The 48513-nt window shown below is 53.3% G+C and carries 54 protein-coding genes and 1 pseudogene (1 of these 55 only partly in view); 40 read left to right on the top strand and 15 right to left on the bottom strand.

Going from position 1 to position 48513, the window contains the following annotated elements:
• Positions 1–55 precede the first annotated feature (55 nt).
• The 12 genes from rbsR to NC856_RS09450 form a co-directional block, all read right to left on the bottom strand.
• Positions 56–1051 carry a ribose operon transcriptional repressor RbsR gene (gene rbsR, locus NC856_RS09505; protein WP_264090188.1) on the bottom strand — a complete coding sequence of 332 codons (996 nt, stop codon included), beginning with the start codon at positions 1049–1051 and terminating at the stop codon, positions 56–58.
• A 4-nt stretch (positions 1052–1055) separates the two neighbouring features.
• The gene (gene rbsK, locus NC856_RS09500) at positions 1056–1982 is read right to left on the bottom strand and encodes a ribokinase (protein ID WP_264090187.1); all 927 of its coding nucleotides are present in this window, start codon (positions 1980–1982) and stop codon (positions 1056–1058) included.
• Positions 1983–2054: 72 nt separating this feature from the next.
• Positions 2055–2942, bottom strand: coding sequence for a ribose ABC transporter substrate-binding protein RbsB (gene rbsB / locus NC856_RS09495; RefSeq protein ID WP_264090186.1), 888 nt, complete (start codon positions 2940–2942; stop codon positions 2055–2057).
• Between the two features lie 25 nt (positions 2943–2967).
• On the bottom strand, positions 2968–3936 hold the full coding sequence (rbsC, locus tag NC856_RS09490) for a ribose ABC transporter permease (RefSeq protein WP_264090185.1): 969 nt from the start codon (positions 3934–3936) through the stop codon (positions 2968–2970).
• 7 nt (positions 3937–3943) lie between these two features.
• Positions 3944–5449: a ribose ABC transporter ATP-binding protein RbsA gene (gene rbsA / locus NC856_RS09485; RefSeq protein WP_264090184.1), complete on the bottom strand. Its 1506-nt coding sequence runs from the start codon at positions 5447–5449 to the stop codon at positions 3944–3946.
• A gap of 7 nt (positions 5450–5456) precedes the next feature.
• Positions 5457–5876, bottom strand: a complete 420-nt coding sequence (gene rbsD, locus NC856_RS09480; protein WP_264090183.1) for a D-ribose pyranase — start codon at positions 5874–5876, stop codon at positions 5457–5459.
• Positions 5877–6216: 340 nt separating this feature from the next.
• On the bottom strand, positions 6217–6600 hold the full coding sequence (locus NC856_RS09475; RefSeq protein ID WP_264090182.1) for a Mor transcription activator family protein: 384 nt from the start codon (positions 6598–6600) through the stop codon (positions 6217–6219).
• 72 nt (positions 6601–6672) lie between these two features.
• Positions 6673–7827 carry an ExeA family protein gene (locus NC856_RS09470; protein WP_264090181.1) on the bottom strand — a complete coding sequence of 385 codons (1155 nt, stop codon included), beginning with the start codon at positions 7825–7827 and terminating at the stop codon, positions 6673–6675.
• Between the two features lie 10 nt (positions 7828–7837).
• Entirely contained in the window at positions 7838–9607 is a 1770-nt protein-coding gene (locus tag NC856_RS09465; protein WP_264090180.1) for a DDE-type integrase/transposase/recombinase, read from the bottom strand.
• A 9-nt stretch (positions 9608–9616) separates the two neighbouring features.
• Positions 9617–10525, bottom strand: a complete 909-nt coding sequence (locus tag NC856_RS09460) for a DUF3102 domain-containing protein (protein ID WP_264090179.1) — start codon at positions 10523–10525, stop codon at positions 9617–9619.
• 9 nt (positions 10526–10534) lie between these two features.
• A complete protein-coding gene (locus NC856_RS09455; RefSeq protein ID WP_264090178.1) occupies positions 10535–10840 on the bottom strand; it encodes a helix-turn-helix domain-containing protein in 306 nt (101 codons plus the stop codon).
• A gap of 54 nt (positions 10841–10894) precedes the next feature.
• Entirely contained in the window at positions 10895–11083 is a 189-nt protein-coding gene (locus NC856_RS09450) for a DNA-binding protein (protein WP_264090177.1), read from the bottom strand.
• A gap of 85 nt (positions 11084–11168) precedes the next feature.
• Between NC856_RS09450 and NC856_RS09445 the strand changes: the two genes are divergently transcribed.
• The 12 genes from NC856_RS09445 to NC856_RS09390 all read left to right on the top strand — a co-directional run bounded on the left by NC856_RS09445 (position 11169) and on the right by NC856_RS09390 (position 18132).
• Positions 11169–11597, top strand: a complete 429-nt coding sequence (locus NC856_RS09445; RefSeq protein WP_264090176.1) for a helix-turn-helix domain-containing protein — start codon at positions 11169–11171, stop codon at positions 11595–11597.
• Positions 11598–11631: 34 nt separating this feature from the next.
• Complete coding sequence (locus NC856_RS09440) at positions 11632–12210, top strand: hypothetical protein (RefSeq protein ID WP_264090175.1); 579 nt, start codon at positions 11632–11634, stop codon at positions 12208–12210.
• Between the two features lie 310 nt (positions 12211–12520).
• Positions 12521–12865 carry a putative holin gene (locus NC856_RS09435; RefSeq protein WP_264090174.1) on the top strand — a complete coding sequence of 115 codons (345 nt, stop codon included), beginning with the start codon at positions 12521–12523 and terminating at the stop codon, positions 12863–12865.
• A gap of 2 nt (positions 12866–12867) precedes the next feature.
• Entirely contained in the window at positions 12868–13488 is a 621-nt protein-coding gene (locus tag NC856_RS09430; RefSeq protein WP_264090173.1) for a transglycosylase SLT domain-containing protein, read from the top strand.
• Positions 13472–14137, top strand: a complete 666-nt coding sequence (locus NC856_RS09425; protein WP_264090172.1) for a hypothetical protein — start codon at positions 13472–13474, stop codon at positions 14135–14137. Before NC856_RS09430 ends, NC856_RS09425 begins: the two co-directional genes overlap by 17 nt.
• Positions 14134–14457 carry a hypothetical protein gene (locus NC856_RS09420; protein WP_264090171.1) on the top strand — a complete coding sequence of 108 codons (324 nt, stop codon included), beginning with the start codon at positions 14134–14136 and terminating at the stop codon, positions 14455–14457. Before NC856_RS09425 ends, NC856_RS09420 begins: the two co-directional genes overlap by 4 nt.
• 439 nt (positions 14458–14896) lie before the next feature.
• On the top strand, positions 14897–15025 hold the full coding sequence (locus tag NC856_RS09415) for a hypothetical protein (RefSeq protein WP_264090170.1): 129 nt from the start codon (positions 14897–14899) through the stop codon (positions 15023–15025).
• Positions 15025–15489 (top strand): Gp37 family protein, encoded by a 465-nt coding sequence (locus tag NC856_RS09410; protein ID WP_264090169.1) that lies wholly within the window; start codon positions 15025–15027, stop codon positions 15487–15489. The genes NC856_RS09415 and NC856_RS09410 overlap by 1 nt, the downstream gene beginning before the upstream one ends.
• Positions 15486–15716: a hypothetical protein gene (locus NC856_RS09405; RefSeq protein ID WP_264090168.1), complete on the top strand. Its 231-nt coding sequence runs from the start codon at positions 15486–15488 to the stop codon at positions 15714–15716. The genes NC856_RS09410 and NC856_RS09405 overlap by 4 nt, the downstream gene beginning before the upstream one ends.
• On the top strand, positions 15706–17133 hold the full coding sequence (locus NC856_RS09400) for a phage tail sheath subtilisin-like domain-containing protein (RefSeq protein WP_264090167.1): 1428 nt from the start codon (positions 15706–15708) through the stop codon (positions 17131–17133). The genes NC856_RS09405 and NC856_RS09400 overlap by 11 nt, the downstream gene beginning before the upstream one ends.
• Entirely contained in the window at positions 17133–17657 is a 525-nt protein-coding gene (locus NC856_RS09395; RefSeq protein WP_264090166.1) for a phage major tail tube protein, read from the top strand. Before NC856_RS09400 ends, NC856_RS09395 begins: the two co-directional genes overlap by 1 nt.
• A gap of 154 nt (positions 17658–17811) precedes the next feature.
• Complete coding sequence (locus NC856_RS09390; protein ID WP_264090165.1) at positions 17812–18132, top strand: phage tail assembly protein; 321 nt, start codon at positions 17812–17814, stop codon at positions 18130–18132.
• Positions 18133–18191: 59 nt separating this feature from the next.
• On the opposite strand, the gene NC856_RS09385 is transcribed toward NC856_RS09390, so the two are convergent.
• Complete coding sequence (locus NC856_RS09385; protein ID WP_264090164.1) at positions 18192–18368, bottom strand: hypothetical protein; 177 nt, start codon at positions 18366–18368, stop codon at positions 18192–18194.
• Positions 18369–18410: 42 nt separating this feature from the next.
• Between NC856_RS09385 and NC856_RS09380 the strand changes: the two genes are divergently transcribed.
• The 11 genes and pseudogenes from NC856_RS09380 to NC856_RS09330 all read left to right on the top strand — a co-directional run.
• Positions 18411–20906 (top strand): phage tail tape measure protein, encoded by a 2496-nt coding sequence (locus tag NC856_RS09380; RefSeq protein WP_264090163.1) that lies wholly within the window; start codon positions 18411–18413, stop codon positions 20904–20906.
• Positions 20906–21790 carry a phage tail protein gene (locus tag NC856_RS09375; RefSeq protein ID WP_264090162.1) on the top strand — a complete coding sequence of 295 codons (885 nt, stop codon included), beginning with the start codon at positions 20906–20908 and terminating at the stop codon, positions 21788–21790. The genes NC856_RS09380 and NC856_RS09375 overlap by 1 nt, the downstream gene beginning before the upstream one ends.
• The gene (locus NC856_RS09370; protein WP_264090161.1) at positions 21790–22002 is read left to right on the top strand and encodes a tail protein X; all 213 of its coding nucleotides are present in this window, start codon (positions 21790–21792) and stop codon (positions 22000–22002) included. Before NC856_RS09375 ends, NC856_RS09370 begins: the two co-directional genes overlap by 1 nt.
• Entirely contained in the window at positions 21990–23132 is a 1143-nt protein-coding gene (locus NC856_RS09365) for a phage late control D family protein (protein ID WP_264090160.1), read from the top strand. Before NC856_RS09370 ends, NC856_RS09365 begins: the two co-directional genes overlap by 13 nt.
• A complete protein-coding gene (locus NC856_RS09360; protein ID WP_264090159.1) occupies positions 23129–23722 on the top strand; it encodes a phage baseplate assembly protein V in 594 nt (197 codons plus the stop codon). Before NC856_RS09365 ends, NC856_RS09360 begins: the two co-directional genes overlap by 4 nt.
• A 64-nt stretch (positions 23723–23786) precedes the next feature.
• Positions 23787–24134 carry a GPW/gp25 family protein gene (locus NC856_RS09355; RefSeq protein ID WP_264090158.1) on the top strand — a complete coding sequence of 116 codons (348 nt, stop codon included), beginning with the start codon at positions 23787–23789 and terminating at the stop codon, positions 24132–24134.
• A complete protein-coding gene (locus NC856_RS09350; RefSeq protein WP_264090157.1) occupies positions 24125–25231 on the top strand; it encodes a baseplate assembly protein in 1107 nt (368 codons plus the stop codon). Before NC856_RS09355 ends, NC856_RS09350 begins: the two co-directional genes overlap by 10 nt.
• Positions 25224–25799, top strand: coding sequence for a phage tail protein I (locus NC856_RS09345; RefSeq protein ID WP_264090156.1), 576 nt, complete (start codon positions 25224–25226; stop codon positions 25797–25799). Before NC856_RS09350 ends, NC856_RS09345 begins: the two co-directional genes overlap by 8 nt.
• A gap of 2 nt (positions 25800–25801) precedes the next feature.
• A complete protein-coding gene (locus NC856_RS09340) occupies positions 25802–28249 on the top strand; it encodes a phage tail protein (protein ID WP_264090155.1) in 2448 nt (815 codons plus the stop codon).
• Complete coding sequence (locus NC856_RS09335) at positions 28249–28881, top strand: tail fiber assembly protein (protein WP_264090154.1); 633 nt, start codon at positions 28249–28251, stop codon at positions 28879–28881. The genes NC856_RS09340 and NC856_RS09335 overlap by 1 nt, the downstream gene beginning before the upstream one ends.
• Positions 28882–29084: 203 nt before the next feature.
• Positions 29085–29277 (top strand): annotated as a pseudogene (locus NC856_RS09330) (helix-turn-helix domain-containing protein); the annotation flags it as partial.
• Between the two features lie 152 nt (positions 29278–29429).
• Here the strand turns inward: NC856_RS09330 and NC856_RS09325 are convergent.
• Positions 29430–29822: a YgiW/YdeI family stress tolerance OB fold protein gene (locus NC856_RS09325; RefSeq protein ID WP_264090153.1), complete on the bottom strand. Its 393-nt coding sequence runs from the start codon at positions 29820–29822 to the stop codon at positions 29430–29432.
• A 220-nt stretch (positions 29823–30042) separates the two neighbouring features.
• Here NC856_RS09325 and qseB point away from each other — a divergent pair, with 220 nt between their 5' ends.
• Both qseB and qseC read left to right on the top strand, forming a co-directional pair.
• Complete coding sequence (gene qseB / locus NC856_RS09320) at positions 30043–30705, top strand: quorum sensing response regulator transcription factor QseB (protein WP_264090152.1); 663 nt, start codon at positions 30043–30045, stop codon at positions 30703–30705.
• Positions 30702–32057 (top strand): quorum sensing histidine kinase QseC, encoded by a 1356-nt coding sequence (qseC, locus tag NC856_RS09315; protein WP_264090151.1) that lies wholly within the window; start codon positions 30702–30704, stop codon positions 32055–32057. The genes qseB and qseC overlap by 4 nt, the downstream gene beginning before the upstream one ends.
• Before the next feature lie 17 nt (positions 32058–32074).
• Here qseC and kup read toward each other — a convergent pair whose 3' ends face one another.
• Positions 32075–33943, bottom strand: a complete 1869-nt coding sequence (kup, locus tag NC856_RS09310; protein ID WP_264090150.1) for a low affinity potassium transporter Kup — start codon at positions 33941–33943, stop codon at positions 32075–32077.
• Positions 33944–34230: 287 nt separating this feature from the next.
• On the opposite strand from kup, the gene ravA reads away from it, so the two are divergent.
• The 15 genes from ravA to NC856_RS09235 all read left to right on the top strand — a co-directional run.
• A complete protein-coding gene (gene ravA, locus NC856_RS09305; protein WP_264090149.1) occupies positions 34231–35727 on the top strand; it encodes an ATPase RavA in 1497 nt (498 codons plus the stop codon).
• Between the two features lie 6 nt (positions 35728–35733).
• Positions 35734–37212, top strand: a complete 1479-nt coding sequence (viaA, locus tag NC856_RS09300; protein ID WP_264090148.1) for an ATPase RavA stimulator ViaA — start codon at positions 35734–35736, stop codon at positions 37210–37212.
• 166 nt (positions 37213–37378) lie between these two features.
• Positions 37379–37840, top strand: coding sequence for a transcriptional regulator AsnC (gene asnC, locus NC856_RS09295; protein WP_264090147.1), 462 nt, complete (start codon positions 37379–37381; stop codon positions 37838–37840).
• Between the two features lie 89 nt (positions 37841–37929).
• A complete protein-coding gene (gene mioC / locus NC856_RS09290) occupies positions 37930–38373 on the top strand; it encodes an FMN-binding protein MioC (protein ID WP_264090146.1) in 444 nt (147 codons plus the stop codon).
• A 389-nt stretch (positions 38374–38762) separates the two neighbouring features.
• The gene (gene mnmG, locus NC856_RS09285) at positions 38763–40652 is read left to right on the top strand and encodes a tRNA uridine-5-carboxymethylaminomethyl(34) synthesis enzyme MnmG (protein ID WP_264090145.1); all 1890 of its coding nucleotides are present in this window, start codon (positions 38763–38765) and stop codon (positions 40650–40652) included.
• Between the two features lie 78 nt (positions 40653–40730).
• Complete coding sequence (rsmG, locus tag NC856_RS09280; protein ID WP_264090144.1) at positions 40731–41351, top strand: 16S rRNA (guanine(527)-N(7))-methyltransferase RsmG; 621 nt, start codon at positions 40731–40733, stop codon at positions 41349–41351.
• A gap of 612 nt (positions 41352–41963) precedes the next feature.
• On the top strand, positions 41964–42347 hold the full coding sequence (gene atpI / locus NC856_RS09275; protein WP_264090143.1) for a F0F1 ATP synthase subunit I: 384 nt from the start codon (positions 41964–41966) through the stop codon (positions 42345–42347).
• A gap of 22 nt (positions 42348–42369) precedes the next feature.
• The gene (gene atpB / locus NC856_RS09270; protein ID WP_264090142.1) at positions 42370–43149 is read left to right on the top strand and encodes a F0F1 ATP synthase subunit A; all 780 of its coding nucleotides are present in this window, start codon (positions 42370–42372) and stop codon (positions 43147–43149) included.
• Between the two features lie 49 nt (positions 43150–43198).
• Positions 43199–43438, top strand: a complete 240-nt coding sequence (gene atpE, locus NC856_RS09265; RefSeq protein WP_005976545.1) for a F0F1 ATP synthase subunit C — start codon at positions 43199–43201, stop codon at positions 43436–43438.
• A gap of 64 nt (positions 43439–43502) precedes the next feature.
• Positions 43503–43973 carry a F0F1 ATP synthase subunit B gene (atpF, locus tag NC856_RS09260; RefSeq protein WP_264090141.1) on the top strand — a complete coding sequence of 157 codons (471 nt, stop codon included), beginning with the start codon at positions 43503–43505 and terminating at the stop codon, positions 43971–43973.
• A 14-nt stretch (positions 43974–43987) separates the two neighbouring features.
• Positions 43988–44521: a F0F1 ATP synthase subunit delta gene (atpH, locus tag NC856_RS09255; protein WP_264090140.1), complete on the top strand. Its 534-nt coding sequence runs from the start codon at positions 43988–43990 to the stop codon at positions 44519–44521.
• A 12-nt stretch (positions 44522–44533) separates the two neighbouring features.
• Positions 44534–46075 (top strand): F0F1 ATP synthase subunit alpha, encoded by a 1542-nt coding sequence (gene atpA, locus NC856_RS09250; RefSeq protein ID WP_264090139.1) that lies wholly within the window; start codon positions 44534–44536, stop codon positions 46073–46075.
• 53 nt (positions 46076–46128) lie between these two features.
• Positions 46129–46992 carry a F0F1 ATP synthase subunit gamma gene (gene atpG, locus NC856_RS09245; RefSeq protein ID WP_264090138.1) on the top strand — a complete coding sequence of 288 codons (864 nt, stop codon included), beginning with the start codon at positions 46129–46131 and terminating at the stop codon, positions 46990–46992.
• A 47-nt stretch (positions 46993–47039) separates the two neighbouring features.
• Entirely contained in the window at positions 47040–48422 is a 1383-nt protein-coding gene (gene atpD, locus NC856_RS09240) for a F0F1 ATP synthase subunit beta (RefSeq protein ID WP_264090137.1), read from the top strand.
• A gap of 28 nt (positions 48423–48450) precedes the next feature.
• Positions 48451–48513, top strand: the beginning of a protein-coding gene (locus NC856_RS09235; RefSeq protein ID WP_264090203.1) for a F0F1 ATP synthase subunit epsilon. It continues 351 nt past the right edge of the window; only the first 63 of its 414 coding nucleotides appear in the window; its start codon is at positions 48451–48453; its stop codon lies off the right edge, out of view.

Genomic DNA, 48513 nt, shown 5'->3' with positions numbered 1-48513 from the left:
AGCGTTATGAAGACTTTTTCGCCGTCAATTGCCCGAACGCCTTGCGTAAATAACATTACCGGACAGATTCACGAACCATTAATTCAGGCGTCAAGACCAAAACATTGGGTTCCGTATCAGGATGTTCCAGACGATAAAGCAAAGTATCTACGGCAAGTTCACCGAGTTCATCTTTCGGTTGAAGAATTGTCGTAAGAGGAGGGGACATATAGCGAGCCAGTTCAATATCATCGTAGCCAATAACAGCGATATCTTCGGGTATCGAAAGTCCAGCCTGATATAATGCGCGATAAACGCCAACCGCCATGGCATCGTTACAGGTAAACACCGCTTCAGGCTTTTCTTCCAACGTTAGTAAGCGCTGCATTGCCCGGTAGCCGGTTTCAAATTCAAAATCACCGAAAATCTCATATTCATCGGGAATGGATAATCCGGCATGTTGCATCGCCTGTCGATATCCTTCTAACCGGTTGTGTGCAGTGGTTTTATCTTGCGGGCCGGCTATACAGGCTATTTTTTGATAACCGCGGGAGATGAGATAGTTGGTTGCCATCTGTCCGCCCAGCAGCGAATTATCTTTTATGACATCAATAACGCCTTCAAATGGCGCCCAATCCATCATGACCATCGGTACATAAGGATAGCGACTCACCATTTCAGGTGATGGCCGGTGACTTTCCGTGCACATCAACAATACGCCATCAACCCGCTTTTGCAGCAAGGTTTCCAGGTTACGACTCATTCTTGCATGATCGCCTTCGGTATTGCACAAGATCAGGCTGTAGCCCCGTTCGTAGCAACAACGCTCGACACCACGTACTACCTCGGCATAAAACGGGTTGTTACTGGCGGTCAGCAACATGCCGATGGTTCGCGTCTGTTTGATCTTCAGACTTCTGGCCAATGCCGAAGGTGCATAATTAAGCGTTTCAATCGCGTTCATCACCTTTTCACGCACAACGTCACTGACAAAACGATTGTTATTGATGACATGAGAAACGGTTGAGGTGGAAACACCCGCCAGACGAGCGACATCCTTCATTGTGGCCAAAAGATCACCCCTGCGCTAACAAGAACGCGTCAATCTCGTCACGCCATGGAACAGAAGGCTGAGCCCCGCGACGCGTTACTGCAATTGCCGCCGCCGCGTGAGCAAACCTGATGGCGGAAGACATTGGCTGATTCTCCAGCAAAGCCGTCACCAGAGCACCGTTGAAGGTATCGCCAGCAGCAATCGTATCAACAGCTTTTACCCGATAACCAGGGATCCGCTGACCTTTTCCTTTCACACTCAACCATACTCCGCGGCTGCCCAGCGTAATAAGAACGGTCCCGATCCCCTTGCCATGTAAAACCTGAGCGGCGCGTGCGGCATCTTCTTCCGTCTGAACGGACACGCCTGTCAGATACTGCGCTTCCGTTTCATTCGGCGTAATCATATCCACCAACGACAATAACTCATCAGGCAATGCGCAAGCGGGGGCAGGATTTAGGATGACCTGAGTTTGGTGGTCATGAGCCAGTTTAGCGGCGGCCATAACCGTTTCCAACGGCGACTCAAGTTGCATCAGTAATGCAGAGGCATCGATAATATGTTGCTGATAGCGGTCAAGATAGTCAGGTGTAACGGCGGCATTCGCTCCGGCATTAATGGCAATCATATTTTCCGCGTCGCCGTTAACGAAAATGAGGGCAACACCCGTTGTTTCATTTTCGATGGCTTCGACCGCCGAGACATCAATCCGGTCATCAGATAACTGTTGGCGTATCCGGGTGCCGATATCATCATCTCCCACACAAGCGATGAAAGCGATATTCGCCCCGCTGCGACCAGCCGCAACCGCCTGATTCGCCCCTTTTCCACCGAAAGCGACGCTATATTGCTTACCGATCACCGTTTCACCAGGGCGGGGAAATTGCTCAAGATTGAGAATATGGTCAGCATTAATACTGCCCAGAACCACCAGCTTACCTGTTTTCATAATGCTCAACCCCGATATGTTAATAATGCGCCATCCCCAAAAGGACGGCGCCTGCCCTGCTTTTTTCTTTGATTATTTTGCAACCAACTTAAGATCAACAGGAATGATAGCCTGCGTTTTTTCGTTTTTTAGAACCTTATCCGCAGTTTCAACGCCGATAACCCCAATCTGATCGGGACGTTGAGCAACCGTCGCCGCCAGTTTGCCCGACTCAACAGCCCTGACGCCATCCTCAGTACCGTCAAACCCGACAACCAGCACATCACTCTTGCCTGCGGTCTGTAACGCGCGCAACGCACCCAGCGCCATTTCGTCATTCTGGGCGAACACGGCCTGCACATCCGGGTGAGCGGTCAACAGATTCTGCATAACGTTCAAACCCTTGGTACGATCAAAATCGGCAGGTTGACTGGCCAGAATCGCAAACTTGTTCTTTTCGGCGGATTTCATAAAGCCAGCGCCGCGCTCACGTGCGGCTGATGTACCGGCAATACCTTCCAGTTGGATAATTTTGGCGCCTTCACCAAGTTTTTTAGCGATGAAATCACCCGCGACTTTGCCTCCGAAAGCATTATCAGAAGCAACATGACTGACCACATCACCACTGCTGGCGACGCGATCCAGGGTAATAACCGGTATCTTCGACTGGTTCGCCAGCTTAATGGCATTACCGACGGCATCGGAATCGGTTGGGTTAATCAGTAGCACTTTCGTGCCACGAACGGTCAGATCCTGAACGTTGGCCAGTTCTTTAGCCGGGTTGTTCTGGGAATCCAGCACGATCAGGTTATAGCCCAGTTTATCCGCTTCTTTTTGCGCGCCATCTTTCATCGAAACAAAGAACGGGTTATTCAGCGTTGATACCACCAGAGCAATCGTATCTTTGGCTAATGCATTGGCGCTGACGGTCGCGCTCAGCGCAACGGCAGAAACCAGGGTAGCCAGTTTTTTCATATTCATAACTCAATTCCTGTGTGAATGAAGGTTATTTACTGCTTTTGTTATCTACCAAAACCGCCAACAAAATAACAACCGCTTTGACGATCATCTGGTAGTAAGAAGAAACACCTAATAGATTCAGTCCATTGTTAAGAAAACCGAGGATCAACGCGCCGATCAACGTCCCGACGATCCGCCCTTTTCCGCCCGCCAGACTCGTGCCGCCCAACACCACCGCTGCGATAGCGTCCAGTTCATAGCCAGTGCCTGCCGTAGGCTGCGCAGAAGACAAGCGAGCTACTTCAATAATCCCTGCCAGGGCCGACAACAATCCACACAGGGAATAAACAATAATCTTGATTTTATCAACGCTGATACCGGAAAGGCGGGTGGCTGATTCGTTGCCGCCCAGCGCATAAATATAACGTCCCAAACGGGTGTGATGCAGCATGTACCAGGCCGCGGCAAAGACGATTGCCATGATCCAGATAGGCGTTGGCACCCCCAAAGGACGACCGATGCCAAACCAGCCAAACGCATCAGCTGCATCGGAAAAACCGGTATTAACCGGGCTGCCGTTGGTATAGACCATTGTGACGCCACGCAGCAGCAGCATCATGACCAGCGTGGCGATAAATGCCTGAACTTTGCCTTTGGAGACAATGATCCCTGTACCGGCGCCGATCAATGCCCCCAATGCCAATGCGCCGAATACCGCCACCAGCGCATTGACCTCAAGACCGACAATAGAGGCGGCGACCGCGCCCGTCAGCGCCAGCAGAGAACCCACTGACAGATCGATACCCGATGTGAGGATAACCAACGTCATCCCCACCGCCATGATTGCATTGACGGAGGTTTGCTGAAGAATGTTGAACAGATTGTTCAGGGTAAAAAAGTTAGGGCTCAATGCGGAAACAATCGCAATAAGAATCAGCAAGGCAATCAGCGATTTCTGCTCCAACAGCCACTCTTTACTGAACCAGCGTTTTGCCGCGATAGATTGGGAACTCATGTCTGATTTACTCCTGCTTTACGCCGTATTGCTTACCAACGGCCGCAGCCATCAGTGCTTCCTGGGTCGCCTGCTCAATCGGGAAATCACCACTCAAGCGGCCTTCGTGCATCACAATGATGCGATCACTCATTCCCAACACTTCGGGCATTTCAGATGAAACCAATATAATGCTCAGCCCTTCTTGTTTGAACTGATTGATTAGTTGGTAAATTTCTTTCTTTGCGCCAACATCGACGCCGCGAGTCGGTTCATCCAGAATCAGGACATTGGGACGCGTCATCAAACCGCGGGCTATCGCCACTTTTTGCTGATTACCGCCAGACAATAAGCCGATAGGCTGATCCATCGACGGCGTTTTGACATTGAACAGACGAATGAAATCACCCACCGCCAGTTGCTCTTGCGCATGCTTAAGCCGACCGCCGTCATGACTGAAATAGCGTAAAGCCGTCAGAGACATGTTCTCTTTCACGGACATACCCAGCACCAGTCCATCACGTTTACGATCTTCGGAAATGTAGACGATGCCATTGGCCAGACCATCCTGGGGTTGACGGGTTACCACTTCACGGCCATCCAATGCGACATAACCGCTAGTACGAGGCAACGCGCCGTAAAGGATTTTCATCAATTCTGTACGGCCCGCCCCCATCAGCCCCGCGACACCCAGAATTTCCCCGCTGCGCACGGTAAAACTGACATTATCAACCCCAGGGCCGGAAAGGTTTTCAACCTTAAGGCGCACATCACCCGGCGCCTTATTCAGCCGTGGATACTGCTCTTCCAGCTTTCGCCCCACCATCATTTCAATCAGTGTATCTTCCTTCAGTTCACCGACCGGACGTTCGCCGATGAATTGACCATCGCGGAATACCGTAACGTCATCGCATATTTCAAAAATTTCTTTCAGACGATGGGAGATGTAAACAATGCCGCGTCCTTGAGACTGGAGCTCTTTGATAACGCTGAATAGCGAGGCGGTTTCGGTATCGGTCAGCGCATCGGTGGGTTCATCCATCACGATGACTTTCGATTCAAAACTCAATACCTTGGCGATTTCCACCATTTGCTGATCGCCAATCGAAAGTTCACCTACCAGACGGCGGCTGTCATAACGCAGATTCAGACGTTTAAGCAATTTGTCCGCTTGCGCATACATTTTCTTCCAGTCAATGCGGCCAAAATGATGGGTGAATTCACGCCCCAGGAAAATATTTTCGGCGATCGTCAATTGAGGTATCAGATTCAATTCCTGGTGGATAATGCCTATTCCCGCTTCCTGAGAGGCTTTGGGACCGCTGAAATTCACTTCTTCACCAAGGAAATGCATCCTGCCGGCATCTTTACTGTAGATCCCGGTCAGTATCTTCATCATGGTGGATTTGCCCGCGCCATTTTCGCCCACCAGCGCCATCACTTTTCCCGGATAAACATTTAGCGCGGCATTAGATAGCGCCTTAACGCCGGGGAAGGATTTCGTTATTCCTTGCAGTTGCAATAAAGGTTGCATTGATGCCTCAGAATGTTACGCCAGCACAAAGGATGACATTGGCATACGGGGAACACTCCCCGCTGCGAATAATGGCTCTGCTTTTCCCGCTTTGCTTTTTAAAATCTTCATGGCAGACATAATGCAATGAAATTGAGTTTCCCTGGTATTGCTCAAGTTGTTTCAACTGTTTAAGTAATGCGTCATGGAGCGTTGGATTTTTTATGATTATTTCTTCCGCCAGAATAGCGGCTTCAACTTGCATTTCACTGGTCACAGCGTCAACAACCTGTAAAAAAGTGGGTACATTATGCGTTAACGCCAGATCGATTCGGGTGGTGGTTTCAGGGATAGGCAGGCCAGCATCACCAATAACCAGTTGATCTGTATGCCCCAACCGGGCAATAACGGAAGAAACATCCGAATTCAGTAATACCGCTTTTTTCATCTCTTAACCTCACCAGCGAAACGTTTCGCTGATAAGTATTGTAGAAAAACAAAACCGGAAGGCAACGAAGACATTGCGAAAATGTGATCGCTATCGAAACGTTTCGCTAACGCAAAAAAGAGAGAGGGGAATCAGTAAATAGCGACAGATATGATCATTCAGACAACAATCGGCCCCAGATGACTAAAAACAAAATAACCAATACAAAGTCTGCGAGATAATTGTGGGACTGATCGGGGTGAACGGAGAAGAGACAAGATGGTAATTGTCATTCTCTTACAGTATGTGAAAAAACAGGCCGGACAAAAATGGAGGTATTCATTGTTCAGCCTGTTTGATTTTACGCCTCTGGCGCTTCAGGTTCACCACCAAACAGCTTACCCTGCATCCTACCCAGTTCCTCCTTTCTGACACGCTTGACGACGCTGTAAATCCATTGCAGCGAGACGCCGAATTTACGCGCCAGTTCGTGATGGTTTCTGCCGTTAAACTCGCGGAATATTTCCAGATCGCGCTGGTTGACTTTCCAGGCCATCCCCATTGGGAAGTAAACATTCTGACCGCCCCAGATCTGCATCATACGGTTGGCTACCGCTTCGCCAATCTGATCGGCGATGGCGGTGTCGATCTCGACCACTTGTTTGATGGTGCTGGCTGTGTGCTGCGCGAGTTCAACCAGCAGTTCAGGGCCTTTGCTGCGGAAGCTTTTGGTATCATTGCTCATGCTGTTTTCCTCGCCCGCGTTGCCGCTGTTTTCGCTGCTCAATGCTGTCTATATTCGGGATAGCTTTCATCATTAAACTCCCTTAACCACATCCGCATTCACCGCCGGCACGCCGATATCCGCGGCCAGATTCATGGCGGCGATCGCCAGATTGGAGATGGCCAGCGGGTACAGCAGGCTGACGATATTCTTACGTCCGCCTGCCTGATTGCTCAGGCGGGCGCGGATGGCGTCGATAGCGCTGGCGTCCATCACGTCAGCCAGCTTTTTTCCGGCGCGTTCCAGCTTAAAGCTCAGGAATGCCTCCAGATTGCTATCAAGCGGCAATAATTCCACCACTTCGCAACGCTGGACAACTTCACGCACCGCCATATTGCGTTCGCTCAGTTTGACGGCTAACTCTGGCTGGCCAATTAGCACGATGGAAAGCAGTTTCTTGAACCCGCTTTCCAACTCAAAAAAACGCTTGAGATGCTTGAGCGTGGGGATCGGCAGGCTGTGAGCTTCTTCAATAACAAGAACATGGTGATACCCGGCGTTGCTGCTGTCTTTCAGCACCCGGTGCAACTGGCGGTAACGCGCCTCCTGCGAACGTTTGACGCCTTCCAGCGGAGCGATGGTATTGATGATCGCCTCGGCGATGGATGCCGCTTTCAGGGTTTTGCCTTTAACATCGTTATCCTCCATCGCAATGATGTAGGGTTCGATAACGATAACCGGCGCGTTTTCGCGGTTGATGCGGTCAATCAGGTCGCGGCGCAGCGTGGATTTACCCGCGCCGGACTCGCCGATGATCGCCATAAACCCGCCGTGCTTCGCCGTCTGGTACAGCGCTTCGCGCACATAGCGGATATCCGGCGTGGTGAACACGTCTTCGCTGCCTTGCAGCGCATCGTCGGCGAACGGGTCGCGGAACAGTCCGAACACCTTTTTGGTGGCTGGAAATAACACCTGTTTTTTAAGTAACATATTCTCCTCCGTATTGAGGTCTGTGGTTTCCGCTGTACGGGATGCGCTGTCCTGTACATCATCAAAACTATTTTGTGTTTCAATGCCATGCGCCGACAAAAAGGCGGTCAGGCGCTGGCGAACGTCCCCGGCGTTGGTGCGCGGCCACTGGTTGTGGTTGACAATCTGCGCCAGCGTCGCTTCCGACACGGCGATATGTCTGGCGACCGCCGCCTGCGATAGCCGTGCCTGCTTCAACTGTTGTTTCAGTACCAGCATGTTCCCCCCCTTAATTACCGTTGACGATGTTGATAACGTTGCCGGAAACCGGCGTCAGCAGCGCGTCGGCGGCCTTGTCCAATTGCTCAGCCTGAATGCCGTCCGGGTACAGCGCGCTTAACTGGCGGTAATGGGCCGCCGTCCACGTCTGGCTACGCGCCGCAAACTGTTCGCGTAACGCTTTGGCGGCTTCGACGTGGGTTAGCGGGCGCTGTTCGACCTGTGGGCCGCGCACCGCCGACGCCGTGCCGCGACGCGGCATAAAGGCTGGTAACGTGGCGTCATCAATATGTTTGTATGGATCAAGCTTGCCGCCGAACGGCAGCGCTTTCGCTTTACGGGCGGCGGCGGCGTCCGTCGCGTTATCTGCGCCGGTCACCCATTGCTCAATCTGTTTCGCGGCTGTCTGAGCGGGCGTGTCGGGCTGTGCTTTGTAGCGTTCGCCAATCACCGCGGCGGAATCGGCAAAGCCCAGTTCGTTTTTGACGACTTCATCAACCAGAAAGAACATGTCATGCCCGTCCTCGCCGGTCAGCACCACCTGCGCGGCGTCGACGCGCCACGGATTGCGGGTGATCGACAGTTTTTCTCCGACCATGACGCCAGGTACGGTGGAAACATCGTATTCAATGCCCCGAAACGATACGCGCAGCTTCGGCGTGACCTTGCGTTCTTCCGGCATGGCTACCGCCAGTTCGCGGCACACTTCCACTGACGGCGCTTTTATTAACTGCTCGGCGGTGATTTTCAGCCAGACGTCGGTACGGGGCTTAGCGTGACGGCTGTGGATGGCGGTGGCGTTAAAGTGGGCGCGCCACTTCTGCGCCAGCGCGTTCAGTTCTTGCAGGCTGTGAACCGGCTGGAACTTCAGGCCCGGCTCCAGCTTGCGTTCGATAATGTCGCGCGCCTTTTCCACGCTGCCGGTCGCGCGGGCGGCATGAGCTTTATGCGCCATCAGTTCGATGCCCAGCGCGCGGCATAGATTTTTGGTCATGCCGGCGGTGTTGGCGGAACCGGGATCGAGATACAGCAGCTTCGGCACGCCGTGCAGCACGTCCGCTTCGCCGCGCTCCTGCATGGCGTTAATCAATACCGAGCACAGGTTTTCGCCCGATTCCGCGCCCATCACATACTCGACATAGATCCAGCCGGAGGCGTGATCGGTGATCTCATAGCTCCATACCCGGTCGCTGGCGATGCGCGCCAGATTAGCCGGTTTATTCTTATAGAAACGGGCGCTGTCCATCATCTGTAAGCCCTTGCGACCGTTGCTCAGGTAATAAAGGGTGCAGAGCGAGGCGTCGATTTGCCATACATGATTCGGGTGCAGGCTGGCCAGTTCGGTCACTGGCGCGGGCTGGCTTAACTGGTCAGGATGCAGGCCGTAATTGCGCAATGCGCGGCTGATGGCGGTTTCAGAAAGCGGCAGAAACTCGCCGGTTTCCTCAACCATACGGCCCGCGGCGATCATGTCATTGGCGCGCAGGGTTTCTACCGCATCGGCGATGGAATACAGCCGCTTGCCGTTTTTACGCGTCGCTTCCATCAGCGTGGCGGAAATTATCGCCGCCTCATCACGCGTTAAGGCGCTTTGTCCGGCATCGGCGCGTTTTTTACGTTTGTCCGTCACCGTAACCGCCTTTATCTTGCGCAGCAGCGTGGCGCGGGATAATCCCAGTTCCGTACAGGCGGCGTCATAGATAGCGCCGCGTTTACCATGCCCGGCCTGTCGTGCGGCGCGGGCGATTGTCACTAATCTTTCCGTCAGGGCGGCGCTCATGGCAGTCCCTTACGCGTCAGTGCTGGTGATTTGGGGTTCGGGCGCATCCAGCCATGCCGGACGTTCGCTGCCGGTCGGCGCGGCCTCAAGGTCAAAAACTTCACGTACACGGTGTAACGCCCGCTCAATCTGGCACACTAAACCGGCCATAAAGTCGTAAGGCGGCTCTACGTCGTTTTCGGAAGTAAACGTGGTAAGCGTTGAAAAGGCGGTGTGTAGTCTGGCGGTGATCGCCGCTTCCGCTTCAAACGCGATAGCGCTGACCTCCTTACGCAGCTTTTCCGCTTCCTGATCGGGCGCGGGCGGCTGGATACGGGATTTTTTCTCCAGTTTGGTGGAGAGGTCGTCGATCTTCTGGTTTTTATCGGTCAATACCCGCTGCTGGGCGGCGTTGGTTTCGCGGGCTTCGCGCAAGGCGGCTTTCAGTTCGCGGCTGGTCATGCGATCGATATCGTCGAGCGTCATGCCTGCAATCGTTCCGCCATCAGCCAATTCAGCCAACTCTTCATCGTCTTCTGTCATTAATTCAAAGAGTTTTGTTTTTCCTAAAACGGCAAGCGCCTGCCGCTTTGATTCCAATGGCGGGGATGTATATTTAATTGCAGCTTGCATGACCAACCGCGCGGTTCTCTCAGCCAGTCCCAACTGTTCTGTAACGATTTGCGTGAAATCCCCATGAGGCTCACACTCTTTGAGAATAACCAGCCGTTTACCCGCCTCCAGCATGGCTTCCGCGCTTTGCGCCATATAGAAGCGGGTTTCATGCACGAGGCGATCGCGCTCATACGGCAGACCGTCGCCGAACTTATCCATCACCTGCATCCGGTGTTCAGCCAGCGCATTGAGCTTGACGTTCAAATCGCCCGCCAACGGCGCATCTTCCATTAATTCAATAGATTGTGATTTTGTACGTGCCATTTTTCATCCTTAGCGACTACCAGCCAGCAGACGTTGATTCATCTCGTTAATACGATCTTGCGCGCGGGCGATCTCGTTGGCGTGCGCCTGAGCGATTTGCAGGGTTTGCATACTCAGCGCAAAGCGTCCGTTATCCAGTTTCTGCGCCAGCCCTTCTTCAATCAGGGTATTCAGCGCCCGGTTGACATTGGCGGGCGAGTCATCCAGCGCCGCCGCCAGTTCACCGTTGGAAACGCCGTTGAGGGTATGGCCGCGCAACGCTTTAAGAACGCGCAGAATGCGAGCGCCTGCGCTGGAGACATTTGCCTTGCTCATGTCACATTCCCCTTTTTGCGATATGTGATAATCTGTTACACGGATTAATAATGATCAGGCTGCGCGGGCGTCAGGTTTCAGGCCGAGTTTGACGGCAATTTCATGTGCCTGTCCGTATTTAGCCTTGGTGATGCCGTTCAGTACGCGATAGACCGCTTCACGGGAATAGCCGTTTTCCTGCGCCCATTGGGTGACGGTCACACCACGCTGCTGGAAGCGGCTTTTAACTTGTTCGGGCGTCATGTTATAGCCTCCGGTTATACAATGATGTTAATAGAATACGTGATAGATTATGTGAACTTTAGTTCTCATTGTCAATGGGGTTTTTGTGAACATTGATTCTCTTTTTGCATCTCGTCTCAAATCAGAACGCTCCCGTTTATCGCTAAAACAAGGCGATGCGGCGGATATATGCGGGGTTTCTCGCGAAATGTGGAGTAAGTACGAGCGCGGGATAGCTGTCCCTGGCGGCGAAGTATTAATGTTGTTTGCGATGGCGGGTGCGAATGTTCAGTTTGTTTTGACAGGGGAATCATCAGAAAACGTTGCTTTATCCAGAGACGAGCAAGAGATTGTCGAGCATTACAGAACGGCGCCGTTAGCCGTTAAATCAGCGGTGTTGGCGGCGCTTACCGCGGGTACGACCGCCCAACAATCCGCCGGAACGTCTCAGGTGTTTCACGGCAAAGTCAGCGGTCAAATTGCCGGTAATAAGATCGTTAATCACAGTGTAATAAGTAATAAAAAAAATAAATAGAATAAGCAACACATTGCAATAACAAGGAGGCTTTATGCGCCAGGAGTTTAATGGAACTGCTCAGGGGCAGTTTTCATCAAGAGATATTATCAATATACATCTCCCTATGAATATCGCCGATGATGAGCCGCTGCTTTTGGCTCAGCGTCAGCGGTTGCATCAATTATTGGATGATATTATTGCCGTTAGCGGTGAATCTAAAAAAAACCTATGGCGGGCGGTTCATGCCCATATTGATGTTCACAATATTCATGGCATCACAACCAGGAAGTATCACAAAGCCGAGGCCTATCTGTTACAACGTTTGGTAGAAGCTAAACTGGCGAGAGAATGTCGGCGTCTGGTGGCGGAAATTCTGCGGTTGACGGCTGATAAGGTCAGAGAGCGCAATAGGTTTTGCCTGAGAAAGTTTGGTACTAAAACCCTGAATGACTTGTCCCGCGAACAGCTTCAGGTAGCGTTTGATCATTTCGATAGAGATGAATTACCGCTCTGCCACCCAGAGTCCGCACCATCTAAACCGCTGGATTGCCAGGAACTGATAAAAACGTATCCTAAAATATTTATTGGCGTTTTTCTGCTGGGATTTTTATCGTCTTTTTTATTTAAATAAGGATATATCATGTAAACATCATTTACCCTTATTAAGACTTTAGCTATTTGGATGTTGGTCGCCAAATATCTATTGCGTACATTCAGCAAAAAAGGTCATCAACCTTGGCTAATCAAAACTAGCGGTATTGGTGTTGGGTCATCGCTGCATTGGCTTGTTTGACGCCGTTGCGGAAATCTGGACAAATCCACCAGATCGCGCTTCCCCCAGCATACTGCCGCTACATAGTCGTTTGCACTCTTCACGCTGTTTAAAATCCCCGTCCGGCGCTATCCGCCATGCTGTCCCCACTTAGACAGGAGACAGCAATATGAACATCAAAACATTTCGCATTACCAGCCTGAAACGGCTGCTGGGCTGGCAGCTTACCGCGCTTTTGCTGCTGGCGGTTATCGCGCTGGTATCGCCGCAACAGCTTCCCGTGGTTATCTACAAAATCGCCTTGATTACGCTGGCCGCAGTGCTGGGATATTGGCTGGATCGTTCGTTGTTTCCGAAAGCGACGCTGGGCCAATATCTGATACATGAACCGGCATTGATGGCGCAGGGTGAATATCCGGTCAAGCCCGGTTACCACCGGGTTTTCGCCGCGGCCCTGATCCGTCGCGCCATTATCGTGGCGGCGGTCTGTCTGGCTGTGGCGATGGGGCTGTGATCATGGGCTGGCCGCAAACCATCATCATTCTGTCCGCCCTGGGGTTGGGGGTAAATCCGGCTCAGGCCGCGCAACCGCCCGCCGCCGCGCAGCAATACCGCAACGATCTCATCCGCAACGCCCGTCTGGATTGGGGGCTGAATGCGCCGGTGGCGGATTTCGCCGCCCAACTTCATCAGGAGTCCGGCTGGAACCCGCGGGCGGTGTCGCCTGTCGGCGCGCAGGGGCTGGCGCAGTTTATGCCCGCCACGGCGCAGTGGATTAGCCAACTTATGCCGGAACTGAAAGCCAATCAGCCCTTTAATCCAAGGTGGGCTATCCGGGCGCTGACCCGCTATGACCGCTGGATCTGGCAGCGCGTCAACGCGGCTGACGACTGCCAGCGCATGGCGATGACGCTCTCCGGTTACAACGGCGGGCTGGGCTGGGTTCAGCGTGATCAGAAGCTGGCGGCGCGGCGCGGGTTGGACAGTCAGCGCTGGTTTGGTCATGTCGCCGCCGTCAACGCCGGACGCAGCAAAGCCAACTGGCGCGAGAACCGCCATTATCCGCCGCGCATCCTGCTGGCGTTAGCGCCGCGTTATCTGACCTGGGGAGGCCGTAGCTGTGCTGAACCTGCTTAAAAACCTGCCGTGGAAACCGCTGTTGTGGATTGCCGCCGTGCTGTTGGCGTTGTGGTTGATCCATCAGCACGGCTATCGGCGCGGATTTTCCACGGCGGCATCTGACGGCAACGCCGCGCTGCAACAGCAGCAAGCCGAAAGCAAGGCGGCGCTGGCTTCGCTTCAGGCGGATTTCGCGCAGCAACGTCATCGGCGCGCGGAGCAGGAAAAGGCGACATTGCTGGCCTGGCAGCGCCGTTATCAGCAGCAGGCAAATGCCGCGAACAACGCGGAGCAGCGTTACCTCGGCCAAACGGCTTCGCTGCGCCGACAGAATGAAAACCTGAAACGGAGAATTGATGATGTCACCCAACGCTGGATTGACCAACAAGGCAACGCTCACCCTGTGCAGTGCGTGTTTACTACTGGTTTCGTGCAGCAATACAACGCCGCCTACGGATTATCCGCCGATGGTGAAACAAGCGCCGCCGTTGCCGGCAGTGCTGGCGGTACGTCCGCCGCCGCTGAAGCCGTTAACGCCCGGCTACGCGACGCCGGCGTCACCCAGCGCGATATTCTCGCCCACAGCGCCGACGCCGGCGAGCGCAGCCAACAATTAGCCGCACAGGTGAATGGCCTGCTGGATTACATCGAAGGATTACAACAATGAAAGTGGAAGTGGAGTTCTGGCAACTGGTGGGGTTGCTGCTGGGGTTTCTCGGCTTTGTTTTTACCGTAGCGAAGATGTTTTTTGCCCAGATGGAAAAACGCCAGGTTGAACAATTTCAGGCGTTGGATAACAGTTTTAAAGCGTCCATCGGCAACCTGAACAATCTGGAGCGCGAGTTTATGGCATTCAAGGCCGACTTGCCGCTCAACTACGTGCGTCGGGAGGACTATGTGCGCGGCCAGACGGTGATCGAAGCCAAGCTGGACGCCCTGTATAACAAACTGGAATTGGTGCATCGTCCCGTTGTCGGCAACCGTTGAAGGCGACATGGCCGTGTCGCCGAGTCTAATCCTGATCCCATCCTGAAAACGCCGCGCCGGGATTTCAACATTTACCGCCAATAACGCACCAACCCGCAGGTCGGCGGCTATGCCGCCATTCCCTTATCCCGCCATTCCTTTATCGCGCCAATAATAGCCGCGATAATTTCCCCGCCCCACGGGAAGCAGAGCGACCGCTTCACCATGACGATAGCGACGAAACGCCACAGCAACCTGTCGGGCGCGTTGGCGCCGCCGTTAAGCCCAATGTGCCGCCAACCTCGAAAAGCGGCCAGATTTCCTTTATAAAGGCTTTACAGCTACGCTCTGTCGCCCGCCTGACGCCTTTCCCCGCCTGGGTTTTTTCTAAACTGGATTAAAAGCCGCTTCTCTTGTTTTCCCCGACACTGACCTGAGTTTTCCAAACCGGGATCGCGTTATGTCACTCCATATTTTTAAATCCGCCACCCATACCAATATGCACGGCGCCAACTTACCGCTCTCGTCAGCCGATTTGTTAGCCTGCTCCGCCTTTGGCGGCCACCACATCCTGTTGGAGACATTCTGATGGATGTTAGCTCGGTTATCGAGGCGGTGATCGCCCATCTGACAGAAAAGCTGCCCAATCTACAGATTGAGCATTTCCCGGAAAACCCCGCCGATTTTCAACTGAATCACCCGGTCGGCGCGGTGCTGGTGAACTACCCCGGCTCCCGCTTCGGCAAGCCGGAAGCTATCGGCCCGCTGACGCAGCCGCACGTCATCACCCTGAACGCCACGGTCGTACTGCGCCAGTTGAACGGGCCGCAGGGCGCGGTGGCGACACTGGATGAGGTGCGCCGCACGTTATGCGGTTATCAGCCCCCGAACTGTCGCCGGAAAATCTGGCTGATGCGGGAAATGTTTCTCGGCAAGGCCGGCGAGTTGTGGCAGTACACGCTGGATTTTGCCACCGAGTCCGTCTCGATTGAGGACGCTAATTTACCAGACGGACCATTACTGACCGTCGCCAATTATAAGGAAAGCAAATGATGAAATACCGTTATACCGGCCCGGCCAGCGGCGTGACGCTGGCCGACGGCACCGAGGTGCTGTTGTGGCCCGATAGCGAGGTGGTCTTGCCGCAAGAGCATGACTACGTCAAAACCCTGGTGGCGTTAAAGCATTTGCACGTCGTGCCTGACGTCACCGTTGCGGCGGGCTCCCGCCGCAAGACTTCCGCCACAGGAGAGAAAACGGAGGTGAACCGTGGCAGCTAACTATTTACACGGCGTGGAAACCACCGAGGTGGAAAACGGCGCACGTCCGGTGAAAACCGTCAAATCCGCCGTTATCGGTCTGATTGGCACCGCGCCGATCGGCCCGGTCAATGAGGTGGCCTTGTGCCTGTCTGAGAAGGACGCGGCGCAGTTCGGCAGCCAGTACAGCGGCTTTACCATCCCGCAGGCGCTGGATGCCATTTACGACCACGGCGCGGGAACAGTGCTGGTGATCAACGTGCTCGACCCGGAAGTGCATAAAACCCAGGTCGATAGCGCCAGCGTGACGTTTGCCGCCGCCAACGGCAAAACGCAGTTGGCCCATCGCGCAGTGGCGAATCTGGTATTGCGTCAGTCGGCGGAAACCACGCCTTATATCGCGGATACGGATTACCAGCTTGATGCGCAAACCGGGATTATCACCCGTCTGAACGACAACATCCCCACGGATGAGGCGGTGCTGGTCAGCTATGATTATGCCGACCCGACCAAAGTGACGGCGGCGGATATTATCGGCGCGGTTAACGCGGCGGGCAATCGCACCGGCATGAAGCTGCTGCACGACACCTACAACCAGTTCGGCTTCTTCGCCAAAATCCTGATCGCCCCGGTGTTCTGTACGCAGAACAGCGTCAGCGTGGAATTGATCGCGCTGGCGGACAAGCTCGACGCCATCGCTTATGTCGATGCGCCGATCGGCACCACCTTCGCGCAAGTGCTGGCAGGCCGCGGGCCGGGTGGCGACATCAATTTCAACACCAGTTCAGACCGCGTGCGCCTGTGCTATCCGCACGTCAAAGTGTATGACGCGCAAACCAACGCCGAACGTCTGGAGCCGCTCAGCCAGCGCGCCGCCGGATTGCGGGCGAAGGTCGATCTGGAGAAAGGCTTCTGGTGGTCGTCTTCCAATCAGGAACTGTTGGGCATCACCGGCGTGGAGCGCCAGTTATCGGCGATGATTGACGACCCGAACAGCGAGGTCAATCTGCTCAACGAGCAAGGCGTCACCACGGTGTTCAACAGCTACGGCTCCGGCCTGCGGCTGTGGGGCAACCGCTGCGCCGCGTGGCCGACGGTCACCCACATGCGGAATTTCGAGAATGTGCGCCGCACCGGGGATGTGATTAACGAATCCATCCGCTACTTCAGCCAGCAATACATTGATATGCCAATCAGCCAGGCGCTGATTGATGCGCTGACCGAATCGGTCAACAGCTATGGCCGCAAACTGATTGGCGACGGCGCGTTGCTGGGTTTCAAATGCTGGTTTGATCCGGCGCGTAACGAAGAAACCGAACTGGCGGCGGGCCACCTGTTGCTGAGCTACAAATACACACCGCCGCCGCCGCTGGAGCGGTTGACGTTTGAGACGGAGATCACCTCCGAATATCTGGTCACATTGGAGGGCAATAGCTGATGGCTGGGAAAATTGAAGTGAACCGTATCACCAACGCCAATATCTATATTGACGGGGTGAACCTGCTGGGCCGGGCGGAGGAAGTGAAACTGCCGGACGTCAGCATGATTATGCAAGAGCACAAAGCGCTGGGCATGGTGGGCAAGATCGAACTGCCCGCCGGGTTCGACAAGCTGGAAGGCGAGATCAAGTGGAACTCGTTCTATCGGGACGCCATGCTGGGCGCGGCCAACCCGTATAAAACGCTGGCGTTGCAGTGCCGCTCCAGCGTCGAGCGCTACAGTTCTCAGGGGCGTATCGACGAGATCCCGCTGGTCACTTATATGACCATCATGTTCAAGAAGAACCCGCTCGGCACCTTCAAACAGCATGAAAACGCGGAGTTTTCCAGCGGCTTTAGCTGCTCCTACATCAAACAGGTGCTGGAAGGCGAGGAATTGCTGGAACTGGATTACCTGGCTAACATCTTCCGCGTCGGCGGCGTCGATCAACTGACCGATTACCGTATCAACGTCGGCGGATAAACGCCGTATCGCCATCCATTGACCAAAGGGAGAGGCACTGCCTCTCCCTTCCCTTTCTTTAAATCCCTTTAATAGCTGAATTCATCCCCGTTTTTCATACTGTTCCTGAAGACTTGCTTTTCCCCACTTATTTTTCCAATAACAGGAGCACATGATGTCAGAACAATCCTTTCCGCTGTCTATTCCTTTTACCACCGCAGCCGGTGTTCGTATTGAATCCCTGAATCTGCGCCGTTTGCAGGTCAAAGACCTGAAAGCGGTACGCAAAATCAGCGATAACGCCGCCGACTGGGACGATTTGTTGATTTCCCGCGCCAGCGGAATGCTGTCGGAAGATCTCGACGGCATGGATCTGGCCGACTATCTGGCGTTGCAAAAACGATTTCATCAACTTACAGGTCTGGCTACACCATCCGAAAACCTTGATTCAAGCGCAGGGGCTGCTGGCGAGGTGGTTTCGGTTTCAGCCGAGTGAGTTGAACGATCTGGATCTGGAAGAGTTCGAGTGCTGGTTGGAAACGGCCAGCACGCAGATTAAGCGTGAGAACGGCGATAGCGACTAACCGGCGCGCCAGTTCCGGCAAAACAGGTCGCTAACAAAAAATGGCGGGGAGCGGGATAACGACAGCCAACATCAGGGCCAGCGTCAATGATCCTGCTTCTCCGCCAATCATCAATGCCCAGACCAACTGCCGTCAGCGACGTGCTCATATGGGTAATCCTGTTTCGTCTGGTCTATCTGGAGTGTAAATCGTGGCCACTGAATCATCTATCAGCGCGACCCGCGGCGGGGTTATTTCCGGCGCATTACGGTCTGCGTTTACCGGCGTCCAGGGCACGCTGGCGTCAATCGACGAAACCGCCCGCCGCCTGCAACAACGACAAAACAGCCTGACGCAAGCCATGGAGCGCTACGGCCAGATCGGTTCATACGGCAACCGGCGGCTGAATAGCGAACTGCAACGTGTGGGACGCACCATGGAACAGCTTGAGCGTCAGCGCAACCGTCTCTCTGCCGCGGCGCATGTGAGTGATGCCTTGCAAACCCGCCGCTCGGCGTTGATCGACCAAAAAGAGCAAACCTACGCATCGGCCCAAACCGTCGCCGCGCCGGTGATCGGCGCTGTCGTAAAATATGCCAGCTATGAAGCCGGGCTGCGGGATATTGCGACGATGGGCAATCTGGATAGCGCCCAGGAGCAAAAAATCGGCGCGTTGATTCGCCAGACCGCGCTGAAAGTCAACCAGACGCAGGAAGCCTTGCTGGGCGGCGTCGGGCTGTTGATTAACGAAGGAATAAAGCCGGAAAAAGCATTACAGCTTACCGGGCTGCTGGGAAAAACCGCGACGGCGACCCAAACCGATATGATCGATCTGAGCAAAATGGCCGCCGTATTCAGCGAGACGCTGCAAATCACCGGCACCAAAGAGTTAGAACAGGCGTTTAATGTGGCGGCAAGCGGCGCGAAGCTGGGTTCGTTTAAGCTGAAAGACATGTCCCAGGCCCTGCCGGGGCTGGCGGAAGCGTTTGCCGCGCAAGGTATTACCGGCCAGGAAGCGGTTACGCAGATAGTCGCCAGCCTGAGCGTGGCGAAAAAAAGCGGCGGCTCAGCCGACAGCGCGGTAAACAATATGACCCACTGGCTGTCGGTCATGAACAGCAGCGAAATCAGCCAGAAATATGAAAACGCGGGCGTGGACTATGAAACATCGATGCAGAAATATACCGCCGGCGGTTTCTCCAAATATGAAGCTTCGCTGATGATCGCAGACAGGCTTATCAAGGACAAAGGCGAGGCGTTCCTGAAACCCTTCGAGGCGGCGGGCGCGCAAGGCGATACCGCGACACAGCGGAAATTGATGAATTCCTTTGGACTGTCCGAGGTGTTTACCGATACCCAGAGCGTGGATCATCTGCTGTCGATGCGTCAGGATTGGGGCAAATATCAAAGCAATAAACAGGCGATGAATAGCCCGGCGGCGCAAAACACCCTCGACACCGATTTCGCCAGTCAAAATGACACTTTGGCGGCGCGCTGGCGACGCACGCAAATCGCGCTCAATGACGTCTCGATCGGCATCGGTCAGTCACAGCGCCCCGCGTTGATCTCGTTAAGCGACGCGATTATCCCCATTATCGATCAGGCCGGAAGATGGATCGCCGACAACCAGGAGATCGTCAGCGGCATCGTGCTCACTGTCGCAGGGTTCAAGGCATTTAGCGTCGTGGCGGTCACCACCAGACTGGTGCTGGTCAACCTGTTATCACCGCTGGTCGATTTATGGAAAGGCGCGATGTTTCTGCGTTCCAAATGGCTGCTTCTGCGCACGGCGTTTGGCGCCGGAGGCCGCGCCCGCCAGTGGCTGGGGCTGTTTTCCCGGCTGGGCCGTGGCGCATTATGGCTAGGTCGTATGCTCGGTAGAGGTTTGATGGGGGGGGTACAACTGGCGTGGAACGGCTTCATATGGCTGGGACGCGGCGCGCTATTTTTAGGCGGTATGATGGGGAGAGCATTGGGCAGCGTTATGGGAGGTATAAAGCTGCTAGGTAGAGGGGCCATGATATTGTTCCGAATATTTTCGTTCACTCCAATTGGCCGACTTATCAGCGGCATTGTCACTGCCGCCCCCTTGCTTTATGGGGCATTTTCCTGGGTGATGGATTTCTTTGGTATTGATATATCGGAGAAATTTAGCGGGATTGGAAAAAGTATCGTCAGCTTTATATCCAACGGTATCCGCGATGAAGGGGAAAAGCAAGGAGCGGATAGTTGGTTCAACTGGTTCTCCGACGAACCCGAAAAAACAAATTCGCCCCGCCCGGTATTGACTGGCGTTGGTAGAAAAATCGCTCAGGGTGTTGATATCGGTATTGACCATACAACACCTCAGGTGGGACAGGAATTGGCACAACTTCAGCTTCTGATTGAGTCTGAATTCAACATGCCGCAGATGGGGCTGGAATCTGGATTCAGTTCACTGCGCGCCAACCCGAAAGCCAAAACCTTACCGGAACTCCCTGAGTTGCCCACCAGCGCGGAAAATAACGCCGGAGGCCGTCGCGCTGGCGGTCAGACGGCTAAGGCCAGCGGCGGGATTGCGGTGACGTTTTCACCCAACATCTACCTGGAGGGTAAAAAATCCTCGGCCACGCCGGAAATCGCCAGCGCGCTCAACCTGTCGCTGCACGAATTGGAAAAAATGCTGGCGCGCATTATGACGCAACAACAACGTAGGGGGTATGCCTGATGTTTGCCGTTCTTGGCGATATTGAATTTGAGTTGATTACCTATTGGGACGGCTTCGAGTCTACCTTTGGCGTCGATTACGCCGAACATAGCCGTATCGAAGGTAAGCCGGGGCTACAGTTCGTCGGCGAGCGACTGGATGAGTTCCGCATTAGCCTGGTCTTCCACAGTATGTACTGCACGCCGGATAACGAACTGGCCCGGTTACGCCGCGCCATGCGGGAACATCAGGCACTGGCGCTGGTGTTCGGCAACGGCGACTATCGCGGCTGGTTCGTGGTTACCGCGGTGACGGCCAGCAACCAGCAAACGGATGCTTCCGGCAATGTGATGGCGATGACGGCGGAAGTCACCTTGCGCGAATATACCGGCGACCCGAAAAGCCCGCTGGCGCCGCCCGCGATTAAACGCGCGATCCCCGGCACCGGCGTGGTCACCGGCGCGGTGATGAAATCCAGCGGCCTGGTGCAATCGGTGCGTGATGCCGTCAGTTACGCCAGAAAAGCCCAGTCAGCGCTGCAAACCGCCGCCAGCACGGTACGCATGGTGCAAAAGATGGCGTCCAACCCGGCGATTGCGCTGACGCGCGTTCCTGGTCTGTTAACGCAAATCAACGGCGTCGCCACGCCATTAGCCGCCTCGGTTCCCGCGTTGAGCGCGGTCACCGACGCGTTCCCCGTCGCTATTCGCGTCGCCAGGGCAACCCGTGAAGCCGTCCTCTTTGTTAACGCGGCGCGTGATTCCTTGTCGAACGTCGATAACCGCAATATCGCCAGCGCATTGAACAGCGTTTCCGGCCAGTTTAATGCCGCCGACACGTTACTCACCCACGTTTCACCGGCGCTGAGCCAGATGACGGCGGCGATCGCCGCGCGGAGGGTATGATGTACATTGAGCATGTAACCAAACAGGGCGATCGCTGGGATTTACTCGCCCATCACTACTACGGCGAACCGCGGGGCTACGACCGGATCATCGCCGCCAATCCGCAGGTGGCCATCACGCCGGTGTTGCCTTCCGGCATCGTGCTGTTGATCCCGATGATTGAAACGGATGAAGCGGTAACCACAGAGGAGATCGCGCCGTGGCTACGTTAATTCAGCAGGCTACGCCTTCTCCGGGTATTTCCGAAGTGCTTCAGCCGATCTTTACCCTGTGGTATCTGCAACGGGATATCACCAGCGATATCGCGCCCTATGTCACCCGCGTCAGTTATACCGACAATATCAAGTCGGAATCGGACACCATCGACGTCGAACTGGAGGATACCGACGGTCGCTGGCTGGATAAGTGGTATCCGGGCAACGGCGATACATTGACGTTGAAGCTCGGCTATAGCGGCGAAAAGCTGCTGTCCTGCGGCACGTTCTCCATTGATGAAATCGAAGTCGGCGCGCCGCCGTCAACGGTATCGATTCGCGGCGTCGCCGCCTCAGTCAATAGCGCGCTGCGCACCAAATCCAGCCGGGGGTTTGAAAACACCACGCTGGCCGCCATCGCCAGCCGCATCGCCAAAAAGCACAGCCTGAAACTGGTCGGCGGTATCGAGCCGGTCAAGCTTGATCGCGTCACCCAATACGCGGAAACCGATGTCGGCTTCCTGAAGCGGCTGGCCAGCGAGTACGGCTATGCGGTGAAAGTCGTCAGCGATCAACTGGTGTTCTCGCATCTGGCCACGCTGCGCCGACTCGATCCGGTCAGGCAACTGACGCCGCAGGACGTGGCCCGCTATGCGCTGCGCGATACCATCAACCGCGTGTACAAATCGGCAAAGGTCAAGCATCAGAAAGCCAGCGACAAGAAACTGGTGGTATATGAGGCGGACGGCAGCACCTCCACCACCCAAAGCAGCGGCAAAGCCACCAGTGCGGATACGCTGAAAGTCACCAGCCGCGCATCGGACGAAGACGGCGCGCAACGCAAGGCGGATGCGGCGCTGGATGCGCATAACGAAAACCAGCAGACCGGTTCGCTGAGCCTGATGGGGACACCGCAACTTATCGCGGGCAACAAAATCGAGTTGGTGAAGTTCGGCCAACTGTCAGGCCACTGGCTGATCACCTCCGCCCGGCATTCATTCGATCGCAGCAGCGGCTATGTTACTGAGATCGAGATTGCACGCGGCCCGGTCACCACCGGCACATCGGCGCGCAGTAAAACGCGCAAATTAACGGTGTATAAACCGGACGGCACCACCGAAACCGTTACCAGGGAAGAGAAAAAATGAGCGTATCCCGACAGGTCGGCACCATCAGCGCCGTTGACGCAAAGCATGTCCGCGCCCGCGTTCGTCTGCCTGAGCGCGATAACCTGCGCACCAACTGGCTGGACGTGCTGCAACACAATACCCAGAACAACAAGGATTACTGGTTGCCCGACGTCGGCGAACAGGTTGTCGTGTTGCTGGATGAAAACGGCGAGGACGGCGTGATCCTGGGCGCGGTCTATTCCAGCGTCGATACCCCGCCCGTCGATAACCCGGACGTCCGCGGCGTCACCTATGCGGACAGCGCGGCGTTTTATTACGACCGCCAGACGCACACGTTGACCATTAACGGCGGTATCGAGCACATCGTGATTACCTGCGGCGCGGCTGTGACGGTGAAAACGCAAAAAGCCACCCTTGACGCGCCGGAAACAGAAGTGACGGGCAACCTGCTGGTGAAAGGCAAACTGACCTATCAGGGCGGCATGTCAGGCTCCGGCGGCAACGGCGCGGCGGCGGCGATTCAGGGCAACGTCAGCGTGCAAGGCAATATTAACGCCAGCGGCTCGGTGATGGATGCCGGCGGCAACTCAAATCACCATTCCCACTGACCCGCCAATCCTTCTTAAATCCCTTTAATATCGGCTAATCCTTCCGGGGGCGATACTGCCCCCCATGAATACTCACTCTGTTTTCTGGCAACCGGCCCTGCAACGCCCTGGCGAACTCGCCGAGGGCGTCGCCGATATCACACAGGCCATCCACATCATTCTGCACACGCCGCGCGGCAGCGATCCCCATCGTCCCGAATTCGGCAGCAGTTTGCATCGCTACATCGACTACCCCATCGACCGGGCCGTTCCGCATGTCGTGCGCGAAGCGATTGAATCCATCAAGCGCTGGGAACCACGTTGCAAACTGTTGGCAGTGAAACCGCTTATCAGCGGCGAACACATGACGCTGCGCATCAGTTGGGAAACGACCAGCGGTGTTTTGCAGACCACGGAGGTGTTATGGCAGTAACCACAGAACCGGTCTTTATCGAGCGTGACGCGGAGGCGATCACCGCCGAGATGATCGCCAAATATGAAGCCGATAGCGGAAAAACGCTCTACCCGGCACAGGCGGAGCGCTTGTTGATCAACCTCATCGCCTACCGGGAAATGCTGCTGCGCAGCGGCATTCAGGAGGCGGCGAAACAGAATCTGGTGCGCTATGCCCGCGCGCCGATGCTTGATTACCTCGGTGAACTGGTCGGCACCTACCGCCTGGCGGCTCAAACGGCGCAGACCACGCTGCTGTTCAGCGTAGATGCCGCGCTGCTGACGGACACGCTGATCCCGGCGGGAACGCGCGTCAGCGCGTCAGACAGCGTTGTGTTTGCGACGGACCACGATGTGGTGATGAAAGCGGGCGCGCTGAGCGCGACCGTGACCGCCACCTGCATGGAAACCGGCGCCGCCGGGAATAACTGGCAACCGGCGCAGATCAGCACGTTGCTGGATGATATTGCCGATGTCGATTTCACGGTAATCAACACCGTCGCCAGCACTGGCGGCGCGCAAGAGGAAAGCGACGATCGGCTACGGGAACGTATTCAACTGGCGCCGGAGTCCTTTAGCACGGCGGGTTCAAAACTGGCGTACCGCTATCATGCGCTGAGCGCGCACCCGGATATTGTCGATGTGGCGGTGGTCAGGGCTGAGCCGGGCGTCGTCCATCTCTATCCGTTGCTGTCCGGCGGGTTGCCCGATGCCGCGCTGCTGGCGCAGGTGGAAAGCGTCTGTTCGGATGAGAAAGTGCGACCGCTGACCGATACGGTCGCCGCCAAAGCGCCCGTTGCGGTGGAGTACGCGCTTCATGCCAGCCTGACGCTTAAACGCAATGTTCAGGCATCGCCGGTCAAACAGGCAGCGGAGCGGGTAGCCGCCGACTGGGTTGAAAATCGCCGCGCCACGTTGGGACAGGATATCGTCCCCAGCCAGATTATCGCCGCGCTATCGCTCGACGGCGTCTACAGCGTAGAACTGTTATCCCCCGGATTAACGGTGCTGGATGACTGGCAACTCGCCGTCTGCACTGGCGTCGCGATCACCATTGCCGGGGCCGCCGATGAGTGACGTGCTGCTTCCACCGCCGCTGGCCGCCGACGCCAGCTTCCGCGCGCTGGCCTCGCTTATCGACCGTTTCGACGCGCTGAAGCTGGAAGCGTTGATGGTCTATCTGGTCGATATCGTCGACAGCAGCGCGCTGGACGCGCTGGCCGAACAGTTCTCGCTGACCGAAGACGGCTGGCAACTGGCGGAATCCGAAGATGCCCGCCGGGCCACGATTAAATCAGCCATTGAGATGCACCGCTATAAAGGCACGCCCTGGGCGGTGCGCGAGGTAATCCGCAGTCTGGGATTCGGCGATGTTGAACTGATCGAACATATCGGACGGCTCAACTACGACGGCGTGCGCGGTTACAACGGCCATATGGTCTATGGCGATCAAGCCCACTGGCCAGTCTACCGGGTGTTGTTTCAACAGCCCATCACCAACGATCAGGCGCAGATGCTGCGCAACACTTTGGAAATGATCGCCCCTGCACGCTGCCGGTTGGCCAGCCTGGAATATTGGGGCGTTCCAATTCGATACAACGAAACCGCATCGTATGACGGTAACTACAATCACGGGAGTGCATAAGTATGGCGAACTTGCCGGAAAAACAGGAATGGATTGACGGAATCTACCAACTGGAAACGTCAGATCCGGTGGTCGGCGGCCCCGGCGGGGTATCCAACCGACAGGCGGAGCAACTGGCCGACCGCACGGCGTATCTGAAAAAGGAACTGGAAAGCACCGGAGAAGATCTGCAAGCGCATATCGACGCCGCCGATCCGCATACTCAATATGCGCCGAAAGCCAGCCCCGCCTTGACGGGAACGCCAACGGCGCCGACCGCGGCGGCAGGCGTCAATAATGCGCAAATCGCCACCACAGCCTATGTGATGGCCGCAGTCGCCGCATTGGTGAATGGTTCTCCGGGCGCGCTGGATACGCTAAAAGAGTTGGCTGGCGCACTGGGAGATGACCCGAACTTCAGCACAACCGTGCTGAACAAACTGGCGCAAAAGCTGGAGAAAGAACAAAACGGCGCGGACATTCCCGATAAAGCCAAATTTATGGCGAACATCGGGTTAAAATCCGCCGCCACACGCGCCGTGGGTTCAGCGGCCAGCAATATTCCCGATATTACTGTCGGTGATGGACGCTATTTAGGGAAAACGGCCACGGCGACAGCGGCCAGTAAATTGGCGGCGGCAAGAAAGATTGCTGGCGTAACGTTTGACGGTACATCCGATATTGCGCTGACGCCTGCCAACGTGGGCGCGTTGGCGACGACGGGCGGCACATTGACCGGCAACCTGGTTTCGAAAGTAGCTGATGCGCTGCGCATGATCTACGGTGGATACGGCGTCATTCAACGCAATGACGGAAGTGCATTTTATCTCCTGTTGACCAAAAAGAATGATGCCAACGGTTCCTTCAATAGCTTGCGACCACTCCGAATTGATCTGGCCACAGGGGATATTCAATTCGGTCATATCGCTAATGCCGCCATCCTTCAGGAAAAAGGGCAGCGCGTCTACAGCCCGAACAACAAACCCACCGCGGCGGATATCGGCGCGTTGCCCGCCGGCGGCACGGCGGCGGCGGCCACCAAATTGTCGATGGCCCGGAAAATCGCGGGCGTGTCATTTAATGGTACGGCGGATATCGCGCTCACCCCGGCGAATGTAGGCGCCTTGCCTGCGGCGGGAACGGCGGCGGCGGCTACCAAACTGGCGACGGCGCGCAAGATTAATGGCGTGGCGTTTGATGGTTCGGCGGATATTACCCTTACCCCGGCTAACATTGGTGCTTTGCCGATTGCTGGCGGCACAATGACCGGTCAACTCACGCTCAATAACATTTTAAAAGTCGCTGGGAAAAGTGGGTTTCTACCTGATTCGCAAGGGGCGCATATTTGCTGGAACCGTATTCACGGAAGCGGAAGAACCGACTTTGTTAACCACAAAGGTTCGGGTGGTGGCGGTTTTGTATTCTGGAACGGTGACGCTGAATCACAAAACGAACTGGCGTCGTTAAACGCCGCGGGTTCGTTATTCGTAACCGGTACGATTTCGGAAAGTGGGAAACGTGTCTACAGTCCAAACAACAAACCCACCGCCGCCGATATCGGCGCGTTGCCTGCCGGTGGAACAGCGGCGGCGGCCAACAAACTGGCGACGGCTCGCAAGATTAATGGCGTGGCGTTTGATGGTTCGGCGGATATTACCCTTACCCCGGCTAATATTCAGGCGGTGGCAAACTACAAACCGTATTCAGGCATTGCTGAATACACGGATGATACAGCATGGCTTGCAGGACTGGAGGCAACCAGCAACTGCATTGGATCACAGTCAATCACAAAAACCAGTAAAGGCGGCGCGTGGAAAGCATTTATCAGCGTTCGTCATCGAAGTGGTGTTGGCGACGGCACAAAATACGGCTTTGTCCTGACTGACGAACACATGAATAATACGTCCCCGGCGTTTTTTTCTTTTCGTAAACAGTTCTCTGGAACCTGGAGCGACCCATACATTTTTTATCATACCGGCAACAAACCCACCGCGGCAGATGTTGGTGCTATTGGCAAAGGCGAACTGACAGGCATTCCGTTGCCGTATCCCTCTGCCACCGCACCAGCAGGCTGGCTAAAATGCAATGGCCAGGCATTCGACAAAGCCAAATATCCTAAGCTCGCCGCACTCTACTCATCCGGCAAACTTCCCGACCTGCGCGGCGAATTCATTCGCGGCTGGGATGACGCACGAGGCGTGGATGCCAGCCGGGTGATGTTGAGCGCGCAAAGTGATGCGATGCAACCGATAACAGCAGGCTGGACAATTGATGATCAAACGACGGATACAACCTATCCACCTTCAGGTGCTCTATATTCCGATGGCATTGGCACCGTTAATTATGATGCAGGGTCAGATAGGAGCAGTAATGGTGCCAAAGCGCATTTTGATTCGTCACGTGTTACCCGTACGGCAAGTGAAACCCGCCCCCGCAATATTGCATTCAACTACATCGTGAGAGCAGCATAATGAGCAACTATTCCACTGAAATTAAAACCGCAGAGTTAAACGAAAACGGCCTGAGTAAAAATGCGGGTTGGGTGACGGTATATCACGTCCACCCTGTTACCCGTGAATATCTGAGCGCCAGCTATGAATATCTGATGACCGGAGTCGGCTTACCGGCTGATAGTTATATTGACGAGCCAGAACTGCCAGTCGCAGGACTCGCCTTGCGCCGCCGCGCTGACGGTAAAGCGTGGGAGCATGTGCCGGATTATCGCGGCCAGACGGTTTATGACACGCAAACCCGACAACAACAAACGGTTGACGCTATCGGCGAATTGCCGGATAACGTCACGTTGTCAGCGCCTGTCACTGAATTCGATATTTGGAACGGCGAAGCCTGGGTAACAGATGAAGAAGCCCAACAACAAGCGGTGGCAATGGCGAAACAGCAAGACGCGCAAAAAGATCTGAGCACGCGACAAACAACGGCTAACGAACGAATCCAAACGTTGACTGACGCCATTGATTTAGGTATGGCGACCGAAGAAGAAACCGCCGAGCTTGAACAATGGAAAAAATACCGGGTATTACTGAGCCGCATTGATACTGCCGCATCAGAAATCGTTTGGCCGAAAGCGCCAACGGTTTTATAGCACGGCTATCGTAGCGAAATTCTCAACGAAAAGATCTCAGTTGGCAGTGAAAATATTCACTTTCTCGAACCTCCAGAGATTCCGCTGTTTGAACGTGAGCGGTTGAAACTGGCTACTATAAACCGGCTCCATTAACCCTCAGAATGTTAGTGGAGTCGGCAAAGGCTGATCGGGGGCTGAAAGCGTTGTTGGGTGGCGTCGGACAGTTAATAGTAGAACGAATATTAGCAGGGCTGGAGGCCGCACGAAAAAACGGTCGCATAGGCGGAAGACCGCAAGTATTAAAGATGATCGGAAAATTATTGGGGAACCGGGCATAGCAGACGTCGGTTAGCAATCATCCATGATGTCGGCGTATCGACCATCTATAAGTCTTTCCCAGCCGGCACAATCTGATTTTGTAATTTATTATCAGTATGTGAAACTGATCTGGTACTCAATTTATCGCGCAGGATGTGCGGCATTTATCGCGCGGCGCATCAGCAAATGTGTTAAAGCGTGTTAAATGGCGGGCTAATGCCCGCCATACAAAAGGATAGGCGTTATTATCAAAGCTTACGGATCTGCTTCACATCCAATTCAACGGAACCGAAATCCTTGTCCAGTTCACCCTGAATTTCCACTTTATCGGAAGGGGAAATCATCTGTCCGTTCCAACGTTTATCATCGATTTCCACATTCATGGTGCCGGTTGAATCGCGGAAAAGATAATTTTCATCACCAAGCCGTTTTTCAATATTGCCACTGAGTGTGATCCAACTATCGTCCGCCATTCCTTTGGCTTTTTCCACCGTGGTAATACTGCCTTTCGGATCGGTAAATCCGCCTTTATGGGGACTGGATACCGAAGACTCCGGGCTGATAAAACCACCACTTTGCGCGGCAAAGGCTGGTGCGGAGATCAGAGCTGTAATGGCGAAGAGTGCGGCTGCTTTTTTCATGTTCTACCTTCCTTTATTGCATTTGTTGTCACCGTCATCCGGTGTGGTTATCAATGTTCAGGCAGCATTAAAACAAACAGTTCTTAACAGCATCTTAAGGAATGGACATCTGTGATTTTATTTTTTGATCTTGCCGGGATTGCCCGTTTCTGGCGATTTTACCTGTACATGCCGTCATGCTATTTCGTATAAAACCAGAACACGAACGCGCGGAGCAGCCATGAGAATATTGTTAATCGAAGACGATCGCCTGATCGGTGACGGTCTCAAAGCCGGGCTTACCAAGCTTGGTTTTAGTGTTGACTGGTTTACGCAAGGCAAAACGGGCGAGGCGGCTATAGATGCGGCGCCTTATGATGCGGTGGTGCTCGATCTCAGTTTGCCGGAAATTGATGGGCTGGACATTCTGCGCCACTGGCGTCAGGCCGGACACGATGAACCCATACTGATCCTTACCGCGCGGGATGCACTGGAACAACGAGTTGAAGGCTTGCAGTTGGGCGCGGATGATTACCTGTGCAAACCATTTGCACTCACAGAAGTGGCTGCCCGTTTGCAGGCGCTGATCCGTCGACGACATGGTCAAATACAGCCCACGCTCACACACGGCGCGGTATCACTTGAATCAGCTTCACGCACCGTGACACTTAACAATGAACCGCTGATGCTTAAATCCCGTGAACTGGCGCTGCTGGAGCTGTTTTTGCTGCACCCCAACCGCGTACTGACGCGCGCCCAACTGGAAGAGAAACTTTATGGCTGGGATGACGATGTTTCCAGTAATGCCGTGGAAGTCCATATTCACCATTTACGTAAAAAGCTGGGCAGTGACTTTATCCGTACCGTACATGGCGTCGGCTATATTTTGGGAGAAGCGACATGACGCATCTCAATCTCAGCCTGCGGTTGCGTCTGATTGCTGGTTTCATGCTGTTGACGCTGATCTGCTGGGGCATAGCCGGATTGCTTTCGTGGTATCAAACTCGCCATAACATTAATGAACTGTTTGATACACAACAGATGTTATTCGCCAAACGGCTGGCTACCATCAATCCTGCCGACATCGATGCGGAATCGCCGTCACTGCCGAAAACAAAAAAGCTGGCGGGAGATCATCGCGGCCAGCAGGAAGATGATGCGCTGGCCTTTGCTATTTTTACCCGAACCGGCAAGATGGTGCTGAATGACGGCGAAAACGGTAAAGACTTTATCTTTGATTACGCACGAAATGGTTTCACTGATGGTCGACTGCGCGATGACAGCGATAGATGGCGTATGGTCTGGCTGAAGACCGGGGACGACCGCTACGTGGTTGTCGTGGGCCAGGAATGGGAATATCGGCAGGATATGGTGTGGGATATCGTCAAAACCAACCTGACCCCTTGGCTAGCGGCGCTGCCGATTATGCTGGCGTTACTGTTCTGGTTGATCACCCGTGAACTCTCCTCCTTGAAACAGATTACCGCACAGCTTCGTCAGCGTTCGCCGGATGAAGCGACGCCACTGGAGACGAACAATATTCCCCAGGAAGTTCGTCCGCTGGTTAACGCGCTCAACCATCTGTTTGCCCGCGTCAACGATATGCTGTTGCGCGAACGCCGATTCACATCCGATGCGGCCCATGAGCTACGCAGCCCGCTGGCGGCGTTGAAGGTACAGACGGAAGTCGCTCAGTTGGCCCACGACGATGAAACTGCCAGACGTCATGCGCTGACTAACCTGGATAAGGGGATCGATCGGGCGACCCGATTGGTGGATCAGCTACTTACCTTGTCGCGACTGGATTCTGAATCGCAATTGAACGGCCAGCAAACCGTTCAATTGCAGGAAATTATGCGTCAGGTGGTTGTCGATCATTATCAGCAGGCAAAAGCAGCGGGGATTGAATTGACGTTGGATTTACCGGATGTTCCGGTGAGCCGTCAAGGGCATCCGCTGTTGCTGACGCTGCTGATCCGCAATCTGTTGGATAATGCCATTCGCTATAGTCATACGGGCGGCGCCATTCATCTGCAACTCACGCCTCACGGTTTTCAGGTCACAGATGAAGGGCCGGGCATCGGCGGCGACGCGTTGGCCCACATCGGAGAACGTTTTTTCCGTCCTCCCGGACAAGAGAAATCCGGCAGTGGTTTGGGTATCTCCATCGTCAACAACATCGCCAAACTGCATGGAATGCGCGTTACCTTCGCCAACCGGCCTGAAGGGGGGCTGAAGGTCGCGGTTAATTGGTAAAGCGGCCCTGACCCGCTTTATATTTCCACCTGAATACCCAACTCAATCAGTCGGTTAGGGGGGATTTCAAACTGATCTCCCGCACGGAGCGCATTACGGCTGAGCATCATGAAGAGTTTGCCGCGTAATCGCAGATACCACGGACGTTTGCCCATCGTCAGCGACTCGTTGGACATAAAGAACGATGTCTCCAGCATCTGGCAGGTTAATCCATCCTGCCAGCAACGATGAAACACCTCTTCCACATTAGGTGTTTCGCGCCAGCCATAGTTGGCAATGACCCGCCAAAAGGTTGGTGAAAGCTGTTCCACCGTCACCCGACGAGCATTGAGCACATAGGGCGCATCTTCTGTTCGCATGGTCAACAACACCACACGCTCATGCAATATCTTGTTATGTTTGAGGTTATGCAAAAGCGCAAACGGAATGACGTGAATAGCGCGGGACAGATAAACCGCGGTACCCGGCACCCTTATCGGCGGTGATTTTTCCAGTGACGCAATCATGGCATCCAGCGAATTGCCATGTTCATGCAGACGGCGCAACAACCGGAAACGCTCGCTTTTCCAGGTGGTCATGATGATGAACATCACCATCCCCAGCGCCAGCGGCAACCAGCCACCGGAAAGGATTTTAACCACGTTGGCCAGGAACATGGGGGCATCAATCAACAGCAGGCAGGTCAACAGTATCCACACCAGATAGCGGGACCAGCGCCAGTTCTTTATCGCTACCGTACAGAACAGAATGCTGGTTATCACCATTGTTCCCGTCACCGCGATGCCGTAGGCCGCCGCCAGATTGCTTGAATGCTCAAAGCTGACAATCACAATTACCACCGCGATATACAATAACCAGTTAATCGCCGGGATATAGATCTGCCCAGATTCCATATCAGAGGTATGCACAATGCGCATCGGTGGCAGATACCCCAGCCGAACGGCCTGACGCGTCAGTGAAAAGACACCGGAAATCACAGCTTGCGAAGCGATGATTGTCGCCAGAGTAGCCAGGATCATCAGCGGAATTAGCGCCCAGTCGGGAGCCAGCAGGAAAAAGGGGTTTTTAATCGCTTCCGGGTTTTTTAACAACAACGCGCCTTGACCAAAATAATTCAGCACCAGAGACGGCAACACCACGGTAAACCAGGCGAGTCGAATGGGGAATTTGCCAAAATGTCCCATATCCGCATATAGCGCCTCGACGCCGGTGATAGCCAGTACCACGGCGCCCAGCGCAAAGAAAGCGACCATTTTGTATTCGGCGAAGAAACGAACCGCATACATCGGATTCAGCGCTTGTAGCACGTCGGGGTTATTAAGGATGCTGCGCGCGCCCAACACCCCAAGCGTAAGAAACCAAATCAACATCACCGGGGCAAACAATTTTCCCACGCTGCCGGTACCATGCTTTTGAATAACAAACAGCAGCGTCAGAACAATAATCGACAGCGGAACGATATAGGTGTCCATGGAAGGCGCGGCAATTTCCAACCCTTCCATCGCGGACATTACTGATATCGCGGGCGTTATCACCACCTCGCCATAGAAGAAGCTGCCGCCGATCAACCCCAAAATCACCAGTACCGACGTCATTCGATCCGACATATTACGTCCGGCCAACGACATCAAGGTAAGTATCCCGCCTTCGCCCGCATTATCCGCCCTCATGACATAAGTCAGATACTTAAGCGAAACGACGATAATCAATAACCAAAATATCAGAGAAAGAAAACCAAATACGGAGTCGGGTTCGACACCAAAACCAAACTGTCCTGATAGACACTCCCGCAGGGTGTAAAGCGGACTGGTTCCAATATCGCCATAAACCACACCTATCGCGGCCAGCGTGACTGCCGGAATCGAACGTTTATGCTCTGTGCTCATCAACCTTACTCTTCTTCTGTATCCATTCTGTCAGCGACCAGCTACGTCGCCCAAAACGACCAGTATGAACCAAACAATTTAAAATCCCATTCTTAAATTGGTTACGAAATATCCTGTAAAAGGTGGTGTATTGATTAATCAACCGGGAAGGGGGAATAATCGACAGTAGTATGCTAATAAAGATCTGTGATCTGCCGTTTATTATTACAATTGTCTTTATAAAACTCAGGTTTTCCTGAAAAAAACGGTTCGCCTTTTGAACACACCATGGGAATGATTGACTAATTATGCTTCAATCCGCTGCGCTGGCAGAAAGAATCTCACGTCTCAGTAATGCGCTTGAGCATGGCCTGTATGAACGGCAACATGCCATTCGTTTGTGCCTGTTAGCCGCCCTCAGCGGAGAAAGCGTTTTTCTTCTTGGCCCGCCGGGTATTGCGAAAAGCATGATCGCCCGACGTCTCAAATTCGCGTTCCGTCATGCCAGTGCGTTTGAATACCTGATGACGCGCTTCTCCACGCCGGAAGAAGTTTTCGGCCCGCTGTCGATTCAGGCATTGAAAGATGAAGGCCGCTACCAACGCCTAACCGCCGGCTACCTGCCGGAAGCCGAGATCGTCTTTCTGGATGAAATCTGGAAAGCCGGTCCTGCCATTCTGAATACGTTGCTTACCGCGATTAACGAGCGCCGTTTTCGCAACGGCAACAATGAAGATCGCATCCCGATGCGTCTGCTGGTCACAGCATCCAATGAATTACCCGAAGCCGACAGTAGTCTGGAAGCCTTGTATGATCGCATGCTCATTCGCCTGTGGCTGGATAAGGTTCAGGAAAAACATAACTTCCATGCCTTGCTGGTCAATAACGGCGGCAATGATGATAATCCCGTCAGTCATTCGCTCAGCGTCAGCGATGAAGAATATCGACAGTGGCAAGGCGAGATTGATCGGGTTTCCCTGCCGGAAAACAGTTTTGAACTGATTTATCAGTTGCGCCAGCGACTGAATACGCTGGAACAAGCGCCCTATGTTTCCGACCGGCGTTGGAAGAAAGCCTTGCGGCTACTTCAAGCCTGCGCCTTTTTCAGCGGACGGGGAAGTATTACGCCGCTTGACATTATTCTGTTGAAAGACTGCCTCTGGCACAATCACGATACGCTGGTGTTGATCGAACAACAGCTTGAACAGTTGCTTACAGAGCAAGCTTACCAGCAGCAGAGTTTACTGTTCCGTCTGCAACAACTGAACATCAAGCGCCAACAGTATCAGTTGCAGCAAAGCGAATCGCAGGCGTTAGTCGTCGAAAAACACGGCGCCTTTCTCGGTCGCAAACACCACTATTCCCTGCCCGATACCCTCACCGCGGATTCGCTGAGTCTGGTTCTGCAACGACCGTTAATCCTCAATGAGCTTGAAGTCAGCCACCTGATCATTGACCGCAACGCCCTGCAAAACTGGCTACAGAAAGGGGGAGAAATCCGGGGGAAACTCAACGGTATTGGTTTTACCCAACGCCTGGATCTGATGGTGGATGATCACCTGCACCTGAGTATCCGGGACATCAGCCTGCAATCCACCCTTCTTTCGCTGCCTGAAAAACGCGATTGCACGCTGCCGGCTGAACTTATTGATGAATATGAAAAACTGCACCTCCAGTTGCGTGAGCAAAGGCAACTATTCAGTCAGCATCAGCCCTGTTTATTCGTTCCTGGGGAATGGCTGGCCAAAATCGAAGCCAGCCTGCAACAAGTGGCCGAACAGATCCGGCAATCAGAACAGGATTAATCAGGGATGATAACGCTCGAATCACTGGAAATGTTGCTGTCGATAGACGAAAACGAGCTATTGGACGATCTGATCGGCACGCTACTGGCGACGCCGCAACTGGCCATTTTCTTTGATAAGTATCCGAAACTTAAATCCGCTCTGCTTAATGAATTGCCTGACTGGAAAGAAAATCTGAAACAACGCCTACGTAATACGCAAGCGCCGCAGGAACTGGAAACGGAATTCAATTGTTACCAGCGTTCTCAGGTAGCGGACGATCAGGGATTTCAAACGCGTCTTCCCAGGATCATGGATATGCTGCATACCGTTGATTCCCCGTTCCTCACGCAGGCAAACCAGTTGGTCAATACGCCGGATCAAACTCGCGGACAAAAAATAAACAGCGGGCTGCACGCGCTATTTTTACAACGCTGGCGATTGAGCCTGACGCTGCAAACCCTCTCTCTGCACCATCAGATAATGGAACAGGAGCGCGACATACTGCTTGATGAGTTGCAACAGCGCCTTACGTTGAGCGGCAAGCTTGAGCCGATTCTGGCCGAAAATGAAAACGCGGCGGGGCGACTGTGGGATCTCAGCGCCGGGAAGCGCGTTCACACAGATTATCAACCGCTACTGGATGTTGCCGCGTTCCTGCAACGCCAACCAGCCTTGCAACGCCTGGCTGAATGTCTTGGACGCAGCCGCGAAACTCAATCCATCATCAGTCAGGATACGCCCAAAGAAGCTTTCAGGGTGATGGTACGTGAACCGGCGAGCGTACCCGAAGAAGTAAGCGGGATTCATCAGAGTGATGATATTCTTCGTTTATTGCCGGTGGAACTGGCGGCCATGAGCATCGGCGAACTGGAATATGAGTTTTATCGCCGACTGTTGGAACACCGCTTGCTGACCTACCGTTTGCAGGGCGAAAACTGGCGCGAAAAGAGCATCGAGCGACCTGTTATCCATCAACAGAATGAACAACAGCCACGCGGCCCGTTTATCGTCTGTGTTGATACGTCAGGTTCAATGGGCGGATTTAACGAGCGCTGCGCGAAAGCCTTTTGTCTGGCGCTATTGCGTATCGCGCTGGCGGATAATCGACGTTGCTACATCATGCTGTTTTCAACGGGCATGGTGAGCTATGAACTGACGTCGGCCAACGGTATAGAACAGGCGATACGTTTCCTTAGCCAGTCCTTTCGTGGAGGCACCGATCTGAGCGCCTGCTTATCAGCGCTGCTGGAAAAAATGGATGATGCACTCTGGCAGGATGCCGACGCCGTCGTGATTTCGGATTTTATTGCTCAGCGGTTACCGGATGAAGTAATTAACCAAGTGCGCCATCGACAGCAACAGCTTCATCACCGGTTTCATGCCGTCTCGATGTCCGATCACGGCAAACCCGGCATTATGCGTATTTTCGACCATATCTGGCGTTTTGATACCGGGTTAAAAAGCCGCCTGATACGCCGCTGGCAGCGCAGGTTGGCAAATTGATATAGCCGCCAGCAACCTCATTCCCGCAATGATCACGACCAGACGCTGCATTAATCAATAATTACGAATAAAAATAAATCAACGCATGGATAAATTGCCTTTACAGGGTTAATCCATCATTTTATAGCGATATAAAATGATGATTCGATAATCCAGGAGAGGGAAAATGGCGGACATTTATCAGATTGATAGTCTCGATCGCGACATTCTTGCGGCATTAATGGCAAATGCACGTACCCCTTACGCTGAACTGGCAAAACAGTTTAGCGTCAGCCCAGGCACGATCCATGTGCGGGTGGAAAAGATGAAACAGGCCGGCATTATCGTCGGCACGCGACTGGAGGTAAATCCAAAACAATTGGGCTATGACGTATGCTGTTTTATCGGCATCATTCTGAAAAGCGCCAAAGATTATCCCTCCGCGCTGGAGAAACTGAACAATCTGGAAGAAGTGGTTGAAGCGTATTACACCACCGGTCATTACAGTATCTTTATTAAAGTCATGTGCCGCTCCATTGATGCCTTGCAACATGTACTTATCAACAAGATCCAAACCATTGATGAAATCCAGTCCACAGAAACCCTGATCTCCCTGCAAAACCCCATTATGCGTACCATCACGCCATAAGCTGTTTTTACTATACCCATATTATCCACAGGTAGATCCCAGACAGATCACAGCGTACAATGAGCCGTCTTTTATCTGATGGGATCGTTATGGCGGACATTACGTTAATCAGCGGCAGTACGTTGGGCGGCGCGGAATACGTGGCAGAACACTTGGCCGAACGGCTGGAAAAAGAAGGCTTCTCCACTGAAATGCTGCATGGTCCGGAGTTGGATGAACTGCCTGACGGCGGTCTGTGGCTGGTGGTTACCTCGACTCATGGCGCAGGCGAACTGCCCGACAACCTGCAACCGCTGCTTGAACAGTTGGAGCAACAGAAACCTGATCTTTCACAGGTTCGTTACGGCGCCGTCGGCATCGGCAGTAAGGAATACGATACGTTTTGCGGCGCGATCCTGACAGTGGACCGGGTATTGACCCAATCGGGCGCAAAAAGGATCGGGGAAATGCTACAGATCGACGTTACTGAACATGAGATCCCGGAAGATCCGGCTGAAGTATGGCTGGGATCATGGGTTAATTTACTCAAATAAGGCGAAATAATCAGCAAACTAATGTGGATAACTATGCTTTTTTCAGGTGTAAAAGCAGTGGTTATCCCAATAATAACCCATGAGCATGCATTGACCTGTGCATAACTAGCCATTAAGATCCCAGCTTATACGTTGCGGGATCACCGATCATTCACAACGAATGATCCCGGATAATCCATTGATCCAAAAAGGGAATGATCGCTTATCCACAGATCATGGCGATCCTAATAACAGATCTAATAAAGAGATCTTTAAATAAAAAGATCTTTCTTTAATTAACGACGATCCAACACGCTTGGTCGTTTAAGCAAAGTTGAGTAGAATCCCCACCCCTGACAAACAAAGATCATTCGCCGCTAATCATTCGCAACCATGCGAGGAGCAGTACCATGTTTTATCCAGATCCATTTGACGTCATCGTGATCGGTGGCGGTCATGCGGGAACCGAAGCAGCAATGGCTTCAGCCCGAATGGGACGCAAAACCCTTTTACTTACGCATAACATTGATACGCTGGGACAAATGTCTTGTAACCCGGCGGTTGGCGGCATAGGGAAAGGCCATCTGGTTAAAGAGATCGATGCCATGGGAGGACTGATGGCCCGTGCGGTCGATCAGGCAGGCATTCAGTTTAGGATACTAAACAGCAGCAAAGGGCCTGCGGTCAGAGCGACACGCGCCCAAGCGGATCGCGTATTGTATCGTCAGGCGATCCGTACCGCGCTGGAGAACCAACCTAACCTGATGATCTTCCAGCAAGCGGTGGACGATCTGATTGTCGAAAACGATCGTGTTGTTGGCGCAGTTACCCAGATGGGATTGAAATTCCGCGCCAGAGCCGTCGTGTTAACCGTCGGAACTTTCCTCGACGGAAAAATTCATATCGGTCTGGATAACTACAGCGGTGGACGCGCAGGCGATCCGCCCTCCATTCCTTTGGCGCGCCGTCTGCGTGAATTGCCTTTACGGGTCAATCGGCTTAAAACCGGGACGCCGCCGCGTATTGACGCCAGAACCATCAATTTCAGCGCATTGACTCAACAGCACGGCGATAATCCCATGCCGGTCTTCTCTTTCCTGGGCGATGCCAGCCAACATCCGGCGCAATTGCCGTGCTATATCACGCACACCAATGAAAAAACACATGAGGTGATCCGTAATAACCTGGATCGCAGCCCCATGTATGCCGGGATCATTGAAGGGATCGGTCCACGCTACTGCCCGTCGATCGAAGATAAAGTGATGCGTTTTGCCGATCGTAATGCGCATCAGATCTTTCTGGAACCGGAAGGGCTGACCAGCAATGAAATCTATCCAAACGGCATTTCAACCAGTTTGCCGTTCGATGTGCAATGGCAGATCGTTCGTTCGATGAGCGGCATGGAGAATGCGCGAATCGTTCGTCCCGGCTATGCCATCGAGTACGATTTCTTTGATCCGCGTGATTTAAAACCGACGCTGGAAAACAAATTTATACACGGCTTGTTTTTCGCCGGTCAGATCAACGGAACAACCGGTTATGAGGAAGCGGCGGCTCAGGGCATGCTGGCGGGGCTTAACGCGGCACGTCTGGCTTTCGAGCAGGAAGGCTGGTCGCCTCGTCGCGATCAGGCCTATCTGGGCGTTCTGGTTGACGATCTCTGTACGCTGGGAACAAAGGAACCTTATCGCATGTTTACCTCACGCGCCGAATATCGTCTGATGCTGCGTGAAGATAACGCCGATCTGCGTCTGACGGCGATTGGCCGCGAGTTAGGCATGGTGGATGATTATCGTTGGGCGCGTTTTAATGAGAAGCTTGAAAACATTGAGAAAGAGCGTCAGCGTTTGCGTGATATCCGGGTGCATCCGCAATCGGCACAACGGGATCAGGTCAACTCTTTGCTGAAAACGCCCTTGTCTCGTGAATCAAATGGGGAAGATCTGCTGCGTCGTCCTGAAGTGGATTATGCCCTGCTGACCAGTCTTCCGCTGTTTGCACCGGCGCTGGCGGATGAGCAGGCTGCGGAACAGGTTGAAATCCAGGTTAAATATGAAGGTTATATCGCGCGTCAGCAGGACGAAATTGAAAAGCAGCTACGTAATGAAAATACGATTCTACCCGCCGATCTGGATTATCGTCAGGTAAATGGCCTGTCCAATGAAGTGATCGCCAAACTAAACGATCACAAACCCGCTTCTATCGGCCAGGCGTCGCGTATTTCAGGGATCACGCCTGCTGCAATCTCGATTCTGCTGGTATGGCTGAAAAAACAAGGGTTGCTGCGTCGCAGCGCCTGATTTGGCGTACACTTATCTCTCCGATCAGCCGGCAAGTCGGCTGATCGCGGCATTGATGAATATTTCCAGGATCTTATTGTGCACAACACACTCGATGATTTGCTGAACCGTGCTGGGATTGTCATCTCAGATAAGCAAAAAAACTTGCTGATACAGTATGTTGAGATGCTGAATAAATGGAATAAGGCCTACAATCTGACTTCCGTTCGCGACCCGGAACAAATGCTTGTCCGCCATATCATGGACAGTATCGTGGTCGAACCCTATCTGCAAGGGCAGCGCTTTATTGATGTGGGGACCGGTCCCGGCTTGCCTGGCGTTCCTCTGGCGATTATGCGTCCTGCGTCGCATTTTACGCTGCTCGACAGTCTGGGAAAACGCATCCGTTTTTTGCGTCAGGCGCAGCATGAATTGCAGCTTGAAAATATTACGCCGGTACAAAGCCGGGTAGAGGCGTTTGAAGCCGAGCCGCTTTTTGATGGCGTGATTAGCCGCGCTTTCGCTTCTTTGCAGGATATGGTCGAGTGGTGCCATCATTTGCCGACCAGACCTAACGGGCGTTTTTATGCGCTAAAAGGGGTGCTTCCAGAGGATGAACTGTCCGTTCTGCCAACAGGTATCGAGTTGGAGCGGGTGATCCGTTTATGGGTGCCGGAACTGGAAGGCGAGCGTCATTTGGTGGTGCTTAAACCAAACTAATTTTGTTTTTTATCAAAAAAGTTATAACTAATGAGTCTTATCCGCATTTATTTATATACGAAATAAAAATGAGTGCATCGAGCATTAGCGTTTACCTGATTTTTACATATCAGGATTTTTTCTGGCGAAAAGGTTACTATCCGTACTGATAGTAACGGGCGAAAATAAATCAGCATTGCCAAATTAGCCGGGCTTTTTTGTTAATTGAGTAAAAAAATAATATCAATAATGTCAATAGAAGGTTGAAACTCAGTTTATCAGGTGTTTTTATTATGTTTTTTTATAATTCATTGAAAAATAATAAGATAAATAACTTTTTTTGCTAAAGACAAGAAAAAACGCGCTGGGTTATAAATAGTTTGGCATGCTGTTATGTGAGTTAAATCACATATTATGGGCCTGTTAGCCATGCGGGTACGAAGAAGATAGTTAGTGAAAATAAGGCTTCAGAAAGAAATTTAAATAATTGTTCACCTTTTCGCTACTTATCGATTGAATTCGCAGGCATGACCCGTATAATTTGCTCGTTTTTTGCTGCTTGACTCGGTGGTGTAAAGGCAGTTTGATACGTCATTCAGCATACCTCTGGAAGGTACGGAGAGAGCAAACGTCATGTCTGTGTCCCTTTACAGCGGAAAAACGGCATTGAAACTGTTGTTGTTGCAGTTAGCCACTTTTGTTCTGTTAAGCGCGGTTTTTAGCGTTAACAGCATTGAAGCGGGCGCATCCGCGTTAGGTGGGGGATTGGCGGCCTGGTTGCCGAATGTTTTGTTTGTGCTGTTTGCCTTGCGTCATCAGTCGCATAAACCCGCTGATGGTCGCGTCGCCTGGTCATTTGCTATCGGTGAGGCGCTCAAGGTATTGATCGCCATTGCCTTGTTGGTGATGGCGTTGGGCGTATTCAGAGCGGCTTTTTTTCCGCTTGGCCTGACTTATTTATCGGTGTTGGTTATGCAGATAGCGGCGCCGGTCGTAATTAATCGTTACCGTAATTAACAACAAAAGGGTAAGAGACATCATGGCTGCTGGAGAAATCTCTACTCCGCAAGAGTATATCGGTCATCACCTGACGCATTTGCAGGTGGGAACGGGATTCTGGTCGATCAACATCGATTCGATGTTTTTCTCTGTCGCGCTTGGGATCCTCTTTCTGGTTATTTTCCGTCGGGTGGCGAAGAATGCGACCAGCGGTGTGCCGGGCAAATTGCAAACGGCGGTTGAACTGATTGTCGGCTTTGTCGATAGCAATGTGCGCGATATGTTCCATGGCAAAAGCAAACTGATCGCTCCGCTGGCGCTGACCATTTTCGTCTGGGTTTTTCTGATGAACCTGATGGATCTGTTGCCCATCGATTTCTTGCCTTATCTTGGTGAGCATGTTTTTGGGTTGCCAGCGTTGCGCGTGGTGCCTTCCGCCGATGTGAACATTACGCTGTCCATGGCGCTTGGGGTTTTCGCCCTCGTTCTGTTCTACAGCATCAAAATGAAAGGTGTTGGCGGTTTTGTAAAAGAACTGACCATGCAACCGTTCAATCATCCAGTCTTTATTCCTATCAACCTGATTCTTGAAGGTGTCAGCCTGCTGTCCAAACCGGTTTCTCTTGGTTTGCGACTGTTTGGCAACATGTATGCGGGTGAGTTGATCTTCATCCTGATTGCCGGCTTGTTGCCGTGGTGGTCGCAATGGTTGTTGAATGTGCCCTGGGCCATTTTCCACATTCTGATTATTACGCTTCAGGCTTTTATTTTTATGGTTCTGACGGTTGTTTATCTCTCGATGGCATCTGAAGAGCATTAATTTTCTTTCAACACAATAACGTTTTAACTGAAACAAACTGGAGACTGTCATGGAAAACCTGAGTGTGGATCTGCTGTACATGGCTGCCGCTTTGATGATGGGTTTGGCGGCAATCGGTGCTGCGATCGGTATCGGCATTCTGGGTGGTAAATTCTTGGAAGGCGCTGCTCGTCAGCCTGACTTGATTCCTCTGCTGCGTACACAGTTCTTTATCGTCATGGGTCTGGTTGACGCCATCCCGATGATTGCTGTTGGTCTGGGCCTGTATGTGATGTTTGCGGTGGCCTAAGCGGAAATGTTTTCTGCTGGGGTTGAAACATCAACTTATTTAACTTTGAAAGAGGCATTGTGCTGTGAATATTAATGCAACAATCCTCGGCCAAGCCATTGCGTTCGTCCTGTTTGTCTGGTTCTGCATGAAGTACGTATGGCCGCCAATTATGGCTGCCATCGAGAAGCGTCAGAAAGAAATTGCTGACGGTCTGGCTTCTGCCGAACGTGCCAAAAAAGATTTGAACTTAGCGCAGGCCAATGCGACAGACCAACTGAAAAAAGCCAAAGCGGATGCACAGGTTATCATTGATCAGGCGAACAAACGCCGTGCTCAGATCCTGGATGAAGCGAAAGCGGAAGCGGAAGCTGAACGTAACAAGATTGTGGCGCAAGCGCAGGCTGAAATTGAAGCCGAACGTAAACGTGCGCGTGAAGAGTTGCGTAAGCAAGTCGCCATGTTGGCTATTGCCGGTGCCGAGAAAATTATTGGACGTTCCGTGGATGAAGCTGCCAACAGCGACATCGTTGATAAACTGGTCGCTGAACTGTAAGGAGGGAGGGGCTGATGTCTGAATTTGTCACGGTAGCTCGCCCCTACGCCAAAGCAGCTTTTGACTTTGCGGTTGAGAACCAGGCGATTGATCGCTGGCAGACCATGCTGGCGTTTACGGCTGAAGTAACGCGCAACGAGCAGATGGCCGAGTTGCTTTCCGGTGCGGTAGCGCCGCTCGAACTGGCCAAAACGTTCATTGCCGTCTGTGGTGATCAACTTGATGAAGCCGGTCAGAACCTGATTAAGGTGATGGCCGAGAACGGACGTTTACTGGTGCTTCCCGAAGTACTGGAACAATTTATTCAACTGCGGGCGGCACAGGAATCGACGGTTGATGTCGATGTCATTTCCGCCAGCACGTTGAGTGAGCAGCAGCTATCGAAGATAGCGACTGCAATGGAACAACGTCTGTCACGCAAAGTGAAGCTGAATTGCAAAATTGATAAGTCTGTCATGGCCGGCGTGGTTATTCGCGCGGGCGATATGGTGATAGATGGCAGCATTCGCGGTCGTCTGGAACGTCTGGCAGACGTCTTGCAGTCTTAAGGGGACTGGAGCATGCAACTGAATTCCACCGAAATCAGCGAACTGATCAAGCAGCGCATTGCTCAGTTCAATGTAGTGAGCGAAGCTCACAATGAAGGTACTATTGTTTCCGTCAGCGACGGGATCATCCGCGTTCACGGTCTTGCCGAAGTAATGCAGGGTGAGATGATTTCTCTGCCTGGCAACCGTTATGCGATCGCACTGAACCTGGAGCGTGACTCTGTGGGTGCGGTAGTCATGGGGCCGTATACCGATCTGGCCGAAGGCATGAAGGTAAAATGTACTGGCCGTATTCTTGAAGTGCCGGTTGGTCGCGGTCTGCTGGGACGCGTTGTAAATACGCTGGGCGCGCCGATTGATGGTAAAGGCCCGCTGGAGCACGATGGTTTCTCCGCTGTTGAAACGATTGCCCCTGGCGTTATCGAGCGTCAATCTGTCGATCAGCCGGTGCAGACGGGTTACAAGTCCGTCGATGCCATGATCCCGATCGGTCGTGGTCAGCGTGAGTTGATCATCGGCGACCGTCAAACCGGTAAAACCGCATTGGCTATCGACGCCATCATCAACCAGCGTGATTCCGGCATTAAGTGCGTCTACGTTGCTATCGGCCAGAAAGCCTCCACCATTTCCAACGTGGTGCGTAAACTGGAAGAGCATGGCGCGCTGGAAAATACCATTGTGGTGGTTGCCACCGCGTCTGAATCCGCCGCGCTGCAATATCTGGCGCCGTATGCCGGTTGCGCGATGGGCGAGTACTTCCGTGACCGTGGTGAAGATGCGCTGATCATTTATGATGATCTGTCCAAACAGGCTGTCGCATATCGTCAGATTTCCCTGTTGCTGCGTCGTCCGCCAGGTCGTGAAGCTTATCCGGGCGATGTTTTCTATCTTCACTCCCGTTTGCTGGAACGTGCGGCGCGTGTAAACGTCGAATACGTTGAAGCATTCACCAAGGGTGAAGTGAAAGGAAAAACCGGTTCACTGACTGCGCTGCCCATCATTGAAACGCAGGCGGGCGATGTTTCCGCGTTCGTTCCGACCAACGTTATTTCCATTACCGATGGTCAGATCTTCCTGGAGTCCAACCTGTTTAACGCTGGTATCCGTCCCGCGGTTAACCCAGGGATCTCCGTATCCCGTGTGGGCGGCGCGGCACAGACCAAGATCATGAAAAAATTGTCCGGCGGTATTCGTACCGCATTGGCGCAGTATCGTGAACTGGCGGCGTTTTCTCAGTTTGCATCCGATCTTGATGATGCAACGCGCAAACAGTTAAGCCACGGTCAGAAAGTGACCGAGTTGCTGAAACAGAAACAGTATGCGCCGATGTCGGTTGCGCAGCAGTCTCTGGTTCTGTTTGCGGCGGAACGAGGTTATCTGGAAGACGTCGAACTGGCGAAAGTCGGTGGTTTTGAAGCGGCGCTGCTGGCTTATGCAGACCGTGAGCATGGCGAACTTCTGCAACAAATCGACCAGACTGGCGCTTATAACGATGAGATCGAGGGTAAATTCAAATCCATCCTCGATACCTTTAAGGCAACACAGTCCTGGTAAGGCCCGGTGGCCTGCTGTAAAGCAGGCCGCAAGGCATTGAGGAGAAGCAAAAGATGGCCGGCGCAAAAGAGATACGTAGTAAGATCGCAAGCGTCCAGAACACGCAGAAGATCACTAAAGCGATGGAAATGGTCGCCGCTTCCAAAATGCGTAAATCGCAGGATCGTATGGCGGCCAGCCGTCCTTATGCGGAAACCATTCGCAAAGTGATCGGTCACCTTGCGTTGGGAAATCTGGAATATAAACACCCGTACCTGGAAGAGCGTGACGTTAAGCGCGTTGGGTATCTGGTGGTGTCTACTGACCGTGGCCTGTGCGGTGGTTTGAACATTAACCTGTTTAAAAAGCTGCTGGCTGATATGAAAACCTGGAGCGAAAAAGGCGTTGAAACCGATTTAGCGCTGATTGGCTCCAAAGCGGTATCCTTTTTCGGTTCAGTAGGCGGCAATATTGTTGCTCAGGTCACCGGCATGGGGGATAACCCTTCCGTGTCGGAATTGATCGGTCCGGTGAAAGTTATGCTGCAAGCCTACGATGAAGGTCGTCTGGACAAACTGTATGTCGTGAGCAACAAGTTCATTAATACCATGTCTCAGGAACCGCTTATTGTTCAGCTATTACCGTTACCGCCCGCGGATGATGGTGAGTTGAAGAAAAAAGCCTGGGATTACCTGTATGAGCCCGATCCCAAGTCGCTGCTGGATACCCTGTTGCGCCGTTATGTGGAATCTCAGGTTTATCAGGGCGTCGTAGAAAACCTGGCCAGTGAACAGGCTGCGCGAATGGTAGCGATGAAAGCCGCGACCGATAACGGCGGTAGCCTGATCAAAGAGTTGCAGTTGGTCTACAACAAAGCTCGTCAGGCCAGTATCACTCAGGAACTCACCGAAATCGTCGGGGGAGCCTCCGCGGTTTAAAGCAGGTTTACGAATTACGTATTGTCGAATTACGTAGAGGATTCAAGATGGCTACTGGAAAGATTATCCAGGTAATCGGCGCCGTGGTGGACGTCGAGTTCCCGCAAGATGCCGTACCGAAAGTGTACGATGCGCTTGAGGTAAACAACGGCGCTGAAAAATTGGTGCTGGAAGTAGAGCAGCAGTTGGGCGGCGGCGTTGTTCGCTGTATCGCAATGGGGTCTTCCGACGGCCTGCGTCGTGGATTGGATGTCGCTAACCTGGGACACCCGATTGAAGTACCGGTTGGCAAGGCAACGCTGGGTCGTATCATGAATGTGCTGGGCGAACCGGTCGACATGAAAGGCGATATCGGCGAAGAAGAGCGTTGGGCAATTCACCGCGCGGCGCCGACCTATGAAGAACTGTCAAGCTCGCAGGAACTGCTGGAGACCGGCATCAAGGTTATCGACCTGATGTGTCCGTTCGCCAAAGGCGGTAAAGTCGGTCTGTTCGGTGGCGCCGGCGTGGGTAAAACGGTAAACATGATGGAGTTGATCCGTAACATCGCGATCGAGCACTCCGGTTACTCCGTATTCGCCGGCGTGGGCGAGCGTACCCGTGAAGGTAACGACTTCTACCACGAAATGACCGATTCCAACGTTATCGATAAAGTATCGTTGGTCTATGGTCAGATGAACGAGCCGCCAGGTAACCGTCTGCGCGTGGCGCTGACCGGGCTGACTATGGCGGAAAAATTCCGTGATGAAGGCCGTGACGTACTGTTGTTCGTCGATAATATCTATCGTTACACCCTGGCTGGTACGGAAGTCTCCGCCCTGTTGGGTCGTATGCCTTCAGCGGTAGGTTATCAGCCGACGCTGGCGGAAGAGATGGGCGTGCTGCAAGAACGTATCACTTCCACCAAAACCGGTTCTATCACTTCCGTTCAGGCCGTTTACGTTCCTGCGGATGACTTGACCGACCCCTCGCCAGCCACCACTTTTGCCCACTTGGATGCGACTGTGGTTCTGAGCCGTCAGATCGCCTCTCTGGGTATCTACCCGGCGGTTGACCCGCTGGATTCCACCAGCCGTCAGCTTGATCCGCTGGTTGTGGGGCAGGAACACTATGATGTCGCTCGTGGCGTGCAGTCTATTCTGCAACGTTACCAGGAACTGAAAGATATCATTGCAATCTTGGGTATGGACGAATTGTCTGAGGAAGACAAACTGGTCGTATCCCGTGCTCGTAAGATCCAGCGTTTCCTGTCGCAGCCGTTCTTCGTGGCGGAAGTGTTTACCGGTTCACCGGGTAAATACGTATCCCTGAAAGATACCATCCGCGGCTTTAAAGGTATCATGGACGGCGAATACGACCACCTGCCAGAGCAGGCGTTCTATATGGTTGGTTCCATTGAAGAAGCAGTGGAAAAAGCCAAGAAACTGTAACGCCTTGTAGGAGGGTGATATGGCTGCTATGACTTACCATCTGGATGTCGTTAGTGCGGAACAGCAAATGTTCTCCGGTCTGGTGCAGAAA

The sequence above is a fragment of the Brenneria izbisi genome (assembly GCF_025840185.1).
GTDB lineage: Bacteria > Pseudomonadota > Gammaproteobacteria > Enterobacterales > Enterobacteriaceae > Brenneria > Brenneria izbisi.
This window is presented reverse-complemented; position numbering and strand designations above follow the sequence as displayed.

Excerpts from the sequence above, each read along its gene's own strand:
- rbsK (WP_264090187.1), bottom strand. The coding sequence starts at position 1,982 with ATGAAAACAGGTAAGCTGGTGGTTCTGGGCAGTATTAATGCTGACCAT.
- rbsB (WP_264090186.1), bottom strand. The coding sequence starts at position 2,942 with ATGAATATGAAAAAACTGGCTACCCTGGTTTCTGCCGTTGCGCTGAGC.
- rbsC (WP_264090185.1), bottom strand. The coding sequence starts at position 3,936 with ATGAGTTCCCAATCTATCGCGGCAAAACGCTGGTTCAGTAAAGAGTGG.
- rbsA (WP_264090184.1), bottom strand. The coding sequence starts at position 5,449 with ATGCAACCTTTATTGCAACTGCAAGGAATAACGAAATCCTTCCCCGGC.
- rbsD (WP_264090183.1), bottom strand. The coding sequence starts at position 5,876 with ATGAAAAAAGCGGTATTACTGAATTCGGATGTTTCTTCCGTTATTGCC.
- NC856_RS09475 (WP_264090182.1), bottom strand. The coding sequence starts at position 6,600 with ATGAGCAATGATACCAAAAGCTTCCGCAGCAAAGGCCCTGAACTGCTG.
- NC856_RS09470 (WP_264090181.1), bottom strand. The coding sequence starts at position 7,827 with ATGCTGGTACTGAAACAACAGTTGAAGCAGGCACGGCTATCGCAGGCG.
- NC856_RS09465 (WP_264090180.1), bottom strand. The coding sequence starts at position 9,607 with ATGAGCGCCGCCCTGACGGAAAGATTAGTGACAATCGCCCGCGCCGCA.
- NC856_RS09460 (WP_264090179.1), bottom strand. The coding sequence starts at position 10,525 with ATGGCACGTACAAAATCACAATCTATTGAATTAATGGAAGATGCGCCG.
- NC856_RS09455 (WP_264090178.1), bottom strand. The coding sequence starts at position 10,840 with ATGAGCAAGGCAAATGTCTCCAGCGCAGGCGCTCGCATTCTGCGCGTT.
- NC856_RS09450 (WP_264090177.1), bottom strand. The coding sequence starts at position 11,083 with ATGACGCCCGAACAAGTTAAAAGCCGCTTCCAGCAGCGTGGTGTGACC.
- NC856_RS09440 (WP_264090175.1), top strand. The coding sequence starts at position 11,632 with ATGCGCCAGGAGTTTAATGGAACTGCTCAGGGGCAGTTTTCATCAAGA.
- NC856_RS09435 (WP_264090174.1), top strand. The coding sequence starts at position 12,521 with ATGAACATCAAAACATTTCGCATTACCAGCCTGAAACGGCTGCTGGGC.
- NC856_RS09430 (WP_264090173.1), top strand. The coding sequence starts at position 12,868 with ATGGGCTGGCCGCAAACCATCATCATTCTGTCCGCCCTGGGGTTGGGG.
- NC856_RS09420 (WP_264090171.1), top strand. The coding sequence starts at position 14,134 with ATGAAAGTGGAAGTGGAGTTCTGGCAACTGGTGGGGTTGCTGCTGGGG.
- NC856_RS09415 (WP_264090170.1), top strand. The coding sequence starts at position 14,897 with ATGTCACTCCATATTTTTAAATCCGCCACCCATACCAATATGCACGGC.
- NC856_RS09410 (WP_264090169.1), top strand. The coding sequence starts at position 15,025 with ATGGATGTTAGCTCGGTTATCGAGGCGGTGATCGCCCATCTGACAGAA.
- NC856_RS09405 (WP_264090168.1), top strand. The coding sequence starts at position 15,486 with ATGATGAAATACCGTTATACCGGCCCGGCCAGCGGCGTGACGCTGGCC.
- NC856_RS09395 (WP_264090166.1), top strand. The coding sequence starts at position 17,133 with ATGGCTGGGAAAATTGAAGTGAACCGTATCACCAACGCCAATATCTAT.
- NC856_RS09390 (WP_264090165.1), top strand. The coding sequence starts at position 17,812 with ATGTCAGAACAATCCTTTCCGCTGTCTATTCCTTTTACCACCGCAGCC.
- NC856_RS09385 (WP_264090164.1), bottom strand. The coding sequence starts at position 18,368 with ATGAGCACGTCGCTGACGGCAGTTGGTCTGGGCATTGATGATTGGCGG.
- NC856_RS09375 (WP_264090162.1), top strand. The coding sequence starts at position 20,906 with ATGTTTGCCGTTCTTGGCGATATTGAATTTGAGTTGATTACCTATTGG.
- NC856_RS09370 (WP_264090161.1), top strand. The coding sequence starts at position 21,790 with ATGTACATTGAGCATGTAACCAAACAGGGCGATCGCTGGGATTTACTC.
- NC856_RS09360 (WP_264090159.1), top strand. The coding sequence starts at position 23,129 with ATGAGCGTATCCCGACAGGTCGGCACCATCAGCGCCGTTGACGCAAAG.
- NC856_RS09355 (WP_264090158.1), top strand. The coding sequence starts at position 23,787 with ATGAATACTCACTCTGTTTTCTGGCAACCGGCCCTGCAACGCCCTGGC.
- NC856_RS09350 (WP_264090157.1), top strand. The coding sequence starts at position 24,125 with ATGGCAGTAACCACAGAACCGGTCTTTATCGAGCGTGACGCGGAGGCG.
- NC856_RS09345 (WP_264090156.1), top strand. The coding sequence starts at position 25,224 with ATGAGTGACGTGCTGCTTCCACCGCCGCTGGCCGCCGACGCCAGCTTC.
- NC856_RS09340 (WP_264090155.1), top strand. The coding sequence starts at position 25,802 with ATGGCGAACTTGCCGGAAAAACAGGAATGGATTGACGGAATCTACCAA.
- NC856_RS09335 (WP_264090154.1), top strand. The coding sequence starts at position 28,249 with ATGAGCAACTATTCCACTGAAATTAAAACCGCAGAGTTAAACGAAAAC.
- NC856_RS09325 (WP_264090153.1), bottom strand. The coding sequence starts at position 29,822 with ATGAAAAAAGCAGCCGCACTCTTCGCCATTACAGCTCTGATCTCCGCA.
- qseB (WP_264090152.1), top strand. The coding sequence starts at position 30,043 with ATGAGAATATTGTTAATCGAAGACGATCGCCTGATCGGTGACGGTCTC.
- qseC (WP_264090151.1), top strand. The coding sequence starts at position 30,702 with ATGACGCATCTCAATCTCAGCCTGCGGTTGCGTCTGATTGCTGGTTTC.
- kup (WP_264090150.1), bottom strand. The coding sequence starts at position 33,943 with ATGAGCACAGAGCATAAACGTTCGATTCCGGCAGTCACGCTGGCCGCG.
- ravA (WP_264090149.1), top strand. The coding sequence starts at position 34,231 with ATGCTTCAATCCGCTGCGCTGGCAGAAAGAATCTCACGTCTCAGTAAT.
- viaA (WP_264090148.1), top strand. The coding sequence starts at position 35,734 with ATGATAACGCTCGAATCACTGGAAATGTTGCTGTCGATAGACGAAAAC.
- asnC (WP_264090147.1), top strand. The coding sequence starts at position 37,379 with ATGGCGGACATTTATCAGATTGATAGTCTCGATCGCGACATTCTTGCG.
- mioC (WP_264090146.1), top strand. The coding sequence starts at position 37,930 with ATGGCGGACATTACGTTAATCAGCGGCAGTACGTTGGGCGGCGCGGAA.
- mnmG (WP_264090145.1), top strand. The coding sequence starts at position 38,763 with ATGTTTTATCCAGATCCATTTGACGTCATCGTGATCGGTGGCGGTCAT.
- atpI (WP_264090143.1), top strand. The coding sequence starts at position 41,964 with ATGTCTGTGTCCCTTTACAGCGGAAAAACGGCATTGAAACTGTTGTTG.
- atpB (WP_264090142.1), top strand. The coding sequence starts at position 42,370 with ATGGCTGCTGGAGAAATCTCTACTCCGCAAGAGTATATCGGTCATCAC.
- atpE (WP_005976545.1), top strand. The coding sequence starts at position 43,199 with ATGGAAAACCTGAGTGTGGATCTGCTGTACATGGCTGCCGCTTTGATG.
- atpH (WP_264090140.1), top strand. The coding sequence starts at position 43,988 with ATGTCTGAATTTGTCACGGTAGCTCGCCCCTACGCCAAAGCAGCTTTT.
- atpA (WP_264090139.1), top strand. The coding sequence starts at position 44,534 with ATGCAACTGAATTCCACCGAAATCAGCGAACTGATCAAGCAGCGCATT.
- atpG (WP_264090138.1), top strand. The coding sequence starts at position 46,129 with ATGGCCGGCGCAAAAGAGATACGTAGTAAGATCGCAAGCGTCCAGAAC.
- atpD (WP_264090137.1), top strand. The coding sequence starts at position 47,040 with ATGGCTACTGGAAAGATTATCCAGGTAATCGGCGCCGTGGTGGACGTC.